The following is a 56,064-nucleotide window of genomic DNA, read 5'->3' on the forward strand; positions in this document are numbered from 1 at the left end:
TCCCAGGCGGGACCCCTGCTGTTCGAACCGCTGGAGACCGCCCTCCGGGAGCACGCCCGGATGGGGTTCGCCCGGCGGGTCCGGGTCGTCCCGGCCTCCCTCGGCCAGGACGCGGGCCTGGTCGGCGCGGCCGGCCTGATCCTCGCCGCCGACCGCTACTGGCCCCACTAACGCACCCGCCGTACGGCCCCTCTGCTCCGCTGACGTGCCCGCCGTACGGTTCCTCATTCTTGTAATGGCTTTTTCCCGTACGGCTGCGCCCGCCTGGCCGCGCCTCGCCGTACGGGGCCGGGCTTCGTGGGGCGCCGCTCCTCCAGTGCGCGTGGCCGCTCGCCGTGACGGCGGGCCGTTCACCAGCCGCCCGCGCTGCCGCGCGGATGAGCTGCGCCCGCCTGTCCCCGTTCTCCCCACCCGTGAGGCCCGCCCTTCGCCCGATCGAGCACCTCCCGAGTCGGCACATCCCCCTTCTCGATCTGAGACACCTGACCGGATTCAGCGCAGGGCGTCCACGGGTTCCATGCGGGCGGCTCGCAGGGCCGGGTAGAGACCCGCGAGCAGGCCGACCAGGGCGCCGACGACGGGGGCGGTCAGGGCCAGGCGGGCGTCGAGGACGGGGGTCCACTGTTTCGCGGCGGAGATCGCGACGACGGAGACCAGGCCGAGGCTGGCGCCGATCACACCGCCGGTCATGCCGATCAACGTGGACTCCAGCAGGAACTGGGCGGCGATGTGGCGGCGGGCGGCGCCCAGGGAACGGCGCAGGCCGATCTCGGCGACGCGTTCCATGACGGTGACCAGGGTGACATTGGCGATGCCGACCGCGCCGACCACCAGCGAGACCAGGCCGAGGATCAGGAACAGGCCGTTGACGTCGTCCTGAACGCCGTCTCGGGCGCGTTTGGGGCTGGGCGGGGCGATCACCTGGAGTTCGCTCGCGTGGTTGGGGCTCAGCGCGGTGGGGGCCTGCCCGGCGATCAGGTCGGCGGCGCCGAGGGTGGTGTTGACCAGGACGCGGGTGACGCTCTTCAGGCCGAAGTCGGCGCCGATCGCGGGCGGCACGATCACGGCGGTGGACAGGATCTGCTCGCGGCGCAGGTCTCCCAGGACGCCGATGACGGTGTAGGCGCGGTCGTTGATGAAGACGGCCGGGGCGTTCTCCAGACGGGTGACGCCCAGCATCTGGGCGGCCTGGTCGCCGAGGACCACCACACGGTCGCGGCGCTGGACGTGACCGACGTCGAAGAAACGGCCTTTGGCCATCCGGCCGTGGACCGTCCGTGGAAGGTCGGGGCCGCTTGCCACCACGGCCAGGGTCTGGCTGGTGACCCGGGTGGGGTCCACCAGGGTGTTGGAGGTGACCTGAAGGTTGGAACTCTTGTCGTTCTGGGCGAGTGCGGTGGCCGAAGTGACCCCGCGCAGCCGGGTGAGCGCCGCGGGGGAGTCCCAGGTGACCAGGGGATCGGGCTTCTCGGGCACCTCGACGGTGATCGCGGTGGCGGTGAGCTCGTCGAACCGGCCGACGATCTGGTTACCGGCGGTGGCGGCGACGCCCAGCGTGATGACCAGGGTGGTGATGCCGAGGACGGTGCCCAGCGTGGTCAGCGCGGAGCGCACGGGGCGGGCGAGCATGCCTGCGAGGGCTTCGGACCACAGGTCGCGGATGTCCACGGTCATACCTCGCAGACAGGGCCGGTAAGGGGACGGAGGGTGGGCGTGTCGGGAAGGGGATGAGTGTGCATGGTCATTCCTCGGTGAGGATGCCGTCGCTGATGCGGACCCGGCGGCCGGCGCGTGAGCTCACCTCGTCCTCGTGGGTGATGACCATGATCGTGAGGCCTTGGGCGTGCAGGCCGTCGAACAGGTCGAGCACCGTCTCGGTGTTCTTGCTGTCGAGGTTGCCGGTGGGTTCGTCACACAGCAGCAGCGCGGGGGAGCCCATCAGCGCGCGGGCTATGGCGACGCGCTGGCGTTCGCCGCCGGACAGACGACCGGGCAGGAAGTCGATGCGGTGGGTCATCCCGACCTTCGCCAGCGCCTCCTCGGCGCGTCTGCGACGGCCCCGCCGCCCGTGCCCGGGCCGACGGCCGCGGCCGTAGATCTCGGCGAGCATCACGTTCTCCGCCACGGTCCGGTGGGGCAGCAGGTGAAAGGACTGGTAGACGAATCCGATCTTCTGCCCGCGGAGCCTGGTTCTGTCGCCGTCCTTCAGCGTGGTCGTCTCGACCCCGTCCAGCAGGTAGGAGCCGGAGGTGGGCCGGTCCAGCAGGCCTAACGTGTTGAGCAGGGTGGACTTCCCGGACCCCGAGGGGCCCACGATGGCCATGTAGTCCCCCCGCTCAACACGCAGGCTGATCTTGGAGAGCGCGTGCACGGGCGGGTCCGTGGGGAACACCCGGCTGACGTCGTCCAGGCGGATGACCTCAGGCATCGCCGCTCACCACCACGCGGTCGCCCTCTTTCAGGATGTCCGGCTCCACGGGCGTCACCTGCACGTCGCCGTCGGCGGTGAGGCCGGTCCTGACGGCGACGTCCTTGGTCTTGTCGCCGGGCAGTTCCACCTGCACTCGGGGCCGCCCGTCGGCCGAGGTGACGACCGCCGCCACCGGCACGGTGAGCACGGCGCCCTCGGTGGCGCCGACGGAGATCTTCACGGTGACCGGCGCACCGATCAGCTCCCGCAGGCCCTTGGTGACCGTCGGGGTGAGCAGCACCGGCACCGACCCCAGCTGCTCGTTGGCGGTCCCGGAGCTCTCCCCTTCCTTCTTCTCCTCGTCGTCGGCGGGTTTGGCCGCGTTGCCGGTCGCGCTCAGCACGGCAGGGAACTTCGTCCCGTCGGTGGTCTCCAGGGTCGCCTTCATGCCCTTGCGCAGGAGCTTGGCCTCCTTGCTGTCCACCGAGCCGGTCACCGCGAAGGTCGAGCTGGTCACCGTGGCGACCTTGCCCTCGACGGCGTCGCCGGGCTTGACGGCGGCCTTGTCCAGCCGGGCCGGAAGGGCGGGGAGGAAGACGATCTCGCCGGGCGGCACGCCGATGCCGTAGGTCTTCATGAACTCGGCAAGGATCGACCTGGCGCTCGCGACGTTCTTGCGGCCGTTGGTGATCTTCAATCGGAGCGGGGAGTTCTGGCGGGCCTGGCGCAGTGCCTGTTCGGCGGTGACCATGTTCTCCTGGGCCAGCCGTACGGCTTTGCGTAGTTCCTCCAGGCGCTTCTCCTGGGCGGATCCGGCCTGCTCGTCGAAGGTGGACAGGGCGGCCTGGGCCGACTCCAGGTTCTGCCGGGCGTTGGACAGCTTCATCTCCAGCAGCCGCTTGTCGTCTTCGGGTTTGGCGGCGGCGAGGGCCTGCTCGGCGGCCAGCACCTCCTCCTCGCCGGACCGCACGGCCCGGCGCAGGTCCTCCAGCTGCCGGGTCTCCTCGGGGGTGAGGTTCTGGGCCTGCGCTTCCTCCAGCGCGCCCTCGGCGGTCCGCAAGTCCTCGCGGGCGTTGCCGAGCTTGAGCTTGAGCGGCATGACATCGCGTCCGGCGTCGAGGGCTTTGCGGTCGGTGAGCAGGGCCTCCTCGGCGGTCTGCACGGCCTGGCGCAGTTGCTCCCTGGTCTGCTTGGCGGTCAGGTCGGGCTCCTGGGCCGCGTATCCCCGCTTGGCGTACCAGCGTTGGACGGCGGCCGTGGTCGCCTGGTCGAAGACGCCCGTGGCCGGTGCGCCGAAGCCGAGGCGGCGCAGCGCCGCCTGGAGTTGCCTGACGTCGTCGCCGGTGGTGCCGGGGGCCATGGTCCGGTGCATGGGGACCTTGCCGCGCAGGGTGAAGACCGGGCGGCCGTTGACCTCCATCAGCACCGAGCCCTCGGCGATCTTCCCCGGCCGCGGGGCCCGGGTGACCCGCTGGGTCTCGGCGGTGCCGCCGACCACTCCCGCGAGGCTGACGGGCAGCGGCGAGCCGTACGCCAGGGTGCCGCTGACGGCGACCGTGCTGGTCAGCTTCTTCCGCACGACGGGAGAGGTGATCAGCGACGGTTTGGGCGGCTGCCGCAGCGCTGCCTCGTCGGCGGGTGAACGCAGTTGCGTGCCGACGGCCCAGCCCGCGCCGGCGATCACGACGACCCCGGCCACGATGCCGCTCAGCACGCGGTTCCTTGATTTCACCACGGCTCGTTCCCCCAGCTCAGCACGCCTTGCTCATTTCGGGCTCACTTTGGGCGCATCTCGGCTCACCACGGCTCGTTCACCCTGCCGGCCTCGTCACGGGATCAGCCCGTCTTTCTGACCGAACTCGTTCCAGGCCTTGTCCCGGAGCTTCATGTCCCTGGGCAGGAACTCGGCGTAGAAGTCCTTGCCGCACTCCAGGTCGTCGAGCGCGGCCTTGATCTCCTTGGCCAGGCGTGGCCTCGCCTCGTTGGGCGGCATCCGCAGGCCGCCGGGTTTCTCCATCGCGCCCGATTCCATACGCTTCTTCTGCGCCTCGGTGCGCTCCTTCTCGAACCTGTCCCGGACGTTGGTCTGCAGCGCGGTGGGTTTGAGAGAGTTCACCGGGTAGCCCTTGCTCTTGAGGCAGTCGCCGAAGCCCCTGGCCAGCTCGACCAGCCGGGCGTCGCCGTCGAGCTCACGCTCCCTGGCCTTTATGTACAGGTTCTCCGCCTGCTCGTAGAGGTCGTCCCGGGAGGCGATCGTCTTGCCGGTGAGCTTCTTGAACACCGTCGCGAGGCAGGCGTTGTCGGCGGCGTCCCAGGCTTCGTACTGAGCCTCGGAGAACGACTCCGCGAGCTTCATGTTGGGGTCGGGAAGGGTCTTCGGTATGCCTTCGTCGGGATCGTCGGGATAGGCCCAGGCGAAGTAGACCCCGAAGCCGTGCTTCTCGCGATACTCATGCATCGCCTCGTAGTCGCCGCTCAGCTCCATGAGCCGCCCCTTGCGTATCTTGTCCGGCGAGACGTTCGGGATGTACTTGAAGCCCTTGCCCTTCATGCAGTCGGCGCGCATCGCCTCCATCTGGCGGCGCTTCGCGTGCGAGTCGGCGGTCGCGGGCGCCTTCTCGGCGGAGGGCGCGCCGGGCGTCGGCTCCTGGCCGCATCCGGCCAGTACGGCCAGCGCCAGGACGACCGCGGGCATGGCTGTGAGAACTCGTGACATTTCATGACTCCGTTGCACGTGCGGGTAGGGTTGCGGGAGCTCCATCCGCTTGGTGGCGCAGCCCGTCAACGCGGCCAATGTGAGGATGGTCAGAACGGCGACAGCAACTCGTCCCCGCCGAACTCGTTCCAGGCCTCTTCCGAGAGCTTCATGTCCTTGGGCAGGAATTCGGCGTAGAAGTCCTTGCCGCACTCCAGGTCGTCGAGCGCGACCTTGATCTCCTTCGCGAGGTACGGCCTCGCCTCGTTGGGCGGCATCCCCAGGGACTCGAAGGTCACCTTCCCGCTCGATCCGATGTGCTTGTCCTGCGCCTTGTCACGTTCCTTCTCGAACATGTTCCAGCCGTTGTTGTATATCGCGATGGGCTTGAGCGAGGCCACCGGGTAGCCCTTGCTCTTGAGGCAGTCACCGAAGCCCCTGGCCAGCTCGGCCAGCCGGGCGTCGCCGTCGAGCTCACGCTCCCTGGTCTTTGTGGTCAGCTCATCCGCCTGATCGGTGGCGTCGTTCCAGGAGGTGACCGTCTTGCCGGTGAGCTTGCTGAACGCCGCCGCGTAACAGGTCTCGTCAGCGGCGGTCCAGGCTTTGCGCTGGGTCTTGGAGAGCGACTCGATGAGGTCCCCGTTGGGTTCGGGAATGGGCTTCCCGATGCCATCCTCGGGGTCGTCGGGATAGGCCAAGGCGAAGAAGACCCCGAAGCCGTGTTTCTGGCGATACTCGCGCATCGCCGCGTAGTCACCACTCAGCTCCTGGCGGCGCCCCTTGCTCACCTTCTGTGGCTGCGGGACGTTCGGGACGTATTTGAAGCCTTTCTTCTTCATGCAGTCGGCGCGCATCGCCTCCATCTGGCGGCGCTTCGCCTGAGGGGCGGCGGTCGCGGACCCTCCGGTCGCGGGCGCCTTCCCGGCGGCGGACGCGCCGGACGTCGGTTCCTGACCGCATCCGGCCAGTACGGCCAGCGCCAGGACGGCCGCGGGCATGGCTGTGAGAACTCGTGACATTGGTGACCCCGTTTCGCAAGCGGGCATGATCGAAGGAGCTACGGCCGTAGCCTGCGGCGAGCTCCGCGACGAAGGAGAGGAAGACGTTTAGGGGAGGAGGTGTCTAGAGGACGACGTGCCGTTTCGCGCGGTACGGCACGGCCGCCGCCAGCACGGTCAGGAAGGTGAGCAGGGCCAGATGGGCCAGGTCCTGCTCGGAGTGGGCGCCGAGGTTCTCGGCGTAGACGGTGCAGACCGAGACGAGATAGATCCCGGCGGCCGTGGCCCAGCGCAGGTCGTGCGCGACGTGACCGGCCCACACGGCGAACAGGAGAACCCCGATCTCCAGCCCCACCCTGGTCATGTCGAGCGGATCGGTGCCCGCGCTGAAGTCGAGCCCGGCCGGGTTCGCGCCGGCGAGCAGCGGGATCGCCGGCAGCCAGAACCAGGAGCGCTTCCCGAGCCGTCGTTCGTGCACGGTCAGCATCAGCAGGCCGAGAACGAGCAGCGCGTAGCCGACCATCGGCGCCACCGGCCCCCCACCCCCGTAGAGAGCCGGCCCCCCACCCCCGTAGAGGGCAGGGTCGCCACTGTCGTGGAGCGCCGGATCGCCGCTCCCGTAGAACGCCAGGCCGTTCCAGAACCGGTCGGGATAGGCCGGCAGCAGGGTCTGGTCCAGAAAGGGCCGCCCGAGCGTGATCGCGCAGACCTTCACCGCCACCAGTGTGACCACCGGCAGTGCCAGGCGAACCCGGCCGCGCATGATCAGCAGGACGGCGAGCGCGGACAGGCCGACCCAGAGAGGGACGGTCATCGCGTACGGCACCAGCATCGCCAGCTGGGTGACCGACAGCGCCAGGACCCCGAGATGTATCCCGTCGATCCAGGCGGGCCGCTCCGTCATGTAGATCACCCTGGTCCGCAGCCCGGCGACGATCAGCGCACGGGACTCGCGGAACGAGGGCACGGTGCGCCCTGGCTCGGCGGTGTCGAGCAGGGTGGCGATGAGCTCGCCGCCGTATCCGGCACGGTAGGCGGGGGGATAGCTCAGCAGCAGCCGGCGGTAGCGCCGCTCCAGGACTCCTCCGGCGCCGGCCCCTGTAACGGCGTGAGGCTCCATGGTGACGGTCACGAGAACGCCGATCCAGGGCGCAGGATCCGTTTGGTCACGACCGAGGCGGCCTGCTGCATGCGCAGAGCCTCGGCCGACACCAGGTTTCGCCCCTGGTCGGTGAGCTCGAAGTATCTTCTCGGCCGGCCGTCGACGATCTCCTCGCGGTTCACGGCGATCAGACCGCTGGCCGCCAACCGGTCGAGCGCGCCGTAGAGCGTGCCGACCGGCAGCTTCACCCGGTTTTCCGAGAGTTCCAGGGTCTGCTTGATGATGCCGTGTCCGTGCAGAGGACCGTCGAGCAGCGAGGCGAGAATGAAGTAGGTCGGCTCACTGACCGCAGGTGATCCTTTAGCCATGCGGGAGACCATACTTCGCCGAGCGAAGTATGGTCAACTTGTGCTCTTCGCGGGGCCTGTCCCCTGCGTCGGCCGCATGCCGTACCGGGCGGGGATGAAAAGATGAACCGCATGTCAGAGTCTCAGGTGAGCTACGACGACGTGGCCGCCGCCCGTGAGCTCCTGTCCGATGTGGCCCTGCGAACTCCTCTTCTGCACTCGCACGTGCTGTCCGACGCCATCGGCGGGCCCGTCTACCTCAAGTGCGAGAACCTGCAGCGCTCGGGCTCGTTCAAGGTGCGCGGGGCCTACGTCAGGATCGCCGGGCTGACCGAGGAGGAGCGAAGCCGGGGCGTGGTGGCGGCCAGTGCGGGCAACCACGCGCAGGGGGTCGCCCTCAGCTCGGGCCTGGTCGGGATCAAGTCGACGGTCTACATGCCGGAGGGGGCGCCGCTGCCCAAGGTGGCCGCGACCCGCTCCTACGGCGCCGAAGTGGTCTTCGCCGGGGACACCGTGGACGTCGCCCTGGCCCGGGCCACGGAGCACGCCGAGCGGACGGGCGCGGTGTTCATCCATCCCTTCGACCACCCGGACGTCGTCGCCGGGCAGGGCACGATCGGGCTGGAGATCCTGGAGCAGCTTCCCGAGGTGGGCACGATCGTGATGTCGCTCGGCGGCGGCGGGCTGACCGCCGGTGTCGCGCTCGCGGTCAAGTCTCTCCGGCCGGGCGTGCGGATCGTCGGCGTGCAGGCCGAGCGAGCGGCCGCCTACCAGGCCTCGCTGGCGGCCGGGCACCCGGTCATGGTCCAGCCCACCTCGACCATGGCCGACGGCATCGCGGTGGGCCGCCCGGGGGAGCTGCCCTTCGAGCTGATCCACTATCTGGTCGACAGCGTCGTCACGGTCACCGAGAGCGAGATCTCCCGGGCGCTGGTGCTCTGTCTCGAACGCGCCAAGCAGGTCGTCGAGCCGGCCGGGGTGGCCGGGGTGGCCGCGATCCTGGCCCACCCGCAGGTCTTCGAGCCGCCTGTGGTGGCCGTGCTCTCCGGGGGGAACATCGATCCGCTGCTGCTGGCCAAGGTCCTCCGGCACGGTCTGGCCGCGGCCGGGCGTTACCTGACCCTGCGGGTGCCGCTGCCCGACCGGCCCGGCGCGCTGGCGCGGCTGCTCGCCAAGCTGGCCGAGCTGGGCGCGAACGTGCTCGACATCGTGCACGAGCGGCTCGGCGTCCACCTGGGCGAGGTCGAGGTCCAGCTCCAGCTGGAGACCAGGGGACCCGCGCACTCCGACGAGGTGCTCGGATCCCTCCGCAGGGACGGCTACCGGCTCACCTTCGGCTGACCGTGCCCTCTGCGGTTCGTCGTGTCTTCCGCGGGCCCGTGGAAGACACGACGAGCACCGGCCCGGAAGTCACCAGGTGGTCGGCTTCTTGGGAGTGAACAGCCAGGCGTCGAAGAGTGTGCCGAGCTGCTTGCCGGAGATCTTCTCGGCCAGGGCGATGAACTCGTCGGTCGTCACGTGGCCGTATTTGTGCTCGGTGTTCCAGGTCTTCAGCAGCTTGAAGAACGCCTGGTCGCCGATCCGCTGCCGGAGCGCGTGCAGCGTCATGCCGCCACGGGTGTAGACGGAGTTGTTGAACAGGTCGTCCGGCTTGGCGCGTCCGGGTGGGTATTTCCAGATCGGGGCGTCCGCGGCGGCGGCGTACTGGGTGCGGAAGGTCCGTTCGGCGGTGGCGGTGCCCTGGTGCTCGGACCAGAGCCACTCGGCGTAGGTGGCGAAGCCCTCGTTGAGCCAGAGGTCCTTCCAGCGTTTGATGCTCAGGCTGTCTCCGAACCACTGGTGGGCCAGCTCATGGGAGATGGTGTCCTCTTTCGGGATGAACCCTCCGTACATGGGCTTGGTCTGGTTTTCCAGGGCGTAGCCCGCGGAGAAGTCGTCGATCACACCGCCGGTGGAGGAGAACGGGTAAGGGCCGAACACCGTGCTCCAGTAGTCGGTGATCTTCCCCGTCAGGGTGTAGAGGCTGTCGAGCGAACCGCGGTAACGCGGGTCCACGGCCGCCAGGTTCTTGATCCCCGCACCGGTCTTGCCCTGGCGCAGCTCGAACTTGCCCAGCGTCATGGTGGCCAGATAGCTCACCATCGGGTGGCTCTCCCGCCACACGAAGGTCGTCTTGCCCTCGCTGGTGCTCGGCTGGCCGACGAGCTCGCCGTTGGCCAGCACGGTCAGGCCTTCGGGAACGGTGATCTCGAAGTCGTAGAGTGCCTTGTCCGCGGGGTGGTCGTTGTTCGGGAACCAGGTCTTGGCGCCGTTGGGCTCGCCGGTGACGAACGCGCCGTCCTTGGTGGGGATGAACCCGTAGGTGCCCAGGTTGGAGGAGCCCGTGATCGGCTTGGGCTCGCCCGCGTAGGCGACCTCGACGGTGAACTTGGCCTTGTCCTGGATCGGCTTGGCCGGGATCACGGTGAGCTCGTCCTTGGCCCGCTCGAATGTCGCGGAGCCGCCGTCCACGGTGATCTTGTCGACCTTGAACCCGGAGAGGTCCAGATTGAATCTGGTCAGGTCCTGGGTCGCCTTCGCCTCGATCCCGGCCACACCGGAAAAATGTTTGGTGGCCGGGTCGTAGTCGATCTTGAGTCGGTAGTGGTCGACGTCGTAGCCGCCGTTGCCGTCGGTGGGGAAGTCGGGGTCGCCGATCCCGGGGGCGCCGACCTTGCTCACGGGTGGGGCGGAAACCTGGCCGTCCGCGGCGGCCGAGGTGCTCTCACCCTGCAATGCCGAACAGGCCGTCGTGCCGAATGTTCCGAATACGCCGAGAAGAGTGGCGGTTGTCGCGATAGTCAGCCGACCGGACACCATGCCCTGAAGTCCCCTTTCCGGGCCCGGGCCGTGCCGAGCCGTCTGTATCGCACACTACGCGAGCGCCGGAGGGAATCTCATAAGGTCAGACATCTATCACCAGCGTTCTGGCCGCCATGTCGTGAATAGCCTGTTTGCGCTGGGTGAAAAGGATGAAGGCGAGGTTGACCCAGCCCAGGCAGCAGGTGGCGTACAGCACCCACGCCACCAGCTCGCGGATCGCGGCCTGCCCGACGCCGACCTTCCGCCCGCTGACGTCGACCACGCTCAGGCCGAACAGTTTCTTGCCCAGCGTCTGCCCGTTCCAGAAGGCGGTCAGCAGCCAGTAGTAGAGGAAGCCGATGAGGCTCGCCAGCAAGGTGTGCTGGATGGGGACCCGCACGAAGATGCCCTTGTCCGTGTCCCAGACGGTGCTGAACGTCTCATAGGTGAAGGGCGAGGAGATGACGCTGACGATGATGATGTCCAGGATGCCCGCGAAAAGGCGGCGCCAGCGCCCGCCGAGCTTCATGGGCGGCCCGGGGGCTCCATGGCCCTGGCCGGGTGGGGGAGCCGACCAGGGGAACGGTCCCGGGCCGTCGGACGGTGGCGGTGGTGGTGTTGCCATGCAAGGGTGATCACCACGCACTCGCCACCGCAAAGCCAAGCGCTGTTACAGGTTGCCCCTGAGGTCCTGCTCGCGCTCGATCGCCTCGAAGAGCGCCTTGAAGTTGCCCTTGCCGAAGCCGAGTGAGCCGTGCCGCTCGATGAGCTCGAAGAACACCGTCGGGCGGTCCTGAACGGGCTTGGTGAAGATCTGCAGCAGGTAGCCGTCCTCGTCGCGGTCGACCAGGATCCTGCGCTTCTTCAGCTCGTCGATCGGCGCGCGGACCTCGCCGATGCGGGCACGCAGCTCCGGGTCGTCGTAGTAAGAGTCGGGCGTGTCGAGGAACTGGATCCCGGCCGCGCGCATGTGGTCGACGGTGGTGAGGATGTCGTTGGTGGCCAGCGCGATGTGCTGCACCCCGGGACCGCCGTAGAACTCCAGATACTCGTCGATCTGCGACTTCTTCTTGGAGATCGCGGGCTCGTTGAGCGGGAACTTCACCTTGCGCGTGCCGTCCGCGACGACCTTGGACATCAGCGCGGAGTATTCGGTGGCGATGTCGTCGCCGATGAACTCCGCCATGTTGGTGAAGCCCATGACCCGCTTGTAGAACTCCACCCACTCGTCCATCTTGCCGAGTTCCACGTTGCCGACGCAGTGGTCGACGGCCTGGAACAGGCGGCCGTTCTTCACGTCGGGAGCGGCGACGATGGGCTCCGCGGCGACGTAGCCGGGCAGGTACGGGCCGCTGTAGTTGGACCGGTCGACCAGGGTGTGCCGGGTCTCGCCGTAGGTGGCGATCGCCGCGACCACGACCTTGCCGTGGTCGTCCTCCAGCGTGTACGGCTCGGCCAGGCCCTTCGCGCCCTGGGCGATCGCGTGGGCGTAGGCCGCCTCCACGTCCGGCACCTCGATGGCCAGATCGATCACACCGTCGCCGTGCTCGGCCACGTGCCGGGCCAGGTCGGTGCCGGGCCGTACCGAACCACGCAGCTCGAACCGGGCGCTGCCGGAGGTGAGGACATAGGCGACCTCGTCACGGCTGCCGTTCTCCGGGCCCTGGTAGGCCACCAGCCGCATGCCGAACGCGCTGGAGTAGTAGTGGGCGGCCTGCTTGGCGTTGCCCACGGCGAAGACCACGGCGTGCATACCGTTCACAGGAAAGATGTCACTCATGCGAATACTGTCTGTTTTTGTGCGCTGGATGCGCAACAGTCACTTAAATCAGTGGACAATTTGTATATTCGGTCGTTCATATTGAGGGAGTGGCTGTACATCATGACGATTGATCAACTTGATGCCCGGCTCATCGCCCTGTTGGCGGGCGAACCCAAACTCGGCGTGCTGGAGTGCTCCAGGCGGCTGGGTGTGGCCCGGGGGACCGTGCAGGCCCGCCTCGACCGGCTGGCCGCCCGGGGAGTGATCACCGGATTCGGCCCCGACATCAACCCCGCCGCGCTCGGCTATGACGTGACCGCGTTCGTCACGCTGCAGATCCGCCAGGTCAGCGGGCATGATCCGGTCGCCGACCAGCTCGCGGCCATCCCCGAGGTGCTGGAGGTGCACACGATCACCGGTGGCGACGACATGCACTGCCGGGTGGTGGCGCGCAGCAATGCCGATCTTCAGAGGGTCATTGACCTGATCGTTGACGTTCACGGTGTGGTGAGGACCTCATCGGTGATCGCGCTGGATACTCCCGTGCCATACCGAGTCCTTCCTTTGGTGGCCGATGTACCACGCCATGGGAAGAGCTAGCCGTACTATCCCAAGCAGGGTTCAGACACCGTTATCCATCGTTTACCCTTACGGTCCGCGCAGCTGGCGGGGGTCGGTTGCGGACTGGATGGGGGTTCACGCGTGCTTAAGGACGGAGAGAAGGGCAAGCCCAGGAGGAAACTCCTGCGAATCACGCTCATCGTCTTCGGTATCGCCGTCATCTCGGTGATCGGCATCCTCGGGGTGGCATGGGCCATGACCCCGATCCCCGACAGCACACAGCCCAGAGCCACCGCTCAGGGCTCGGTGATCTACTACCGGGACGGCAAGACCGTGCTGGCCAAGCAGGGCGTGAACCGCAAGAGCGTGGCCCTCGCACAGGTGCCGGAGGGCGTCAAGAACGCGGTGATCGCCGCGGAGAACCGTTCCTTCTACGAGGACAAGGGCGTGTCCCTCAAGGGCACCTTCCGCGCGATGTGGTCCACGATCACCGGCCAGCAGCTCCAGGGCGGCTCGACGATCACCCAGCAGCTGGTCCGCAACTACTACAGCGGCCTCAGTCAGGAACGTTCCATCGTCCGCAAGCTCAAGGAGATCATGATCTCCCTGAAGGTTGACCAGTCGAAGTCCAAGGACTGGGTGCTGGAGCAGTATCTCAACACGATCTACTTCGGCCGGGGGGCCGACGGGATCGAGGCCGCCGCCCAGGCCTACTTCCGCAAGCACGTCAACGAGCTGAGCGTCGCCGAGGGCGCCTACCTCGCGGCGGTGATCCAGCAGCCGTCCCGGTTCGCCGACCCCCAGGGCGCCGACCTCGACGCGGCCAAGGCACGCTGGCGGTCGGTGATCGACGGCATGGTGCAGACCAGGGCCCTCACCCCGCAGCAGGCCGCCACCACCGCGTTCCCGATCCTCAGTAAGCCAAAGGCGATCTTCGAGCCCAAGGGCCAGCAGGGCTACATGCTCGACCAGGTGGCCGCCGAGCTCAAGCGCAGGGGATACACCGACGAGATGATCAATCAGGGCGGCCTGAAGATCGTCTCGACGTTCGACAAGAACCTGATGGCCGCCGCCGAGCGGGCCGTCACCTCGGTCCTGCCGGAGGGCACCTCCAAGAAGGTCCGCACCGGCCTGGCCGCCGTCGATCCCGCCACCGGAGAGGTCGTCGCCTTCTACGGAGGCCGTAACTACAACGCTTCCAAGTTCGACAACTCCTTCTCGGCCAAGGTGCAGGCGGGATCCACGTTCAAGGCCTACACGCTGGCCGCCGCCCTGGAGGAGGGCATGGGCCTCGACACCCGCGTGAACGGAAACTCGCCGATGCGGGTCGCCTCGGATCCGGAGCATCCGATCCCCAACTCGGGCGGCCGGTCCTACGGTGAGGTCAACCTGGTCACCGCCACCCAGAACTCGGTGAACACCGCCTTCGTCGACCTCGGGCAGCGGGTCGGGCTGGACAAGGTCGTCAAGCTCGCCAAGGGCGCGGGCATCCCGGCAGACCAGCTCACCCCCCACGCGGGCGCCGCGACGCTGCCGCTGGGGGTGGCGTCGCTGAGCGCCGTGCAGAACGCCTCCGGCTTCGCCACGTTCGCCGCCGAGGGGGTCCATCGCGAAGCCCATGTGATCCGCTCGATCACCGACTCCACCGGCAGGACCACCAAGATCGAGACCAAGGGCAGGCGGGTCTTCTCCGAGCAGACCGCCGTCGACGCCACCTACGCGCTCAGCCAGGTCGTCACCGGCGGCACCGGTTCGGCCGCCCGCCTCTACGACCGTCCGGTGGCGGGCAAGACCGGCACCACGGACGACTCGGCGTCCGTGTGGTTCGCCGGGTTCACCCCGCAGATGGCGGCCGCGGTGGACATGTTCCGCGACGACCACAAGCCGGTGGTGGTCAACGGCAGCGTCCAGTACGGCGGGACCTACCCGGCCCAGATCTGGCGGGCCTTCATGACCGAGGCGATGTCGGGCAAGCCGGTCAAGGAGTTCGCCGAGCCGTCCAACTACGGCTACTCCAACCCCTACGACGGCTACGGCGCGGACCAGGACCCCGGTTTCGGCGACGGTGAGACCGTCCCGCCCATCCGGCCCCCGGCCGAGGCGACCGAGGCTCCCGACCAGCCCTGGGGCCCCGACAACCCGGGCAACGGCGACGGTCAGGGCCCAGGAAACGGCCCGGACCAGGGCTCGTGGCCGGGCGACGGCACGGACCCCGGAAACGACCGGGGCCCGGGAACCGCTCCGGGCGACGGGACCGGAGACGGCGGCTTCTCCCCGGACCAAGGGCCGCCGGGAGATGCGCCCCAGGGGTCCCCGCGGCGCCCTTGAGCGTCCTCGAACGAAAGGATCTTCACGGGATCCTCAGCGAAGGGCCCGGCGCCCCTGAGGTTCACTCAAGAGTCCTGGGGTGAGGTTACTCAAGAGCCTCGCGATGAGGCTCGCTCAAGGGTCCCGGGGCCGCCCGCACAGACCCTAGGACGCCAGTTCGGCTCTCAGCTCGGCCGAAGTGGTGACGGGCATCCTGCAGGCGAACCCACGGCACACATAGGCCGCCGAGGCTCCGCCCACCAGGCCCCGGCCCGCGAGGAGCGGGACCTCGGCGGATCCGGGCTCGCCGGGTGCGATGACCAGCCCAGGGGCGGTGGAGAGCAGGGCGGTCCGGTGCAGCGCCGAAGTCGCCGGGTCGTCGGGCGGGCCCACGATCGCCACCTCCACCGGGCCGGAGACGGCGGCCTGGGCCACCGCGAGACCCCACCCGGCGAACCGGGCGTGCTTGCCGGCCAGGACGGTCACCGTGCCCAGAGCCGCCGCGGCCGCCTCCCGGTGCCTGGTGGAGCCGGTCAGGGCCGCGTAGGAGAGCAGCGCCCCGGCGGCGGCGAACTGGCCCGAGGGGGTCGCGTTGTCGGTGGGGTCCTGCGGGCGCTGGAAGAGCCGCTCGGCGTCGTCCGCGGTGTCGAAGAATCCGCCGGCGCCGTCGGAGAAGCGGGTGAGCACGGTCTCCAGCAGTGCCCCGGCCCGCTGGAACCAGCGGACCTCCCCGGTCACCCCGTACAGGGTGAGCAGGCCCTCGGCCATGTCGGCGTAGTCTTCCAGCACTCCGACGTTGCCGCCCGCCCGCCCGTCGCGTGACGTGCGCAGCAGCCGGTCACCGTCCATGTGAAGCTCGTCGATCAGCGTGGCCGCCGCCCGCGCCGCCTCCACCAGGTCCGGCCGGTCGAACAGGGCCCCGGTCTCGGCGAGGGCGGCGATGGCCAGGCCGTTCCAGGCCGCGACCAGCTTGTCGTCCCGGCCGGGCCGTACGCGCCGGGCTCGTGCGGCCAGCAGCGCGGCACGGACGCGGGCGAAGCGCTCGGTGTCGTCGGGGTCGGACAGGAGTTGGAGCACCGAGGCGCCGTGCTCGAACGTGCCGGTCACCTCGAACAGGGCGATCGCCCAGGCGGCGTCCTCCTCGCTCAGAACCTCGCGGATCTCCTCGGGGGTCCAGACGTAGAACTTGCCCTCCACGCCCTCGCTGTCGGCGTCCAGGGCCGAGGCGAAGCCCCCTTCGTGAGTGCGCATCTCGGCCAGCAGCCAGTCGGCCGTCTCCAGCGCCACGCGCCTGCCCAGGGTCGAGCCGGTCGAGCGCCACCAATGCGTGTAGACCCTCAGCAGCAGCGCGTTGTCATAGAGCATCTTCTCGAAGTGCGGCACCACCCAGTCCGCATCCACGCTGTAGCGGGCGAACCCGCCACCGAGCTGGTCGTAGATCCCGCCCCTGGCCATGGCCTCCAGCGTCCGCTCGGCCATCGGCATCGCCATGTTCGCGCCCGCCTCGGGCCCTGCCGGGCGATCCTGCCCCGTGTCCGCGGCTCCGCCCTCGGTCCGGGCTCGCGACCGGGTGGCGGCGCCGTACCTCAGCAGGAACTCCAGCACCATCGACGGCGGGAACTTGGGCGCCCCGCCGAACCCACCGCGCACCGAGTCGAAGGACTGGCTCAGACCGGTGACGGCCTGGGTCAGCGTCTCCGCGGTGGGAAGCGGACCCGAGGGCAGGGCCGCCTGCTCGTTCAGCGCCTCCACGACCTTCGAGCCCTGCGCCAGCACCGCCTCCCGGTCGCCGGTCCAGGCGTTCGACACTCCGGTCAGCAGCCGCTGGAAGTGTGGACGGGGGAAATAGGTGCCGGTGTAGAAGGGATGTCCCTCGGGGGTGGCGAAGACCGTCATCGGCCACCCGCCCTGGCCGGTCATGGCCTGGGTGGCCGTCATGTAGACCGCGTCCACGTCCGGACGCTCCTCACGATCCACTTTCACGTTGACGAACCGCTCGTTCATCAGCGCGGCGGTGGCCTCGTCCTCGAAGGACTCGTGCGCCATCACGTGGCACCAGTGGCACGCCGAGTAGCCGACGGAGATCAGCAGCGGCACATCCCGCCGTGCCGCCTCTTGCATCGCCTCCTCTCCCCAAGGCCACCAATCAACCGGGTTGTCGGCGTGCTGGAGAAGGTAGGGAGAAGTCTCGCCACCAAGCCTGTTCACAAGGCCAGACTCTCACACCGTCAGAACAGGACGATCCGGGTGAGCAGCACCTGCTGATTCTTCCGGTCGATCGTGTCTAGCGAGGGGACTGCCGGGTTTACTCAGCAGGGGAATCGCTTCCCTGTTACGGTTCCTTTGTTTGAAACGGTCAGGGCTTGGCCGTCGCCTACCTCAGCCGAGGGAAGCGAGAAGCCGCTCTCTTCAGGGAGCGGAGGAGTCACAGGTCGTCTTCGCTCACTGAGCGCCATGCTCCTGTCGGCGACGTAGGACCTCGTCCATGGTCGTGGTCGGAAGAGTTCCGGCTTCGGCGGCTGCTCGGATGCGGTCACGGCCGGGGTCGGTGTCCAGCATGGCCCGACCCCACCAGGCGTTGAGCACGCCATCCAACTCAGCGCCCTGCTGGGCTTCAAGAAGTTCGGCGAAAAACTGCGCACGGCGGCTGCCGCGCAGCGCGCCGGAGATGCCGCCGATCGTCCGCGGCACCTGGGGGCGGTCCGATGTGCCACCGTGGACAGGCTGAGCGCTCATGACACCACCTTTCATGCTGTTCAGCGTACGTCTTGATCTCAACTACCCGCAGGAATCCCGTGGCACCAGTGGCACGCCGAGTAGCCGACGGAGATCAGCAGCGGCACGTCCCGCCGTGCCGCCTCCGCGAAGGCCTCCTCGCCCCAGGGAAGCCAGGCGACGGGGTTGTTCGCGCGCTGCAGCAAGTAAGGGCTCGTCGCATCCTTCAAAGAACGTGTTGCCGGGGTGGGAGATGTGCTCGGGAGGCTTCGGGCGTAGGCTCACTGGGCGTGGATCTCGACTTCGTCTGTGTGCACGCCGGGCGGGCAGCCGCAGAGCTGACCCGGCGTGATGTGGCTCGTGCACTGCTCGCGGTGCCGTCGGGGATGGCGCTGGTGGCCCTGCCCGACCTGCGGCGGGCGCTGATGGCGGCGGGCAACCCGCTGTCCCTGCCCTTCTGGGAGTCCGCCAAGGCGACGCTGGGGGCGATCGAGTCCGGTAGCGCGACCGTGGGAGACGTGCAGCGGTGGCTGGAGTCCACCGGGACCGAGCCGCTCCTGCTCACCCGCAGCTTCTTCGTCTGGCCCGAGGAGGACGAGCGAGGACCGATCGCCGAGGAGATGTTCCGCAGGCTGGTCGCCTACCTGGAGGAGCGGGTCGCCGCGGGGGAGGTCGATCCGGACGCGCTCGCGCTCGGCGACGAGAGCGCCCGGGAGACCTACGAGGACCTGCAGGAACGCTGGCTCAACAGCCCGCTGCCCGACGGGCGGGTGCCCGGGATCGCGGTGAGCGACGAGCAGGACCAGGAACTGTTCGCGGCCTGGGACGAGGAGGAGGCGTTCGCGCTCAGCGAGCTGCGGCGCATCCTGTCCGAGCTGCCCGAGCCCGAGCGGCCCGCGGCGGACCTGCGGGCGGCGTCCGCGCGGCTCCGCGAGGTGCTGGCCGACCCCGGATACCCGGGCAACGTGCTGCGGGCGTGTGCCGGATTCGAGGGGGAACCGCTGCCCGCCGACGACGAGGAGCTCTGGCTGACCGTCACCGCGGGCATCGCCGGGCCGATCTCGGATCTGCCCGAAGACGACGACACGCCCGAGGGATTCTCCAACCTGGACGGCGAGCTCAGCCACGAGGATTCGGTGCTGGCGGCGCTGTGCGCCATCCACCACGCCGACTGGCTGGCCGTGGTGGCCGAACTGGCGAGACGCGGCCCGGGAGTGCTGGCCTCGCCCGAGCGGATCGCCCGGTTCATCGCCGAGTCCGACGACATCGACGTGCAGATGGACGAACCGGAGGATCTGGAGGCGGCCGAGACGCTCTTCGGCTCGGTCACGCCGCTGTGGGCCTGCCTCGGGATCGTGGACAAGACCGAGGTGCTCACCCCTCTGGGCCACTGGGGTCTGCCCAAGGCGCTGGAGCGGGCCTGGTCGTCAACGGACTGAGCCGGTCAGGGCCCGGTCGTCGGCGGCCCGAGGGAGCCGGGCCCTGGTCGTCGGTGAACTGAGCGGACCGGGGCCTGCCCGGAGCGCGGAGGGGCGCCGCCAACGGGCCGAGGGAGCCGGGTCCGCCCGAGGCGGTGGAGCGGGGCTCGGCGTCAGGCGGTGCCGTTGCGCTTGCGCAGCTCGGCCTCGGACGGAACCTCGATCTTGGAGATCTGCCTCTTCATCGACTTGACGAGGAGGAAGAGCGCGAACCCCAGCGCCGCGACGACAAGGAAACCCAGCAGGCCGGGGCTCACGTCACCCTTGGTGACGGTGTCAAATGCAATCACATCTCAAGTTTGCCACCGCCACCCCATGGTCGTGTCAGTGGCAGGCGGGTGACACCTCTTCGGAGTGGATGCCGACGAACAGGTCGTCCTCGGGAAGGTCGGTGTCCACGAGGGAGCGAGCCAGGTGGTAGTCCTCGGTCGGCCAGACCTCGCGCTGCAGGTCGCGCGGGCAGACGAACCAGAAGCCGTCGGGGTCGACCTGGGTGGCGTGCGCGAGCAGCGCCTCGTCACGGACCTCGAAGTAGTCGCCGCACGGGACCCTGGTGGTCACCGGCCACTTCTGCGGGCGGTCCTCCCAGCGGGCGATCCAGTCGGCGTAGGGGGAGCCGATGCCGCGGGCGTTCATGGCCTCGTGCAGCGCCTCGAACCGCTCCTTGGTGAAGCCCATGTGGTAGTAGAGCTTGAGGGGCTGCCAGGGCTCTCCGGCCTCGGGGTAGCGGTCGGGGTCGCCGGCCGCCTCGAAGGCCTCCACCGAGACGCGGTTGGTCATGATGTGGTCGGGGTGCGGGTAACCGCCGTCGTCGTCGTAGGTGAGGATGACGTGCGGCCTGAACTCGCGCACGGCGGCCACCAGCGGCGCCGAGGCGACCTCGATCGGCTGGAGGGCGAAGCAGCCCTCGGGCAGCGGCTCGTTCTCGTCCTCGGGCAGGCCGGAGTCGATGAACCCCAGGAAACGCTGCCGCACGCCGAGGATCTCGCGCGCGCGCTCCATTTCCAGGCGCCGGACCTCGCCGATGTTCTCCAGAATCTCGGGGCGGTCCATCTTGGGATTCAGGATTGAGCCGCGTTCCCCTCCGGTGAGGGTACAGACGAGCACCTCCACGCCTTCCGCGACGTAACGCGCCATTGTGGCCGCGCCCTTACTCGACTCGTCGTCAGGGTGGGCGTGAACGGCCATCAGCCTCAAGGGTGCACTCACGGGCTCGGTGTCTCCTCTATATCGGTCACGCTCGGACCTCGCTCGCTCGGCGGACCGTTCGCCTCATGGTGCCGTCCGCGTCGCTCACTCGTGTGCCGCGCCGCTCCCTAGGTTGGCCTGGGTCACTCTAGGGAGAGGTTAGTTTCTCTTATGCGGTCGCAGGGGCAACGCCCCCGCAGGGGACAATTGTTTCCGATAACGCCGAGGTAGTGCAGGGAGATTCCGTCATGGCCACCAGCGAGGCCGAGAGGGACCGACAGAGCGGTCCTGTCCTCGGCACCCCCGGCGACTTTCCGGACCGTCCGGAGCGCAGGGGTCGCTTCGTCGTGCACATCGTGATCGCCATCCTCTGCGCGGTGTGCGCGGGAGGGTGGGGCTATGTGATGTGGGCGTCCAAGGGCAACACCGAGGTCATTGACCAGGTCATCGCGTTCGATGCCAGTCGCGGCGATTCTATTCAGATCACCTTCGAAGTGGTCAAGCCATCCGATCGTGAGGCTCTCTGCCGGTTGCAGGCCTTGGACGTCAACCATGTTGAGGTTGGGAGTCGTGAGGTCACTATTCCTGCTGGTGAGGGATATGTCCGGCTTACTGAGCGGCTAGAAACCAGTACCCAGGCCACTTCGGGTGCAGTTCACTACTGCTATCTCGTATAGTGAGACGTTTGGGGAAGCACTCGAGCCGTTAACTTGTTAACCTTTCGAGATTCTAGCGTCAGCTACCCAAGTACGAAGCCCCCATAGAGGATGCAAGGAGAACCCGTGGCCGACTCCCACAACGAGAGCGTCACCTGGCTCACTCAGGAGGCGTACGACCGCCTGAAGGCGGAGTTGGAATACCTCTCGGGGCCCGGGCGCGTCGACATCGCCAAGAAGATCGAGGCCGCCCGCGAAGAGGGCGACCTGAAGGAGAACGGCGGCTACCACGCCGCCAAGGACGAGCAGGGCAAGATGGAGGCCCGCATCTTCCACCTCCGCCAGATCATCGACAACGCCAAGGTGGGCGAGGCGCCCCGCACCGAGGGTGTGGTCGGCCCCGGCATGACGGTGACCGTCCGCTTCGAGGGCGACGACGAGGAAGTCGCCTTCCTGCTGGCCTCCCGTGAGGAGAGCGGCGCGCCGATCGACGTCTACTCGCCCAAGTCGCCGCTCGGCGCCGCGATCAACGGCAAGAAGATCGGTGAGAAAGCCACCTACACGATGCCGAACGGCCGCTCCAACACGGTCGAGATCCTTGAGGCCGTGCCGTACATCGGCAACTGATCTCGCCTGAACCAGCTGATCCGCCGGGATGCGCGTCCCGGCGGATCGCTCTGTCTCCGGCCCTTGCCGCTGGCGTTGTGCCGGAAATAGAGAGTGTTTTGGTGGGTTTGCGTGCATCGCGACGCGCTGTACGGCACCCTTAGGGCTGGGGCTGGACGGGTTGAAGGGGGAGATGTCGTGTTCGACGGGCGGACGCGCGTCTCCGAGTTGATTCACGAGGCCCGCCAGGACCTCGCCTACCGTCCGCGCATCCGCTATGACCACCGCACCGCGCGCCTGTTGAGGCAGGTGGTCCCCGCCGTCGTGATCGTCCTCCTCGCCGCGACGATCGCCGGTGTGGTGATCGTCGTCCAGCTGCCGGGGGAGACCCCGGAGGCGGTCGCCCTGCGCAAACCCGTCGCCCGGCAGACCCTCCAGGAGAACGTGGTCCCGTCCGAGCCGGCGAAGACTCCCCCGCAGCCCGTGGCCCCCCTGACCTCGGTCCACCGGCCGCACATGTTCGTGGTGTCCGACAAGCCCCTGAGCTCGGCCGTGGTGGCGAAGATCACCCGGGTCGCCGGGGTGCGGGCGGTGGAGCGCGCCGACGCCGCCGAAGTGTCCATGGACGGCAAGCGGGTGCAGACGCTGGGGGTGAACCCCTCGACGTTCCGCGCCTACACCCCCAAGCCGACCGCCCGGTCCGACCGGCTCTGGCGCAACGTCTCGGCCGGAGAGATCGCCGTCTCCTTCGTCCTCGGCAACGACGGCGGCATGCCGCTGGGCAAGATCGTCGCCGCGGCGGGGCAGCAGAGCCTGCGCGTGGGCGCCTACGCGACGATGGGCATGGGTGCCATCGACGCCGTGGTCTCCCGGACGACCGCGCGTGCGCTGGGCATCCCCGAGAACAACGCGCTGGTGGTGAGCGCCCCGCGAACCGACTCGGTCAAGCTGCGCCGCGCCCTGCTGCGTGTTCTGCCGCGGGGCAGTCAGGTCGCCACGATCAATCCGGTGTTGCAGGCGCCTCCCCAGCGACCGGGGCGCACGGTCTGGTCGGCGGGATCCTTCATGACGGTGCCCCAGATCAAGACCGCCCTCACCGCGGCGATCAGCAAGCTCGGCCGTCCGTATGTGTGGGGTGCCGAGGGGCCGGACACCTTCGACTGCTCCGGCCTGGTCCAGTGGGCCTACGCCCAGGCGGGCATCAAGGTGCCCCGGGTGACGCACCAGCAGTTCGTCTCGGGCCCGCAGATCCCGCTCTCCCAGGCCCAGCCGGGGGACCTGCTGTTCTGGCGGCACGACCCGACCAACCCCAGCTACGTCTCACACGTGGCCATCTATTGGGGCAACGGCAAGATGCTGCACGCCCCCCGGACCGGAGACGTGGTCAAGCTCGTCCCGGTCAGCACCCGCAACTTCGCCGGGGCCGTACGGATCAGCCCGGCGATCGCCGCCCGGGTCCGCTGACGCGGAAGTGCCCGGGACACGGGCGGCCGGCGCGCGAACCTGAGCCGATGGCAGGGGCCTGAGCCGGGAGCGGGCGCTCAGCCGGCGGCGATCGGGCCCAGGTATGTTCCGCCCGAGGCGTCGACGGTCTGTCCGGTGATCCACCGGCCCTGCGGGCTGCACAGCAAGGCGACGATGTCGGCCACGTCCTCGGGCTCGCCCAGCCGTCCGAGCGCGGTGATCGCTTCCAGCCCGGCGACCACCTCGGGAATGGAGGTGTAGCCGGAGGTCATGTCGGTCCGCACGGCGCCGGGTGCGACGGTGTTCACCGTGATGCCGCGCCGGCCGAGCTCGTTGGCCAGCGACGGCGCCATCGACTCCAGCGCCGCCTTGGTGATGGTGTAGCCGATCTGGGTGGAGACGGCGAGACGGCTGGCCGTCGAGCCCATGTTGATGATGCGTCCGCCGTCGTTCAGCAGTGGCAGCGCCCGCTGGATGACGAAGAACGGCGTGGCGACATTGATCGCCAGCAGCCGGGCGAGTTCGTCCGGGGTGACCTGAGCGATCGAATGGGCCGAGATGATGCCCGCGTTGTTGACCAGAATGTCCAGCCCGCGTCCGGCCAGCCCCGCGGTCAGGCCTTCGAACAGCTGGTCTACCGCGCCGTCCTCACCGAAGCGGGCCCGGACGGCGAACGCCTGGCCTCCCGCCTCCTCGATCCGGGCCACGGTCTGCTTGGCCGCTTCCTCGTTGTCGCCGTAGTGGACGGCGACCTCGGCGCCGTCGGCGGCCAGACGCAGCGCGACCGCGCGGCCGATACCGCGTGACCCACCCGTCACCAGCGCCGTCTTACCTGCCAGAACGCCCATCTCTACTCCTCGTGTTCGCAAGGCCGGTCCTCGGTGGAATCGGCGTCAGGTCAAACCATGGCGGCGGTGGCTCACCGAACGCTCACCTCCCGCTCACCGGTCTGGACACCGGCCGGTGCCGGACAGCCGGAAATCGCCGACTGATTTCCACGCCCCCGGCCACGTGCGTGAACACTGGATCCTCCGGTGGTACGGCGGGCGCCCGGCTGCCGGGCAAATGATGCTGGTCTCCTTGAATGAAGCGATGTAATCTCAATTACATGGAAAACAACGAAGCGGTGGAGAAGTTGCGAGGCTGGTTCTCCGGCCGGCTGCCCGGCGAGTGGTTCGACGGGCCACCGGAGGTCGTCCTCGACCGTGAGGAGATCACGGTGGTCGGCAGGCTCCAGGCGCCGGCGCTCGGCGACGACGCCTCGGAGGTGGAGCGGAGCGCCGCCATGGAGGGTGGCGTGCAGCGTTTCCGGGAGGAGACCCGGGAGCGGCGCATCGAGATCGCGCTGGAGGCGGAGCACCGCTTCCGCCGGAAGGTCTCCTGGGGGGTCAAGGTCGGTGACGAGACGGTGATGTTCACCACACTCTCGGTGCCGGTCATGACTCGGTTGCGTCAGGCGGAACGGCGGGTGCTGGACACCCTCGTGGCCGCCGGAGTCGCCCGCAGCCGGAGCGACGCGCTCGCCTGGTGCGTTCGTCTGGTGGGCAATCACACCGACACCTGGCTGGCCGATTTGCGTGACGCGCTCCAGCATGTGGACAGGGTCCGGGCCTCGGGCCCCGACATGAGCTCCTGAGGCTGGACAGGGGAAACGGCGGAAAATTGGTCTGAACCTGTTCGATGATTGGTTTAGACCTTTCTCATTGGCCTATACCACTGCCGGAACTTCTTTCTTTAACTTCACTTCTTTTGGGTAAGTCTCCCGGAACGCCGTGGCCTCTGCCAGCCCATATGTCCGCAGGGAAGGGCGAACCAGGGGTGCTGCGACGCCTGACCACGTGAATTCATTGGTCTACGCCAATTGGATTAAGTGTGGTTTCGTCGTCAATGATGTTTTGGCCCTGAGAAGTGTAAGGAGCCGCAGCAGTGTCCGTTATCGAGGACGTAACCACCCCCAGCCCGACCAGCCACACGGAGCTGGCCGCATGGGTCAACGAGATCGCCGAGCTGACCCAGCCCGACCGGATCGAATGGTGTGACGGCTCGGAGGTCGAATGGACGCGCCTGACGAACCTGCTGGTCGAGCAGGGAACGTTCAAGCGCCTGGCCAAACGGCAGAACAGCTTCTACGCGGCCTCCGACCCGAGTGACGTCGCCCGCGTCGAGGACCGGACCTACATCTGCTCCGAACGCGAAGAGGACGCCGGGCCGACCAACAACTGGATCGCCCCCGCCGAGATGCGCCGGACCTTCGGCGAGATCTTCAAGGGCAGCATGCGTGGCCGCACCATGTACGTCGTGCCGTTCTGCATGGGCCCGCTGGGCGGTGACATCTCCCAGCTCGGCGTCGAGATCACCGACTCGCCCTACGTGGTCGTGTCGATGCGCATCATGACGCGCATGGGAAACCAGGCACTGAGGCTCATCGAGGAGCGCGGGGACTACGTGAAGGCCGTTCACTCGGTCGGCGCCCCGCTTGAGCCCGGTCAGGCCGACGTGCCCTGGCCCTGCAACTCCACCAAATACATCAGCCACTTCCCCGAGACCCGTGAGATCTGGTCCTACGGCTCGGGCTACGGCGGCAACGCGCTGCTCGGCAAGAAGTGCTACGCGCTGCGCATCGCCAGCACGATGGCCCGCGACGAGGGCTGGCTGGCCGAGCACATGCTCATCCTCAAGCTCACCCCGCCCTCCGGGGAGACCCGCTACGTCGCGGCGGCGTTCCCGAGCGCGTGCGGCAAGACCAACCTGGCCATGCTCCAGCCGACCATCCCGGGCTGGAAGGTCGAGACGATCGGCGACGACATCGCCTGGATGCGCTTCGGCGCCGACGGCCGCCTGTACGCCATCAACCCCGAGGCCGGCTTCTTCGGCGTGGCGCCCGGCACCGGTGAGTCCACCAACGCCAACGCGATCAAGACGCTCTGGGGCAACAGCATCTTCACCAACGTCGCCCTCACCGACGACGGCGACGTGTGGTGGGAGGGGCTCACCGAGCAGCCCCCGGCGCACCTGACCGACTGGAAGGGCCGCGACTGGACTCCGGACAGCCAGGAGCCCGCCGCCCACCCGAACGCCCGGTTCGCGGTGCCCGCCGGGCAGTGCCCGACCATCGCCCCCGAGTGGCAGGACCCCAAGGGCGTGCCGATCTCGGCGATCCTGTTCGGCGGTCGCCGCGCCACCGCGGTCCCGCTGGTGACCGAGTCGCTGAGCTGGCAGCACGGTGTCTTCGTCGGAGCCAACATCGCCTCGGAGAAGACCGCCGCCGCCGAAGGCAAGGTCGGTGAGCTGCGCCGCGACCCCTTCGCGATGCTGCCGTTCTGCGGATACAACATGGGCGACTACTTCGCGCACTGGATCAAGATCGGTCAGCGCGAGAACGTCCAGCTGCCGCGCATCTACTACGTGAACTGGTTCCGCAAGAACGACGAGGGCAAGTTCATCTGGCCCGGCTTCGGCGAGAACAGCCGCGTGCTCAAGTGGATCGTCGGCCGGCTCAACGGTGAGGCGGAGGCGGTTCAGACGCCGATCGGCCTGCTCCCCGCCGAGCTGGACACCGAGGGCCTCGACATCTCCGCCGAGGACCTGCGGATCCTGCTGAGCGTGGACAAGGAGACCTGGAAGGAGGAGGCGTCGCTGATCCCGGCCTTCTTCGAGACCTTCGGCGACCACTTCCCCAAGGAACTCTGGGACGAGTACAACGCGCTGCTCGACCGTCTGAACTGATCCCCCCGAACGGCAACTTCCGTGTCGCCCCGTGCGTCTACATGACAACGGGGCACACGCCCTCCTTTCCCCCCGGAGGCGGACATGGAAGTCGTACTGTTCGTCATAGCTCTCATCCTCCTGCTGGTCGTCAGCTCCACCGCGACGGCACTGCGCGCCGAACAGCGGCGCGTCCGCATGGCCGCGGCGAATCATCGCGGTGGAGAACCGGCCCTCTACGAGCTCGCCTACCTGTCCGGTGGGCCGCGCCGGGTGGTCAACACCGCGCTCGGCATGCTGGCCAGAGCCGACGCCGTCCGGGTGTCGCGGGGCGGTCAGATCGGCCTCGTGATGGGAGCCCTGCCGCGCTCCGAGGCGATCGAGCAGGAGATCCTCGACGCCCTCCGCGCCCGGGGCAACTCCTGCTCCGCGGGTGAGCTTCGCCGCGCGGTGGCCGAGGGCCAGGCCATGAGCGCCCTGCGGTACCACCTGCTGGGGCAGGGCCTGCTGGTGCCCGACGGCGCCTTCGCCCAGGCGCGGAAGCTGCTGGAGCGGCTGCTGATCGTCACGGTGTTCGCCGCGGTCTTCGAGATCGGCGTTCTCGTCGCCGCTCCCGGCTGGGGGTTCTTCACCGTGGCCGCGGTGCTGGCCGGCGGCTTCGCGGGGGTCAGAGGCGTGCTCACCTACCAGCGCCAGAAGAAGTCCCTGCGCGCTGCCCTCACCAAGGCCGGATACGACGCGCTCGACTCCGCCCGCCGGACCCACGTGCGCGGTGTCCGCTCGACCTCCCCCGACCTGGCCTTCGCGGTCGGCGTCCCGGTCGCCCTGTACGGCCTGAGCGAGCTGGACGACCCGGCGCTGGAGGAGGAGCTGAACCGTGAGGACCTCCGGAACGCCGGGAGCGGCGACCACAGCTCCGTCAGCGGTGCCTGCGGCGGTTCCTCCGGCGATTCCTCCAACTCGGGCGACGCCTCTTACGGTGACAGCGCCTCCTACGGAGGCGGCGGCGACTTCGGCTCCGGTGGCTGGAGCGACTCGGGTGGCGGGTCGAGCTGCGGCGGCGGATCCAGCTGCGGCGGCGGTGGCTGCGGTGGCGGGTGCGGTGGAGGCTGAGCGGCCTGCCGCCACGGTCGAGAGGTGGTTGTGATGGTGCCTGAGCGGTCGGTGCCGACGGTGGCGGTGCCCAGGCGGTCCGTCGCCATGGCGGAGGGGTGGTCGTGATGCCCGGTCCTGGCTCACTGGGCGTCGGCATCGGCTGGCGCCCGGAGATCGATCTGACCGTGGAGCGCCTGCCGGGCGTGGATTTCGTCGAGGTCATCGCCGAGAACGTGCGCCCTGACCGGCTCCCCGAGTCGTTGCGGGTGCTCCGCGCCCGCGGGGTGCCGGTGATCCCGCACGGTGTCGGGCTGGGCGTGGGCGGCGCCGAACCGCCGGACCCGGCCCGGCTGGCGCACCTGGCGGCCTGCGCGCGGGCCCTGGACGCGCCGCTGGTCAGCGAGCACCTGGCTTTCGTGCGCGCGGGTGGCATGGAGGCCGGCCACCTCCTGCCGGTCCCGCGCACCAGGGCCGCGCTCTCGGTGGTCGCGGAGAACGTACGGCGGGCCCAGGACGCGCTCGCCGTCCCCCTGGCGCTGGAGAACGTGGCGGCCCTGTTCGGCTGGCCGGAGGACGAGATGACCGAGGCGCAGTTCCTCGGTGAGCTGGTGGCGATGACCGGGGTGAAACTCCTGGTCGACGTGGCCAACCTCTACACCAACCAGGTCAACCTCGGCCTGTCGGCCACGGCCGCGCTGGACGGCCTGCCGCTGTCCGAGCTCGCCTACGTGCACGTCGCCGGCGGCCACTCCCACCACGGGATCTGGCACGACACGCACACCGCCCACGTCCCCGGCGAGGTGCTGGACATCCTGGCCGAGCTCTGCGCCCGGATCGACCCGCCCGGAGTGCTGCTCGAATGGGACGACAACTACCCCAGCGACGGTGCGCTCGAAGCGGAGCTGGGCCGGATCCGCGGCGCGATGGCCCGTGTCTGAGAACGGCTCCCACGGCTCTCCTGACTCCCACGGCTCTTCTGACTCCCACGGCTCTCGCGGTTCCCGTGACTTCCGCGACGCGTCGGCCGACGGCTCTCGCGACGCGTCGGCCGATGGCGCCCGCGACGTACCGGGCGGAGACGCCCGCGATGTACCGGGCGGCGGCGCCCGCGACGCGCTGGCCAGAGCCCAGGCCGACCTCCTGGCCGCCCTGGTGGCCGGCGGCGAGGCACCCCCGGGGTTCGACCGGGAGCGGCTGCGGATCCAGGAGGCCAGCCTGATCTCCAAGCGGCGCGGGATGGTGGCCCGGCACCGGCCGGATCTGGTCACGCTGCTCGGCGGCGACGGCGGCGACTTCGCGAAGGAGTTCGATGCCTACGCCCGGGGGCGTCCCAAGCCGTCCGGCGGTTCCCGCGCCGACGCTCGGGACTTCGCGGACCGGCTCAAGGCGGCGGGGCGGCTCGCGGAGCCCCCTGAGCGGCCTGTGGAGCCGCGGCCGCCCGCGGCGCCCCACCGGTGGTGGTCCGGGCCCTTCCGGAAGGTGCTGAAACTTCTCACCGGCGCCGTTCGTCCGACTGGGTGAAGGGACTTCTTTCCGGAGGTCGCCATGACGCCCACTCTGATCACCATTGCGGTCGTCGCCCTGCTGGCGGTGGCAGGTCTGATCGCGGTGAGACTGGCGATGCATTCCACGAAGACCTACCAGGGGCCCGAGCTGACCGCCTACGAGCTGGCCGAGCTCGCGGCCGGGCGATTCCGGGTGCTGAACACCGCCCTGGCTTCCCTGTCCGCCAGGAAGATGATCCGGATCGAGCCCGGCGGGAAGCTGACCAGGATGACCGTCGCGTCCGAGGGGACCGTCCATCCGGTGGAGGCCGACATCCTCGCCCTGCTCGAGACCCGGCGCGACGGCGCCATGGTCTGGGAGGTCAAGGCGGAGGTCGCCCGGGGCCCCGCGGTCGCCGCGCTGATCGAGCGGCTGCTGGAGCTGGAGCTGGTCGAGGACGAGGTCACACGGATCGTCCCCACGCGCCTGGGGCAGGCCGCGCTGGCGCACTACCGCCTGCGTCACCGTGAGGAGAGAACCCTGCCCCCGCGCCCGCGGGACCACCACACCTCCGAAGAGGAGTTCAACCTCTGCGGGGTCGCCCTGTACGGCCTGCACCAGATGGCGGACCAGGAGGCGGCCGCGGTGCTGTCCATGAGCGGCACGACGTCGTCTCCTCCGCGAGGACCGGCGCGAGACACTCCCTGAGGCTGTCCGGAAGGGGCGGCGGTCGGTTAGGTTGACCCGGTATCCAGCCAAGCGCTTGCATGGGAGTGGGCCGTGGTGAAGATCTTGGATCATGGGACGTGGCCGCTGCTCGAAGAGGACGAGGGGCTGCATCCGGCCGGCGCCGAGCCGCTGTGGAGCGAGTCCTTCTACCTGGATTTCGCCGCCGAGGACGGCTCGCTCGCCGGATACGTCCGGCTGGGCCTGTACCCCAACTGGAACCGCGCCTGGTATTGGGCATGCCTGGTCGGCAGGGATCGCCCGCTGGTGCTGCTGACCGACGATCGCGCCCCTCTTCCGGGGCCCGGCCTCGCGCTGACGGGCGGGGGATACCGGGCCACCCAGGAGGTGACGGCACCCATGCGGTCCTTCAGGCTGACGCTGAACGCCGAGGCGGCGGCCGTACTCGATGATCCTGCACAGGCCTACGCGGACCCCGGTGGGGCCGTGAGGACCCCGCTGGAGCTCGACCTTGAGTGGAAGACCGTCGGCGGGGTCTACCCGTACGGGTTCATCCAGCGCTACGAGGTCCCCTGCGAGGTCGGCGGGGTGATCAGGGTCGGTGGCGAGGAGATCCCCTTCTCCGGGTACGGCGAGCGCGATCACAGCTGGGGAGAGCGCGACTGGTGGGGGGTCTCCTGGCTGTGGAGCTCCGGCCGGCTCGACGACGGGACGTTCTTTCACGGCATGCGGGCCAACGTCGGCGTCGAGATGCCCTGGCCCTGCTTCACGGTCTCGCCGGACGGCCTGCTCGACCACCGTGAGGGCTTCACCGCGGCCACCGAGTTCGGCGAGGACGGCTTTCCGGCCCGCTCGCGGCTGGCCGTGCCGGGGGCTCCGATGACGGCCGTCCCCATCGCTTTCGCTCCCGTGGCGATGACCTCTCCGGGCGGTGCCGTCGCCCGTTTCCCCCGCGCCCTGTGCCGGTTCGAGACCGAGGACGGCAGGTCGGGATATGGCTGGACGGAGTGGCACCAGCCGCCCGGATGGCGCGAGCACCCCTGGCATTAGGTGCGTTTTGGCAGGCTGTGCCGGGGATAACCTCTCTGAGGTGGGGGGACTGCGTTGCCTTGATGGGTCATATCTGACCGTTACCCCGGTGCCGTGCCGGGACAGCATCGGCCTGCCGTACGAGGTCACGCTTGAGCTCCACCGCGATGGCGCGCTGTACGGAACGGTGGGGGAGCGGTGCGGCTGGCTCCTCGCCCGGCTGGCCGAAGGAGTCGCCCAGGCGCGTGCCGCCGACGAGGAGCAGTGGCCCGATCCCGACGACCGTTTCCCCGATGACGAAGAACTGTTCGCCTTTCGTTACCGGACCAGGAACGGGATCGTCAGCGGGGGCGAACTCCGATGTCAGCTGCGCACCATCCCGATCTGGATGCCCGGTGGGCGGGGGCCCGCGGGGGAGTGGCGACTGACCAGAAGGGCGTTCGTGGAGGCGTGGAGCCACGGCGGGGTCGGCATGCGCGCGGTGCTCACCTCGGCTGAGCTGGGGGCCTTCGTGGAAGCGCTCGTCGCGGAGACCGAGGAGTGCCTGGCTCGCTGAAGTCCGACAACTCAACCAGAAACCTCATAGAGGGGGCGGAGAGGTCTCCCGGGCGGTGATAATTGCCTGTCAGCGCCCTTCGACGGTGGGCGTTGAGGGGAGGGACTCCAATGGGCGTGCGAGATCTCGTCTACCGGCTGTACGAACGGAGGCTGGAGGCGAAGCTGTCCCGCCATAAGGAGATGGCTCCCCGCCATGTCGGCGTCATCGTCGACGGCAACCGCCGCTGGGCCCGGGCGATGGGTCTGGAAGACGTCAGCCGCGGGCACCGCAAGGGTGCCGACAAGATCTCCGAGCTGCTGGGCTGGTGCCGGGAGGCCGGGGTCGAGGTCGTCACGGTGTGGTTGCTGTCCAGTGACAACATCAACCGGTCCAAGGACGAGCTCGATCTCCTCGTGAAGATCATCGAGGATGTGGTCCAGGAGCTCGTGGCCGACGGATGGCACATCAACCCCATGGGTGCGCTTGATCTTTTGCCGGATCACACGGCACGTGTCCTGAAAGATGCAAAAGAAGCAACATCACACCGTCCTGGTTTGATTGTGAACGTTGCGGTTGGGTATGGAGGAAGGCGTGAGATCGCTGATGCGGTGCGCTCGCTCCTCCAGGAGCACGCCAGCAAGGGCGCGAGCATCGAGGACCTGGTCGAGGTTCTCGATGTCGAGCACATCGCGGAGCATCTCTACACGCGCGGCCAGCCCGATCCGGATCTCGTTATCCGGACCTCGGGGGAGCAACGGCTGTCCGGCTTCCTGCTCTGGCAGAGCGCCCACTCCGAGTTCTACTTCTGCGAGGCCTACTGGCCTGACTTCCGCAGGGTCGACTTCTTGCGGGCTCTCCGTTCTTACGCCGCGCGACACCGGCGGTACGGCAACTGAAATACAACATGAACACCCCCTTTCGGACAGGCTTGCGTCGTTGGAAGACGGGTATTCAGGACGTACCGTAACAAGTAGGCGGACAAGGTCCGTCTACTCCGGAGAGGGCCCGCCTTTGCATCACGACCTGCCAAGGAGGGCCGGTCACCGGCGCCTTCTCGGCATGACGCGAGCGTGGGCCCGGGTCCGGTCCGCATCCCAGCTCATGGCAGGGCGCCCCCCATGGCGCCCGGGGGAGAACGCGTGGCACACCCTTCGTCCTCACCCACGTCGCCGATCACCAGTCGGCGTACGTACGTCCTGGACACCTCCGTACTGCTGGCCGATCCAGCGGCGATGAGCCGCTTCGCCGAGCACGAGGTCGTCCTCCCGATCGTCGTCATCACCGAGTTGGAGGGCAAACGCCATCATCCAGAGCTCGGATACTTCGCGCGCAAGGCGCTGAGGTACCTCGACGACCTGCGGGTGACACACGGGCGTTTGGACGAGCCCATGCCGATCGGCGAGGGCACCATCCGGGTCGAGCTCAACCACAGCGACCCATCGATCCTTCCCGTCGGTTTCCGGCTCGGTGACAACGACACCCGCATCCTCACGGTGGCCCGGTCCCTCGCGGCGGAGGGGCGGGAGGTGGTGCTGGTCTCCAAGGATCTGCCCATGCGTGTCAAGGCGGCCTCGATCGGCCTCGCCGCCGAGGAATACCGCGCGGAGCTCGTCTCGGAGTCCGGCTGGACGGGCATGGCCGAACTGCAGGTGACCACGGAGGATGTCGAGGTGCTCTTCGAGCACGGCACCGCCGACCTGGCCGAGGCCCGCGACCTGCCCACCCACACCGGCCTGCGGCTGCTGTCCAGCCGGGGTTCGGCACTGGGCCGGGTGCTGCCCGACAAGTCGGTGCGGCTGGTGCGCGGTGACCGGGAGGTGTTCGGGCTGCACGGCCGCTCCGCCGAGCAGCGCATCGCGCTCGATCTCCTGATGGACCCCGAGGTCGGCATCGTTTCCATGGGCGGCCGGGCGGGCACCGGCAAGTCCGCGCTGGCCCTCTGCGCGGGCCTGGAGGCGGTCCTGGAGCGCCGCCAGCATCGCAAGGTCATCGTCTTCCGCCCGCTGTACGCCGTGGGCGGCCAGGAGCTGGGCTACCTGCCCGGCTCCGAGAACGAGAAGATGGGTCCGTGGGCGCAGGCGGTCTACGACACCCTCGGCGCGGTCACCACCCCCGAGGTGATCGAGGAGGTCATCGACCGGGGCATGCTTGAGGTGCTCCCGCTCACCCACATCCGCGGGCGCTCCCTGCACGACGCCTTCGTGATCGTGGACGAGGCGCAGTCGCTGGAGCGCGGGGTGCTCCTGACGGTGCTGAGCCGGATCGGGGCCAACTCCAGGGTCGTGCTCACCCACGACATCGCCCAGCGCGACAACCTCCGGGTGGGCAGGCACGACGGCGTGGTCGCGGTGGTGGAGAAGCTCAAGGGCCATCCGCTGTTCGCGCATGTCACGCTGACCCGCTCGGAGCGCTCGCCGATCGCCGCGCTGGTCACCGAGATGCTGGAGGACATCACGATGTAGGGGGTGTCCGGCGGATCTCGCCGTCGCGGGGCGCCGTCCGTGCGGTGGCCGCGGGCGGGAGATCCGCCGGACACGACCTCGTCACACCGGTCACGCCGGTCACGGGGGGAGCCGTACCCCTTTCGCCGCGAGCTTGCGGTATTCGAAGCAGGTGTGCTCTCCCAGTGACTCCGGCCTGCCCGGAAACAGCCGGGTGACCTCGACGCTCCAGATGCTCTCCTGCTTGTTCTGCCTGATGGTGCAGGTGATCTGGGCGAGACCCGCCCTGGAGATCTTGCCCGCGCCCGTGATGATCACGTTCAGCCGGAATCCCAGGTCGCCCTCAAGATCATCGCGGCGGACCGTGCTGGAGTATCGGGTGGCCTCGCTGTCATAGTGGCTGAAGTCGTTGAGCGCGCTGCTCAGGCCGGGTTTCGGCGGTTGCTTCCCGGCCCGGAACAGGGTGTCGATGATGTTCTTGGCGGAGTCGGAGACCACGGGGATCCTGGCGGGCTCCAACCGGCCGTCGCGGAGCAGATAGACCGTCACCCAGGTGGGGCTGTAGCTGATCACCGGAGGGCGGCCCTCGTCACGAACCTCGGAGGGCTCTATCCCGCATCCGCAGAGCGTCAGGACGGCCGCGAGCAGGCATGCGAACCGCTTCATGCCGGGGGCAGCCAGACGGTGAAGAGCGTGCCCGGCTTCTGCTGGCGTACCGAGATGGTGCCGCCGTGCAGGTGGGCGTTGGCCCGCGCGATGGACAGGCCGAGCCCGCTGCCGTCGCCCCGGGCGCCCGCCTTGTAGAAACGGTCGAACACATGGGGCAGGTCCACCGCCGGGATGCCCTTGCCATGGTCGCGCACCTTTACCTCCAGGCCGTTCGGAGTACTGCGGGCGGTCACCACGACCGGGGGCTCGCCGTGGCGCAGGGCGTTGCCCATCAGGTTCGCCATGATCACGTCGAAGCGCCGGGGGTCGAGGGAGAAGGCCAGCCCCTGCGGCACGTTGACGCGCACCTGGTCCGCCCAGCCGCGTACCTCCAGGCAGTCGTAGATCACGTCGGCGATGTTCACGGTGTCCACGTTCAGGGTGGCCGTGCCCGAGTCGAACCGGCTCGTCTCGATGAGCTGCTCCACCAGGGTACGCAGCCGCTCGATCTCACGGAGCACGAGCCGTACGGCCGTCGCCGACTCCTGGGGCAGCCGGTCGGCCTCGTCGGAGAGCATGTCGGCCACCGCGGTCATCGCGGTCAGCGGGGTCCTGAGCTCGTGCGAGACGTCGGCCACGAATCGGCGGGACATCGCCTCCAGCGAGCGCAGCTCGGACACGCTCCGCTCCAGAGCGGCCGCGGTGTCGTTGAACGTCGCGGTGAGCTCGGCCAGCTCGTCCTGGCCGTGCACGGGGAGCCGGGTGTCCAGGTGCCCGGCGCCGAGCGCGCGGGCCGCCGACCCGAGCCGCCGGACCGGCAGCAGCACCCGCCGGGCCGACACCAGGGCCACCGCGAGCGCGATGACCAGCATGACGGCTCCCGCGGCGGCCAGCGGCTGACGCAGGTCGGCCAGGAGCTGTTCCTCCGCGGCGAGGGGAACGAACACGAAAACGCTCATGCCGGTGGGCTGGGCGGTGTGGATGGGCTCTATCCGCCAGACGGGCGTGCCGATGAGCAGCCACATCTTCCCGTCGATCAGCTGGCGCTTGGTCACCAGCCGCCGGGCGGACGCCATGTCGACGTCGGAGGGGACGTCGCCCATGCTGAAGTCGCCGTCGGGGTAGAGGTAGTCCTCATAGCGGACCACCACCCCGCCGCCCCGCATGCGCAGGCTCTTCTGCAACGAGCCGATCTGCGCCTCGGTCGGTGGGCTGTCTCCCGGCCAGAGCGCGCCGATGGGCACCCTGATCCCCTCCAGGGTGTCGCGCACGTCGTTCACGGCCACCTGCTCGGCGAGGTCGAGCACACGGCGTTTGACGAGCTCGTAGCCGATCCCCGCGACCAGCGAGGAGGCCGCGACCGCGATGAGGGTGAAGGTGAGGATCAGGCGCCCGCGCAGCCCGGTGTACAGACGCTTCACGGCGGACTGAACCGGTAGCCGAACCCGCGGACGGTGTGGATGAACTCGGGCGCGGCGGGCACCAACTCGATCTTGGCGCGGACCCGCTGGACGCAGGCGTCCACCAGCCGGGAGTCGGCGGCGTGGGTGTGGTCCCAGACGGCCCGCAGCAGATATCTGCGGTTGAGCACCTGGCCGGGGTGACGGACGAGTTCGAGCAGGAGCCGCAGTTCGGTGGGGGTCAGATGGACCTCCCGGCCGGCCAGTGACACCTTGAGCGCCCCCCGGTCGATGACCAGTTCGCCGAAGGTGATGCGGTCAGAGGCGACCGACTCCACCCGGCGCAGGACGGCGCGGATCCGGGCGTCGAGGACACGGGGCTCGACCGGCTTGATCACGTAGTCGTCCGCTCCCGCCTCCAGCCCCACGACCACGTCGAGGTCGTCGCCCCTGGCGGTGAGGAGTATCACCGGCAGTTGGTCCATCTTCCGGATGCGGCGGCACACTTCGACCCCGTCGATCCCGGGAAGCATGACGTCCAGGATGGCGATCTCGGGGCGGCGCGACCGGACATGGTCGAGCGCTTCTTCGCCACTACTGTAGGAGGTCACGGAGTGGCCTTGGCGGGTCAACGCCAGTTCGAGCCCGGTCCGGACCGAGAGATCGTCTTCAACGAGGATGATGCCAGCCACCAGGTAATTATTCTAGCAATGCCCGGTAAAGCGTGCTTTGTCACGAAACCGTGACATGGGTTGCACGGGAACCGAACAAGGCTCTGACACCCTGAGGTCAGCGCTCCCCGCGGTACAGGGGCCCGTGGGGCGCGCTCCATATTAAGAAAAGTGTGACGAAAATCACACTCGCCTCGATTAATCTCATTAAAGGCCACGTAAACGGGCGGTAAGCCGTAAAAAGATCGGCGAATGTTCCGAAGAACGCCAACCAACTCTCCCGTTTAGGTTGCGAACCACCCCCCTGTCCACGGCAAGCTCATGGATCGTGAGCTCAGGACCACCAGACTTGAAGGAGCAGCCGGCTCCCCGCTCCCGCCGTGCGGACCAGCCGGCCAAGGCCAAGGCGCCGAGATGGCTGAGCCCCAAGCGTGCCGTCATTCTGGGCACGGCGGCCGTGGTCCTCGTGGGTGGCGGAGGCTTCACCGTCTACACCGCGATCCAGAACGCCTCCGCCGAGCCGGAGAAGCCGCTCTCGCTGGGCGACCTGACGAAGATGCTCGGCGACGACCCGTTCGGGCCCGACCCCGATGCCGACCTGCTGAAGGCCCAGGCCGTCCAGGCGCTCAAATCCGACAAGCTGAAGGCCGAGCGCGAGGATCGCAAGCCGCTGGACGCGATCAAGATCGTCAAGAAGGCGCCCGGCGGTGGCGGTTTCGACCCGCAGCAGCTCCCGCCCGGCACCGCCAACCCGACCGGCAACAAGGCGCTCGGCAAGCAGATGCTCGAGGCGCGCGGCTGGGCCGACCAGTGGGGCTGCCTGGAGAAGCTCTGGATGAAGGAGAGCGGCTGGAACGAGCGGGCGATGAACCGCTACAGCGGGGCCTACGGCATCCCCCAGTCGCTTCCCGGCCACAAGATGGCGAGCGCGGGCAACGACTGGCAGACCAATGCGGCCACCCAGATCGAGTGGGGGCTCGGCTATATCAAGGGTCGTTATGGCACACCCTGTGGTGCCTGGGGCCATTCTCAGGCCAAGGGCTGGTACTGAGACGACAGAAGTCGGCAAGTCTGATCGCCTGCGTGTCGAGGGCGCCGCACCCTTGGCCGTATGGATGTGAAGGTCAGCGTGGTGGTGCCGATACGCAACCCCGGCAGCACCGCCGACGCGTGTATTCGTTCGGTGCTGGAGCAGTCGATGGCCCCGGAGGAATACGAGGTCATCTTCGCCGACGACGGGTCGGACGACGGGATCCAGCAACGTCTTGACATCATCGCCTCGGGGCGGCCGAACGTGCAGGTGCTCCATCTGACGCCGACCGGCTCGCCGATGCGCGGGCGCAACATAGGGATGGCGGTCGCCAAGGGCGACTACGTGTACCTGATGGAGCAGACGGACCGCCTGGAGCGGGTGGCCCTGGAGCGGATGTACCTGCGCGCCGTGGAGACCGATGCCGACATCCTCATCGGGCGGCTGGTCAACGACCAGGGGCCGCCCTCCACGGTGTTCGAGGGCAACCGCGACCGCGCCGACATCCTCAGGGACCGGCTGCTCTCGCTGCTCACCCCGCACAAGCTCTACCGCAGGTCATTCCTGGACGCCGAAGCGCTGAACTTCGCAGACCCCGGCGGGCGCCTGGCCGAGCAGGCCTTCGTGATGCGCGCCTATCTGCGGGCCAAGGTCATCGCCATCATGGCCGACCAGGTCTGCTGCCACGTCGACGAGCGGCCCGAGCCGCCGATCAACCCCTACGTCTGGGGCGCCGAACTGCGCGAGCTGCTCGACATCATCGACTTCGAGGTTCCCGAGGGACGCCAGCGCGACCGGATGTACGCGCACTGGTTCCGCACGTCGGTGCTGCGCCCGCTCGGAGGAAGCAGGTTCCTCAGCATCTCCTCGAAGGAACGGGCCGCCACCTTCACGACCCTGCGCGAGCTGGTCGTCCAGCGTTTCCCCCAGCGCCTCGACCACCACCTGCCCGTGCACCTGCGCGCCCGCGCCGCGCTGCTCCGCGCGGGCCGGCTCGACCAGCTCATCGTGCTCGCCGAGGCCATGCGCGGCACCCACCTGCGGGCCGACCTCAGGAAGGTCCTCTGGGACGGCGGCGTGCTGACCATGGAGCTCACGGTGGAGCTCATGCGGGCCAGCGGCGACCCGATGCGCTTCCGCCCGTACGGTGAGGACGGCCTGCTCTGGGAACCGCCGGTGCCCCTCGACGGGCTCCGCCTCCCGCCCGAGCTCGCCGACGTCAGCCAGGCCGCCGTCCGCGCCCGGTTCGAGGTCTACATCCGGCACGAGGAGACCGGGCTCGTCTACTTCCTGCCCGTGAAGTGCGCGATGGCGCGCTCCCGCCACCGCAACGGGATCAGGCTCCAGGTGACCGGGACGGCCCGGCTGGACGTCGCCTCCGCCGCTCTCGGCCGCGCCCTGCCGGCCGGGCTCTGGGAGATCCACGTGCGCATGTACAGCGGGGCCAACCAGGCACGCACCCGCGTGACCGGCTCCCCGCTGAACTGCATCGGGGAGCTGGCCGACTACTCCCAGCGGCTGGTCATCCCCTGGTGGTCGGACAAGGGCGAGCTGGGCATCTGCGTGGAGCCCCGCTCGCTGCCCGAGTCGATCGTCCTGGTCTCACCGGGCACGACGGTCACTCGGCAGCGCAAGCACGTCTTCGTCGTCGTGCCCGTGCCGTACGTGCCGCCCAGCGGAGGTCCGGTCGCCGAACTGGTGCTGCGCCGGGAACGCAAGGAGCGCGAGGTCTCCGTGCCCGCCCTGGTCGAGCCGGGCGTACCCGGGCAGCTCGCCGGACGGCTGATCGCCAAGGTCCAGACCCGGCTGGCACGCCGCGAGGGTTTCCTCTGCCCGGGTGACTGGTCGCCGTTCCTGCGGATGGACGACAAGGAGGTCGGGCTCCGCTTCAAGCTCAGGATGGGCCGCGGCGGCCGCGTGCAGATCCGCGAGTCCGCCGCCGCCACGCGTTCCGAATCCCGGTACACGCTGTTGAAGCGTGTGGCACTACGGATCCCCGGGGTCCGGAACGCGGTCAAGGCCACCCGGACCGTGCAACGGCGCTACCTGCCGAGCTGACACTCGTTGGCCAGGTCTCCGCTCGCCGGGCGCGGCGGGGTCGAGCTTGGCGGCGGGCTCTGCCGGCGTTCGACCCAGCACTCCAGCGCCTCGAAGACACTGCGGAAGCACGGCTGACCACGGACGCAGTACGACCTGGGTCGCTGGCTCACCGCCGAAGTGCCACCCAGGTCGTACATGATTCACGACTTGGGAAGGAGAGCCGGACACCAGCCGGTGACCAAGGATGGTCGCATGACCGAGACGATCGCAGGGCCCGGCATGTCCCCCTTGGAAATCCTGATTGTGCTGGGTGCCGTCGTGCTGGCGCTGGCCCGATGGTCCCCGCCCGGCGCCCGCCGGCCGCTCACGCTCGCCGCGGCGGCGGTCGTCGTGTCCTCCGGGGCGACGTCGATTGTGCTCGGACTGCGCTGGCAGCTGATACCCGCCCTGGCGGGCGCGGCGATCACGCTGCCGTTCACCGTTCCTTCCGCGATGGGACGGCGGGCCGGACGGCCCGGGCCGCGGCCGCGAAGGTGGCCGGCCCTTGTGGGGGCGGCCGCGAGCCTGTGCCTGACCGCCGCAGGCGCGGCGGCGGCGTGGGCGCTGCCCGTGCCGGTGTTTCCCGAGCCGTCGGGCCGGTACGCGGTCGGCACCACCGTGACCCAGTGGACCGACCCGTCCCGCCCCGAGACCGCCACCACCCGGCCCGATGACAAGCGCACCGTCGTGGTCCAGCTCTGGTACCCCGCGCGCACGAGCCCCGCGAGCGCCGAGCGGGCGCGGTATCTCGGCCGCACCGAACGCGAGGCGCGAACCGTCGCCCGCGGCCTGGCCGCCTATCTCGGCATGCCCGGCTTCCTGCCCGACAGCGCCCCCCGCGCCCGCACACACTCGGTGTTCGATGCCCCGGTGGCCGGCACGGGCGGACGGTTCCCCCTCGTGCTGTTCTCCCCCGGCCTCGGAGGCGTGCGCACCCAGAACACCGCCTGGGCGGAGGAACTCGCCAGCCGCGGCTACGTCGTCGCCGCCCTGGACCACCCCTACGACTCCGCGACCGTCGTCCTCAGCGACGGCCAGACGATCAACACCCGCCTCGCCGCCACCGGCGACCCGGCCGAAGACGAGAAACGCGCCGCCGGCTGGACCGCGGTCCGAGCCGCCGATCTCAGCTTCGCCCTCACCCAGCTCGGCCGCCTGGACAGCGGCGAGATCCGGACCCCGCTGGCCGGACGCCTGGACACCGGGCGGGCCGCGGCGACAGGGCACTCGCTGGGCGGCGCCGCCGCCCTGCAGGCCGCCCGCCAAGACCCCCGTTTCTCCGCGGTCATCAACCTGGACGGCTTTCCCCGCGACCCGGCCCCGCGACCCTTCCAACAGCCGGTACTCGCTCTGACCCATCCCCTCGCACCGGGCGAGAGCCCCACCTACATTCCCCGCCTCACCCAGGTCCTCAAGCTCAGCACCACCGCCGGCTACCACCTCACAGTCCCCGGCACAGCGCATCTGACCTTCACCGACGCGCCTCTCTACCTGCCGCCCCTGCCCGGACTGGTCGGCTCCCTGGGCCGCACCGAAGGATCGCGCATCACCGCCGCGGTCACCGCCGCATTCCTCGACACCACGCTCAAGAACCAGACCGGCGACCTGGCCGCACACCTGTCACCGTACGGCGACCTCAGCATGTACCACGCAGGCAAGAAGATCCCCGGAAACAGCGGCCGATACTAGGAGGCTTCCGGATGAACGGCGTTACCTGCCGAGCTGGCACTCGTTGACCAGGTCTCCGCTCGCCGGGCGTGGCAGGGTCGAGCTTGGCGGCGGGCTCTGCCGGCGTTCGACCCAGCCTTCCAGCGCCTCGAAGGCACTGCGGAAGCACGGCAGCAGCGGGCGGAGCCTGTCGGGGTAGGCGGCGTAGAGACCGTCCACGTGGGTGCCGTCAGCGACCCGGTAGTAGCGGTAGGGCCGGTGTTCGCCGACCATGCCCGCGTAGACGTCCCCGGTCCGGGAGATCGGGAGCAGCGCGTCCAAGGTGCCGTGAACGGTGATCAGCGGCTTGCCGATCCGGCCGGTGAGCCCGATCCTCGCCAGCGCCCGGTACGGCTTGCGAGCGTCGTAGTCGTAGTCGGCGTCGCAGGCCGGGGTTCCCGAGGCGCAGAAGGGCGTGCCCGCCTCGGTGTCGCCGTCGAAGGCGGGATCGAGTTCCTCCCGGTAAACGCGCTGGGTGAGATCCCAGTAGTACTGGTGGTGGAACGGCCACAGGAATTCCGATCCCTTGGCGAAACCGGCGTCGTACATCGCCTGGGAGTCGCCCTTCGGGTAGGCCCGCAGCGCCGGAGGCAGGAAGTTGATCAAGTTGTCGCCCTTGACCCGCCAGAGGGTGCCCTCCCAGTCGACTCCTCCGTCATACAGCCAGGCCCGGTTCTCCAGTTGCCAGCGAACCAGGTATCCGCCGTTGGAGATGCCCGCGGCGTAGGTCCGCTCGGGCGGCCTGCCGTACCGCTGGGCGACGACCGCCTTGGCGGCGATCGCCACCTGCGTGACCCGGTGGTTCCATTCGGCGATCGCGTCTCCCGGCCTGCGGCCGTCCCGGTAGAAGGTGACCCCGACGTTGCCCTTGTCGGTCACGGCGTAGGCATAGCCCTTGGACAGCGCCCAGTCGGAGATGGTGAAGTCGTTGGCGTACTGCTCCCGGTTGCCGGGGGTGCCCGCGACGACCAGCCCGCCGTTCCATCTGTCCGGCAGCCGGAGCACGAACTGGGAGTCGTGGTTCCAGCCGTGGGTGGTGTTGGAGGTCGAGGTGTCGGGGAAGTAGCCGTCGACCTGGATGCCGGGAACATCCTTCGGATTGACCGCCCCCGCCGGGTGCAGCCCCGCCCAGTCGGCCGGATCGGTGTGCCCGGAGACGGTCGTGCCCGCCGTGGTGAGGTCGTCCAGGCAGTCCTTCACCTGGTGCTCGGCCCCGGGCACGGCTATCCGGTCCGCCCGCGCGCAGTGCTCGCTCGCCGGGTCCTGCTCCGCGCGCGCCCTGGCACCCGCGGCCGGTGCGCCCGCCACCAGGGCGGCGGCGACGACGGCGCCGAGCCCGGCGGCCGTCACGGCACGAATGCGGGCTTTTGACGGTGTGCGCATCGATCAGCTCCGCTTCAGATGGTCGGCCAGGGCGGCACGGAACTCCTCGGGCCGCTCGATGTGCGGGCTGTGGCCGCAGTCGAGGACGACCTCGCGGTGGTTGCCGTACCGTTCCAGCACGGTCCGGGTCTGGACGACCATCGGCTGCGCCGGTGTGCCCGGCGACCCGGGAACGACGCCGAGGGCGCCGAGGTGGGCCAGGTCGAACAGGGAGGTGTCAGAGACGATCACGTCGGCCTCGCCCCTGATCCACAGGATCGGCGGCTTGGGGTCGATCGTGTGCAGGTCGTCCAGCCGGAAGTGCGTCGGCGCCAGCGCGTTGAGCACCCCGCGGGTGCCGGGGACGACCCCCGGCCACACCTCGGAGGCGACCGCGTCGCCCGGGTAGTGGTCCTCGCCGACCTTCGTCGACAGCATCGACTCGACGAGCGCGTCCTCATCCTCGACCACCGTGCCGGGCTTCACGTACGTGCTCCGGAAGACGTTCCGCGGCGACACCGGGGAGTCGTCGGAACGGTCCCCGGCCGCGAGCAGCTTCACGAAGTCGGGGTTGGCCGCCCCCGCCCCGCCGCCGACCCCGTCAGGATGGTTCAGCGCGCCGTCCGGCCCGTGCGTGCCGCCGAAGCCGTACGGCGAGACCGGGTTGACGAGCGTCACGCTCCGCACGGCGGACGGCCGGTCGCGCAGCGCCTGGAGCACCACCCCGCCGCCCATGCTCCAGCCCACCAGGTGCACGCGGCCCAGTTCGAGGGCGTCGATCAGCGCGAGCACGTCGTCGGAGTAGTCCCGCAGGCCACGAGTGGCGTCGACCGGCGCGGGATCGGTCTCGCCGAAGCCCCGCAGGTCCACCGCGAGCGGCCGGTAGCCGCCGGGCAGGGCCGCCAGCGTGTCCCGCCAGAAGGCCGCGCTCGACACGTTCCCGTGTACGAACAGCACCGCCTCGCCCTCGGCCTCGCCGGCCGACAGCACGTTCTGCGTGATACGGGCGGTGGACACCCGGTGGTTGTCGAGGTGCATCGATGTTCTCCGTACGGCTCAGCGGATGGTGGGGGCTGCGGTGGGCTCCTCGGAAGAGCCGAGGGTGGCGAGGTCGCGGCCCTTGGTCTCCCGGGAGGCGAGAACGGTGACCAGGGTGACCACGGCGGCGCCGGCCACGTAGAGCATGATGGGGAACGCCGACTTGTACGCGCTCAGCAGGGCCACCGCGATCAGCGGGGCCAGGCCGCCGGCGATGATCGAGGCGAGCTGGGCGCCGATCGACACGCCCGAGTAGCGCATCTTCGTGGCGAACAGCTCGGAGAAGAACGCCGCCTGCGGGCCGTACATCGCGCCGTGCAGGATCAGCCCGACCGTCACCGCCAGGGCGATCGCGGCGAAGTTCTTGGTGTCGATCAGCGGGAAGAACGCGAAGGCCCACAGGCCCACTCCGGCCGCGCCGAGCAGGTAGACCGGTCGGCGGCCGATCCTGTCGGAGAGCGCGCCCCACAGGGGGATGGAGACGAAGTGCACGGCGGAGCCGATCAGCACCGCGTTGAGCACCGTGGGCTTCGCCAGCCCGGCCGTGGTCGTCGCGTACACCAGCACGAACGCGGTGATCACGTAGTAGGAGACGTTCTCCGCGAAGCGGGCGCCGATCGCGGTGATCACGTCCCGCCAGTGGTGCCGGAACACCTCGACGATGGGCATGCTCTCGGTGGGCTTGGCGTTGGCGACGGCCTGCTGGAAGACCGGCGACTCGCTGATGGACAGCCGGATCCAGAGGCCGACCAGCACCAGCACGCCGGAAAGCAGGAACGGGATGCGCCAGCCCCAGCTCTGGAAGGCCTCGTTCGACTGGACCGCGGCCAGCACCGCGAGCACCGCAGTGGCCAGCAGGTTGCCGCCGGGGGCGCCGGACTGCGGCCAGGAGGCCCAGAAGCCACGCCGTTCCGCGTCGCCGTGCTCGGAGACGATGAGCACCGCTCCGCCCCACTCGCCGCCGAGGGCGAAGCCCTGGACGAGCCGGAGCGCGGTCAGCAGCAGCGGCGCCACCGAGCCGACCGCCGCGTGCGTCGGCAGGCAGCCGATCAGGAAGGTCGCCCCGCCCATCATCAGCAGGCTGATGACCAGGAGCTTCTTGCGGCCGAGGCGATCGCCGTAGTGACCGAAGACCAGCGCGCCCAGCGGGCGGGCGACGAAGCCGACCGCATAGGTGAGGAAGGCCAGCAGGGTGCCGGTGAGCGGATCCGACGCGGGGAAGAAGAGCGCGGGGAAGACCAGCGCGGCGGCGGAGCCGTACAGGAAGAAGTCGTACCACTCGATCGTCGTGCCGATGAGGCTGGCCGCCACGATCTTCCCGATAGGAGTGCGTGTTTTCTCTGTCATCTCACTCACCAATGGGTAGCGCTGATGGGGGGATGTCGGCTCACGGTACGTAGTGACCGGCGTCACTCCTATGGGGTCGGCCGCCATAGCGGGCGGCTGAGCTATGTGGACCCGAATCCGCGCTCAGGATGATCAAGGCGATATGTTCAGTCCCCGCCCCGCGGGCTTCCGGTGATGGCGCGACGCCAGTTCGTCCCGTCCAGGCGGGAGGGCCGCACCGGGGATTCGGGTGGCGTCAGCACGGCGGCCGGTTCGTCCCCGGCGGGAGCCTCGATCTCCTCGTAACGCCCGTCGGGGAGCCGCACGATCACCCCGGTCTCGACGCCGTGGGTGCGCCGGTCGCGCGCCTGCAACCCCAGCGCGATCCGATATGCGATGACATAGGCGAGGACGGGACCGGCGAAGACCGCGACCCGGAAGAACCACGTGGTGGCGTTGAGCGAGATGCCGAAGGTGTGCGCCAGGACGTCGTTGCCGCCCGCCATCCACAGGATGCCGTAGAACACGACTCCGGCCACGCCGACCCCCGTGCGGACGGGCGCGTCCCTGGGGCGGTCCAGCAGGTTGTGCACCCGGTGATCACCCGTGACACAGCGCTCCAGGAAAGGCCAGAGCGCCAGCCCGGTGAACAGCGCCCCTGGCGCGACCAGAGCGGGGATCAGCACGCTGAGCGACAGGGTGGAGCCGAAGACGGTGATCTCCCAGGACGGCATGATGCGCAACGCGCCCTCCATGAACGCCATGTACCAGTCGGGCTGGGAGCCGGCACCGATCACGCTGGGCCGGTAGGGGCCGTACAGCCAGATCGGGTTGATCTGGAAGAAGGCCGCGAGCAACGTGATGACGGCGAACTCATCGGCCTGGCATCGCCGTCTACCACACTGCGATCCGCGCGGCTGTCAGGCGATGTATCCCAGCGCCAAGGTGGCGATCACCGGGCCCATGTACAGCAAGGGGAAGACGACGGTCGAGTACGAGCGCGCCCGGAGCACGGTGACGACGGCTCCGGCGAAGTACAGCACCAGGCCGATCCCAGCCAGGACGCCTACGACCGGCACGAACAGGCCGACCAGCAGGCCCGCGGACCCTGCTGCCTTGGCCGCACCGAGCCAGGTCCACCACGAGCGGGGAACGCCGTAGTCCATCAGCGGCTTCACGACCCACTCGGCGCGGCGAAGGAGGGAGAAGGCAGAAAACCCCACCCAGAGGGCGGTCAGGACGGTGATGATGGCGGCGGTGGTGGGCATGGGGATACTCCCTGATTGGTGCTTTCTTGTGACACCAATCCTGCGAGCCTGGGTTGATAGATCAGCGATGCGTTCACAATGCACGGCTTCCCGGCCGACCTGTGACCCAGCAGTGGGCCATTTCGCTCGAAGGTTCTAGTGGCTGAGCCGGTGGAGCCGCAGGGCGAGCTGGATCTCCAGGGCGCGCTCCGGGTCCTGCCAGTCGGCGCCGAGGAGCTGGGCGATCCTGTCCAGCCGCTGGGTGACGGTGTTGACGTGGATATGGAGGGCGTCCGCCGTGCGGGAGAGCGAGCCGCCCGTGCCGAAGTAGGCGGTGAGCGTGCGGATCAGGGCGGTACCCCTGCGGGCGTCATAGTCGATCACCGGGCCCAGCGTCGAGCCGAGGAACGCCTCGATGTCACGCCCGTCGCCGACGAGCAGCCCGACGAAGCCCAGCTCGGTGGCGCTGGCGCCCTGCCCCGCCCGGCCCAGGGCCAGCAGGGCGTCGGCGCAGCGCTGCGCCTCGCGGTGGGCGGCGGCGATCTTCGCGGGCCCGCGCACCGGACCGCAGGCGCCGGCGGTGGCCGGACGGCCGAGAGAGGCGCTCAGCTCGGCCGCCACCCGCTTGGCGAGGTGGCCGGGCTTGTTGCCGGGGAGCAGCAGCACCACCTCGTCCCCGCGCTGGGCGGCGAGACCGTGGTTCAGCGTGGCCTGGGAGGAGGCCCAGAAACCGGCGCGCTCACGCTGGCCGTCGTGGCGGACCACCACCAGCACGTGGTCGGTGTCCAGGTCCACCCCGACGCGCCGGGCCCGTTGAGCGAGGCCGTCGAGAGCGGGACGCGAGATCAGGTCGTCGAGCAGCTCGCCCCTGACCCGGCCCTCCGCCTCGGCCACCGTGCGCCGGAACAGCATCAGCAGCGCGGTGACCAGCGCGGCCCGTTCGAGAATGCGCTGGTCGGTGTCGGCCACCTGGCCCTCGGCGCGCAGCACGAGCGTGCACAGCGGCTCGGCCCCCACGTCCACCGAGGCGACCAGCAGATTGCCTCTTTTGACGGTACGGCCCAGCGCCCGGGACGACTGCGCGGCGTCGGCGATCATGGCCGCGGTCGCCCCGGGGCCTCGCTTCTCGTTTCCGGCGCCGAGACCGGCCTCCTGCTCCGACACGCCCGTTTCCAGGTCGGCCAGATCCCCGGTGATCGGCCGTCCGGCGTCGTCCAGCACGACGAGCGAGCCGCCGAGCACCTCGGTGACCACGGCGGCGACGTCCTCGACCCCGCCGCCGCGCAGCACCAGCCCGGTCATCCGGTCGTGCGCGAGCGCGGCCCGCTCCACGGCCTCGCTGTGCGCGTTCACCTGTCGGTTGGCCTCGCTGAGCTCCTCCAGCGCGTTCCTGGTCTCCTGCAGCAGCCGGGCGTTGTCGATCGCCACCGCCGCGTGCGCGGCCAGCGAGCTGAGAAGCACCACCTCGTCCTGGGTGAACGGCCGCACGCTCCGGTTGGCGGCGAACAGCACGCCGATGACCCGCGCGCCGAGTTTGAGCGGCACGCCCAGGATGGCGACCAGGCCCTCCTCGTGCACGGCGTCATCGATGTCCATCTTGTGGTGGAAGCGCGCGTCGGCGAAGTAGTCGGCCGTCGCATAGGGCGTGGCGGTCTGGGCCACCAGCCCGCCCAGACCGGCGCCCATGGCCAGCCGCAGCGCGCGGAACTTGGCCGAGACCGAGCCGTCGGTCACCCGCATCCAGGTGTCGCCCCGCTCGGGGTCGTGCAACGTCATGTAGGCGGCGTCGGTGCCCAGGAGCTGCCGGGCTCGGTGCACGATGGCCTCAAGCACGGCGTCGAGGTCCCGCAGCCCGGCCAGGTCGCTCGCCGTGTCGAACAGGGCCGACAGCTCCGCCTCGCGCTTGGCCCTGCGCCGCAGCAGCGCCCGCACCTTCAACGCGGCGAGCTTGGCCTCCTCCAGCTCGGCCAGCGTCACCGCGTCGGTTCCGGCGGTTCTGGCGGCCAGCACGGGCCCCTCGAACTCGACCGCCGACGCCTCTCTGGCCAGCAGTTCGAGGAAGATCCGTGCGCTCATGTCTTCCATTGTCGTGACCTTTCCGCTCTCTGGAGGGAGCGGCTTCTCGCCTTTGGTCTCCTCACCGGATCTCAGGCGCGACGCCGTGCCGACGTCGGGCCTGCGCTGTGCCGGTGCCGCGGTTCAGCGGGCGGTCCAGCCACCGTCCACGGGCAGGGACGTTCCCGTGATGAACGAGCCGTGCGGGCCGCACAGGTAGGCGACCAGTTCGGCCACCTCCTCCGGTTCGATCAGCCGTTTGATCGCGGCCGGGGCCAGCATGATCTGCTCGACGACCTTGTCCTCGCTGATGCCGTGGGTCTCGGCCTGGGCTCTGATCTGCTTCTCCACCAGCGGGGTGCGGACGTAGGCGGGGCTCACGCAGTTGGAGGTGACGCCGTGCGGGGCGCCTTCCAGGGCGATGACCTTCGACAGCCCTTCGAGCGCGTGCTTGGCCGTGACGTACGCCGACTTGTACGGCGAGGCACGGAGCCCGTGAGCCGAGGAGATGTTGACGACCCGGCCCCAGCCCCGCTCGTACATCCCCGGCAGGACCGACCGGACCAGCAGGAACGGCGCCTCCACCATGACCTTGAGGATCTTGGCGAAGACCTCCGGCGGGAACTCCTCGATCGGCGCCACGTGCTGGAACCCGGCGTTGTTCACCACGATGTCCGCATCGGCGGGGAGCGCGTCCACGAAGTCGGGCGTCGACAGGTCGGCGATCACCGCCGTTCCGGAGATCTCCGCGGCCACCTTCCCGGTGGTCTCGGCGTCCATGTCGACCACCGTCACATGTGCCCCGGCGGCGGCCAGCCGGTGGGCGCAGGCACGTCCGATCCCGCTGCCCGCCCCGGTCACCACAGCTCGCCGCCCCGTTAGGTCAATCATGCCGTCGAATCTAGGCAATCAGCCGAATCCCGGCCCATGTTGCCGACAGCCATAGTCATGTCGTCACCTATGTGTCCAAGGCGCATCACCCTTCGGCGCCGTGAGCGGCCGCCAGGGCCGCGACGGGATAGCGGATGATGGTCCGCATCTTCTCCGGCGCCGTACGGTCCGGCACCGACAGGTAGATCTCACGGTGCCGCCCGACGACGGTCAGACCCTGGCCGAAGATGAACTTCATCAACGTCCCGACGGTCGCCGGCTCCTCGCTGTAGGGACCCGTGTGCAGGATCTGGGCCGCCCTGCCCCCGGCCATCGGCGCGAGACGTATCCCGCCGACCTCCGCTCCGGGCTTCTTGCGGCGGACGACGTCCACCGCCCGTGCCACCATCTCGGGGGTGACCGGTTCCGGCTGGAGGATGCACATGGTCCACTGCATGGCCGCGCGGTCGTCGGGAGTGCCCTCCCACAGGCCTTCGAGAGGGGCGACCGAGTAGGTCAGCGTCGGCTTGAGTTCCGTCCGGATCGCGTAGGCGACGCCGTACAGGCCCTCGACGACGGCCTTGTAATGATCGCCGGAGGGGTCTCCCAAGCCGTCCGCCATGAGATAGGACAGCTCGGGGATGTCGATGAGGGAGGGAGCCGCCGTGGCCGTGTAGAGGCTGTGATGAGTCTTCTTCATGGAGCCAGGCTGGACTCTCCCTCAGTGGGAGAGTCCAGTCGTCCGCGGGGCCGGACGGCGGCCGGGGGAGGGACGGCCCCGCCGAGGGTCAGCCGGTGACTCAGACAGCGGCTCAGACAGCGGCTCAGACAGCGGCTCAGCCGGTGACTCAGACGGTGACCGGGTAGGTGAGCGCCAGCTCGTCGCCGGGCAGGCCGCGGATGCCCCAGTTGACCCGGGGCGACTCGACGATCACGATCTCCAGGTCCTCCGCGGGGAGGTCGAGCCTCTCCTGGGCGCGGGCGAACAGGGTGCGGATCAGGTCGCGCTTGGCCTGGTCCGACCGGCCCTCGAAACAGAGGATCTCGACGATCAGATATCGCTCGCCACGCTGCGGGCAGACCAGGTCCTCGGCGTCCAGCAGGAGGAACCGGTGGAACCTCTTGTCCGCGGGGAGCTGCCATGCCTCGGTCAGGCAGTCGTGCACGGTGTCGGAGACTTCCCGGCGACGGCCGGACCAGACGTCACGACGGCCGTAGAACTTGATCTGGGCCATGATCCCATCTTTCCAGGCCTCGACCGGTCTCACGACCGTCCTCGCGGCGGTGCCGGGTCAGCCGGGCCGCCGTGTCATCGCCAGCACGTCCAGCAGGGCGTCGAGCTGCTCCTCGGTGAGGGTGCCGTTGGCGACGTGGCCACGTTCGATGACGACCTCGCGGATCGTCTTGCGCTCCGCCAGAGCCTGCTTGGCGATCTTGGCGGCCTCCTCGTAGCCGATGTAGGGGTTGAGGGGCGTGACGATCGACGGGGACGACTCGGCGTACTCGCGCAGGTGGTCGGCGTTGGCGGTGATGCCGTGGACGCACCGGTCGGCGAGCAGCCGGGAGACGTTGGCGAGCAGCCGGATGGACTCCAGGATGTTGCGGGCGATGAGCGGCAGCATGACGTTCAGCTCGAAGTTGCCCGAGGCTCCGGCGAAGGCGATGGCCGCGTCGTTCCCGATGACCTGGGCGGCGACCATGTTCACGGCTTCGGGGATGACCGGGTTGACCTTGCCGGGCATGATCGACGACCCGGGCTGGAGGTCGGGCAGGTTGATCTCGCCGAGCCCGGTTCGGGGACCCGAGCCCATCCAGCGGAGGTCATTGGCGATCTTGTTGAGTGAGACCGCCACCGTGCGGAGCTGTCCGGAGAGCTCCACGATCGCGTCCCGCGCGCCCTGGGCCTCGAAGTGGTCGGGAGCCTCGGAGAACGGGAGCCCGGTGGCCTCGCGGAGCTTCTCGATGACCTTGGGGGCGAACCCGGGCGGGGTGTTGACGCCGGTGCCGACGGCCGTGCCGCCCAGCGGGAGCTGGGCCAGACGGGGAATCGAGCCGCGCACCCGGGTGATGGCGTTGTCGATCTGGGTGGCGTAGCCGCCGAACTCCTGACCGAGTGTGACCGGGGTGGCGTCCATCAGGTGGGTACGGCCGGCCTTGACCACGTCCTCGAACTGGAACGACTTGTTGCGCAGCGCGGTGGCCAGATGCCTCAGGGAGGGGATGAGGTGGTAGGACACCTCGGTTGTGGCGGCGACGTGGATGGAGGTGGGGAAGACGTCGTTGGAGGACTGGGAGGCGTTGACGTGGTCGTTGGGGTGGACGGGACGGCCGAGCCGCTCCTCGGCGAGGGTGGCGATCACCTCGTTGGCGTTCATGTTGGAGGAGGTGCCGGAGCCGGTCTGGAAGACGTCGATGGGGAACTCGCCGTCCCACTCGTTCTCCGCGACGTCGGTGGCGGCCTCGGCGACCGCCTGCGCCAGCTCCTTGTCAAGCACTCCCAGCTCGGCGTTGACCTCGGCGGCGATCGCTTTGATCAGGCCGAGAGCGGCGATGTGCGGGCTCTCCAGCCCGCGCCCGGAGATGGGGAAGTTCTCCACCGCCCGCTGGGTCTGCGCCCGCCACTTCGCGCTCGCCGGGACCCGTACGTCACCCATCGAGTCGTGTTCGATCCGATACTCGCTCATGAACCCAGTTTGCGTCCTGCGAGATGAAGCGGAAACGCGGCACCGTCCAGCCGGGAACCTCGTACGGCCTCACCCTCGGCGAGCGGGGAGAAACCGCGAGCCCGGGCGCTCACGCCCGGGTCGCTGACGTCGAGGAACGCTCACACTCCGGACGCGGAGGCGGTGGTGTCCGGGCCGGTGGCGGGGAAGATGCCCGCCGCCCCCTGCCCGCCGTTGTCCGCGAAGGCCGCCACCGCCATGATCACGATCACTATCAGGGCGACGATCGCCACTCCGATGAGGACGAGCAGGCCTACCCGGGCCTTGACCGGAGAGGCCTTCCGTCCTCCCTGACCGCCCTGCCCCGCGATCGCGAACAGCTCCGTCCCCAGCCCGGGGGGGTGCGAGTAGTCCCCGTTGGACATCCCGGACTCCTGCTGCCAGGGGGCCTGCGGCACGGCAGCGGCCGGCCCCGGCCGCTGCGGGGCGGGCTCCCCCGGCCTCGGCAGCCTCCTGGTCTCCGTCATCTGCCCGTCCGGGGTGCTCCCTTCCTGCGGCGCCACGGAGGCTCCGGGCCGCCTGGCCACCGGTGTGCCCAGCGCCGAGGGGCCGGGGGAGGCCTGCCGCCTCGCCGCCGGTGCTTCCGATCCCGACGTGACCGGTGGCTTGTCCGCAGGCTTGTCCACGGGTCGCTTGTCCGCCGGTTGTCTGCCCGCCGGGGAATCGCCCGCCGGTGTGACCGTGGGGAAAGCCTGAGCCGCAGAGGAAACCGGAGCCGCGGGAGTCTCGGCGCCGCCGGTGGTGGCCGGGCCGCTGGCGGTGGCCGGGTTGCCGGTGGTGGCCGGGCCGCTCGTGGGCAGGCGCAGACCGCCCTTGGGCCGGATGACCAGCATGGTGCGATCGGCGTCGAACTCCTCGTCCGCGTCCGCCGCGGGCGGGTTCTGGGAAGCCGCGGGCGGGCCCTGCGGAGCCGGATCCGCCGCGAGTGGGCTTTGCGGAGCCGCGGGCGGCCTCTGGGGCGCCGCATCCGCCATGGGCCGGCGTTGGGGAGCCGCGTCCGTCACGGGCCGGCCCTGCGGAGCCGGTGGGGCGACCGGAGGCGTCACCGGTGCCTGCCCTGCCACGTTCGTGGGGGTGTCGGCCACGGCCCGGAGCATCGCGATCGCCTGGGCGTGTGTCGGCCGCAGCTTGTGATCCCTCTCCAGGAGCTGTTCCAGCACCGGACGGAGCGGTCCGGCCTGGACCGGTGGGTCGACCTGGTCGGTCATCAGCGCGGCCAGGGTCTCGGAAACCGTGGATCGTTCGTAGGCCGGACGGCCTTCCACCGCGAAGTACAGGGTGGCTCCGAGTGACCAGAGGTCCGACTCGGGTCCGTTGTGTTCTCCGCGAGCCCGCTCGGGCGCCGTATATCCCGGGGAGCCGATCACCATGCCTGTCTTGGTGAGGTTGGTGTCCCCCGCGGCCTTGGCGATACCGAAGTCGGTGAGGACCACCCGGCCACTCTCGGTGAGCAGCACGTTGCCAGGTTTGACGTCGCGGTGGAGCACGCCCTGGTCGTGGGCGGCGCGCAGCGCTCCGAGAAGGTCCACCCCGATCTCGGCGACCAGCCGAGGTGGCAGGGGGCCCTCCTCCTGGATGATCCGCTCAAGGGAACGCGCCTGCACCAGCTCCATGATGATCCATGGGCTGCCGTCCTCCACGATCGCGTCGTGGACGGTGGCCACGGAAGGATGGCTGATGCGGGCGGCCGTACGGCCCTCGCGAATCATGCGTTCCCGCAGCTCGGCGCGTTGCGCATCGGTGAGTCCCGGCTCCTGACGGATCTCCTTGATCGCGACCTCGCGGCCGAGGGATCGGTCGTGAGCACGCCACACCGTGCCCATGGTGCCCCGGCCAAGCGGCGTGATCAGCTCGTAACGGTCAGCGAGCAGCCGCCTCTGCTGTTCCGACATGAAATGAAGATAGCCATTCTTCTTCGAAGTACTGTTCTGACACGGGAAGAAGGTAGCCATTCTTCCTTGAAGGTCGCTTTATCCTCGCTTACGGAGTTCCCGGGGCCACAGGAGGCGCGGGAGTATCAGCCTGATCAAAGTCGTCATAAATCGGACAAACGGCCGTGGAGCGGGCGGCTTGACCGTCGGCTTGCGATGCACGCCTTCGGCCGGACGGCGGTGCCCGCGGGGCTGCGGGACAGGGGTCGGCTCGGGCAGCGGAGCCGGGACCGGCGCGGAGCCGACCCGGTGCAGCCCACGGTGCTGCGGGCGGCGGCTGAACGAGGGGACGGCGATCGTCGCGGTGCTCTTGACCGTGTTCTTGGCGTTCTTGGTCGTGCCCTTGGTCGTGCTCTTGGCGGTGTTCTTGACGGGCTTGCTCGGAGCCCTGGTGGCGATCGACTCCTCGGCCGATCCGCCGGCCGCCACCCGCGCGAGCATCAACGAGGCGCGGACCGCGTCGAGCCGGGTGTCCGGATCGATCCTGAGCAGCCCCTGGAGCACGGGGGTCAGCGGCCCGGCCTTCTCCATGGGGATCGGCTCACCGCTGGTCAGCGCCGCCAGCGCGGCGGCGGCCGTACGGCGCCCGTGCAGGCCCCGGCCCTCGACGGCGGTGTAGAGGGTCGCGCCGAGCGACCACAGATCGGCGGAGGGGTTGGCCTTGGCACCCAGCACGCGCTCGGGGGCGATGTATCCGGCCGACCCGAGCACGATGCCCGCCTGGGTGATCGACACGTCGCCTTCGAGCGCGGCCAGGCCGAAGTCGGTGAGCACCGCCCGGTCGGCGGTCACCAGAACGTTGCTGGGCTTGACGTCGCGGTGGAGGATCCCCTTGGCGTGCACGGCTCGCAGCGCGCCCAGGACCTGACGCCCGATCTCCGCCACCTGCCGTGGCGGCAGCGGGCCCTTGTCCCGCAGGAGCTGCTCCAGGGACCTGGCCCGGAGGAGCTCCATCACGATCCAGGGACGTTCGTCCTCGGTCACGACGTCGAAAACGGTGATCACCGAGGGATGGGCGACCATCGCGGTCGCCCGCCCCTCGCGCTCGGTCCTGACGCACAGCTCCGCCCGTAAATCCTCGTCGAGGACCAGGGGCAGGCGCACCTCCTTGACCGCCACCTCGCGGTCGAGCAGCTCGTCGTGCGCTCGCCATACGGTACCCATGCCGCCGCGCCCAACCGGCTCCGCCAGTCGATAGCGCGCTGCAAGAAGGTATCCGGACGGCGCACGCATGATGGGCAGCTTACCGATTTGCGTAATGAGACCAGTAGAGACCGGGCCGAAACTTCTTGCGATCTTCGGTCAGATTTTCGTGCTCGTCACTGTTGAGAAACGCTGGGTGACATCCGTCCAGTTGACCAGACCCCACAACTTCTCGACGTAGTCGGGACGCACGTTGCGGTACTGCAGGTAGTAGGCGTGCTCCCAGGCGTCGAAGACCAGCAGCGGCGTGGTGTTCATGCCGACGTTGCCGTGGTGGTCGTAGACCTGCTCGACCACCAGGCGGCGGCCCAGCGGCTCCCAGGCCAGCACGCCCCAGCCCGACCCCTGAACACCGGCGGTGGCGGTGGTGAGCTGCTTCTGGAAGGCCTCGAACGAGCCGAAGTGCTCGTCGATCGCCGCGGCCAGCTCACCGTCGGGGCGGTCGCCGCCGTCGGGGGAGAGGTTCTGCCAGAAGATCGAGTGCAGCACGTGCCCGGACAGGTTGAAGGCGAAGGTCTTCTCCAGCCCGACCAGCCCGCCGAACTCGCCCTTGTCGCGGGCCTCGGCCAGGCGCTCCAGGATGTCGTTGGCGCCCTTGACGTAGGCGGCGTGGTGCTTGGCGTGGTGCAGCTCCAGGATTTCGCCGGTGATCGCCGGTTCCAGG

The 56,064-nt window shown here is 69.3% G+C and carries 52 protein-coding genes and 1 pseudogene (2 of these 53 running past the window's edge); 21 read left to right on the forward strand and 32 right to left on the reverse strand.

Annotated elements, in window-relative coordinates; all coding sequences use genetic code 11:
* A protein-coding gene (locus tag ACFY2X_RS11665; protein ID WP_389936111.1) for an ROK family protein crosses the window boundary here: on the forward strand, positions 1-171 show its 3' end. 876 nt of this gene lie to the left of the window's left edge; the window shows 171 of its 1,047 coding nt (coding positions 877-1,047); its start codon lies beyond the left edge, outside the window; the stop codon is at positions 169-171.
* Positions 172-492: 321 nt separating this feature from the next.
* On the opposite strand, the gene ACFY2X_RS11670 is transcribed toward ACFY2X_RS11665, so the two are convergent.
* The 7 genes from ACFY2X_RS11670 to ACFY2X_RS11700 all read right to left on the reverse strand — a co-directional run bounded on the left by ACFY2X_RS11670 (position 493) and on the right by ACFY2X_RS11700 (position 7,573).
* Entirely contained in the window at positions 493-1,674 is a 1,182-nt protein-coding gene (locus ACFY2X_RS11670; RefSeq protein ID WP_389936115.1) for an ABC transporter permease, read from the reverse strand.
* 67 nt (positions 1,675-1,741) lie between these two features.
* The gene (locus tag ACFY2X_RS11675; RefSeq protein WP_389936117.1) at positions 1,742-2,428 is read right to left on the reverse strand and encodes an ABC transporter ATP-binding protein; all 687 of its coding nucleotides are present in this window, start codon (positions 2,426-2,428) and stop codon (positions 1,742-1,744) included.
* Positions 2,421-4,142 (reverse strand): peptidoglycan-binding protein, encoded by a 1,722-nt coding sequence (locus ACFY2X_RS11680; RefSeq protein ID WP_389936121.1) that lies wholly within the window; start codon positions 4,140-4,142, stop codon positions 2,421-2,423. The genes ACFY2X_RS11675 and ACFY2X_RS11680 overlap by 8 nt, the downstream gene beginning before the upstream one ends.
* 96 nt (positions 4,143-4,238) lie before the next feature.
* Positions 4,239-5,126 carry a hypothetical protein gene (locus ACFY2X_RS11685; RefSeq protein ID WP_389936124.1) on the reverse strand — a complete coding sequence of 296 codons (888 nt, stop codon included), beginning with the start codon at positions 5,124-5,126 and terminating at the stop codon, positions 4,239-4,241.
* An 89-nt stretch (positions 5,127-5,215) separates the two neighbouring features.
* On the reverse strand, positions 5,216-6,124 hold the full coding sequence (locus ACFY2X_RS11690; protein ID WP_389936127.1) for a hypothetical protein: 909 nt from the start codon (positions 6,122-6,124) through the stop codon (positions 5,216-5,218).
* 103 nt (positions 6,125-6,227) lie between these two features.
* The gene (locus tag ACFY2X_RS11695; protein ID WP_389936129.1) at positions 6,228-7,235 is read right to left on the reverse strand and encodes a hypothetical protein; all 1,008 of its coding nucleotides are present in this window, start codon (positions 7,233-7,235) and stop codon (positions 6,228-6,230) included.
* A complete protein-coding gene (locus ACFY2X_RS11700) occupies positions 7,232-7,573 on the reverse strand; it encodes a PadR family transcriptional regulator (RefSeq protein WP_389936132.1) in 342 nt (113 codons plus the stop codon). Before ACFY2X_RS11700 ends, ACFY2X_RS11695 begins: the two co-directional genes overlap by 4 nt.
* A gap of 111 nt (positions 7,574-7,684) precedes the next feature.
* Between ACFY2X_RS11700 and ilvA the strand changes: the two genes are divergently transcribed.
* Positions 7,685-8,893 carry a threonine ammonia-lyase gene (ilvA, locus tag ACFY2X_RS11705; RefSeq protein ID WP_389936135.1) on the forward strand — a complete coding sequence of 403 codons (1,209 nt, stop codon included), beginning with the start codon at positions 7,685-7,687 and terminating at the stop codon, positions 8,891-8,893.
* Positions 8,894-8,962: 69 nt separating this feature from the next.
* Here the strand turns inward: ilvA and ACFY2X_RS11710 are convergent, their stop codons facing one another.
* The 3 genes from ACFY2X_RS11710 to hppD form a co-directional block, all read right to left on the reverse strand.
* Positions 8,963-10,273 (reverse strand): M1 family metallopeptidase, encoded by a 1,311-nt coding sequence (locus ACFY2X_RS11710; RefSeq protein WP_389936138.1) that lies wholly within the window; start codon positions 10,271-10,273, stop codon positions 8,963-8,965.
* Between the two features lie 223 nt (positions 10,274-10,496).
* Positions 10,497-10,922 (reverse strand): RDD family protein, encoded by a 426-nt coding sequence (locus ACFY2X_RS11715; protein ID WP_389936141.1) that lies wholly within the window; start codon positions 10,920-10,922, stop codon positions 10,497-10,499.
* Positions 10,923-11,063: 141 nt separating this feature from the next.
* On the reverse strand, positions 11,064-12,173 hold the full coding sequence (hppD, locus tag ACFY2X_RS11720; protein WP_389936144.1) for a 4-hydroxyphenylpyruvate dioxygenase: 1,110 nt from the start codon (positions 12,171-12,173) through the stop codon (positions 11,064-11,066).
* Between the two features lie 102 nt (positions 12,174-12,275).
* Here hppD and ACFY2X_RS11725 point away from each other — a divergent pair, with 102 nt between their 5' ends.
* Positions 12,276-12,755, forward strand: coding sequence for an Lrp/AsnC family transcriptional regulator (locus tag ACFY2X_RS11725; RefSeq protein WP_389936146.1), 480 nt, complete (start codon positions 12,276-12,278; stop codon positions 12,753-12,755).
* A gap of 102 nt (positions 12,756-12,857) precedes the next feature.
* Positions 12,858-15,044: a transglycosylase domain-containing protein gene (locus ACFY2X_RS11730; protein WP_389936149.1), complete on the forward strand. Its 2,187-nt coding sequence runs from the start codon at positions 12,858-12,860 to the stop codon at positions 15,042-15,044.
* A 144-nt stretch (positions 15,045-15,188) separates the two neighbouring features.
* Here the strand turns inward: ACFY2X_RS11730 and ACFY2X_RS11735 are convergent, their stop codons facing one another.
* The 3 genes and pseudogenes from ACFY2X_RS11735 to ACFY2X_RS11745 form a co-directional block, all read right to left on the reverse strand.
* The gene (locus ACFY2X_RS11735; RefSeq protein ID WP_389936152.1) at positions 15,189-17,231 is read right to left on the reverse strand and encodes a thioredoxin domain-containing protein; all 2,043 of its coding nucleotides are present in this window, start codon (positions 17,229-17,231) and stop codon (positions 15,189-15,191) included.
* Positions 17,232-17,465: 234 nt separating this feature from the next.
* Positions 17,466-17,759: a hypothetical protein gene (locus tag ACFY2X_RS11740; RefSeq protein ID WP_389936154.1), complete on the reverse strand. Its 294-nt coding sequence runs from the start codon at positions 17,757-17,759 to the stop codon at positions 17,466-17,468.
* Between the two features lie 59 nt (positions 17,760-17,818).
* A pseudogene (locus ACFY2X_RS11745) lies at positions 17,819-17,968 on the reverse strand (DUF255 domain-containing protein); the annotation flags it as partial.
* A gap of 60 nt (positions 17,969-18,028) precedes the next feature.
* On the opposite strand from ACFY2X_RS11745, the gene ACFY2X_RS11750 reads away from it, so the two are divergent.
* Positions 18,029-19,177 (forward strand): hypothetical protein, encoded by a 1,149-nt coding sequence (locus ACFY2X_RS11750; RefSeq protein ID WP_389936157.1) that lies wholly within the window; start codon positions 18,029-18,031, stop codon positions 19,175-19,177.
* Positions 19,178-19,329: 152 nt separating this feature from the next.
* Here the strand turns inward: ACFY2X_RS11750 and ACFY2X_RS11755 are convergent, their stop codons facing one another.
* Both ACFY2X_RS11755 and mca read right to left on the reverse strand, forming a co-directional pair.
* Entirely contained in the window at positions 19,330-19,506 is a 177-nt protein-coding gene (locus tag ACFY2X_RS11755; protein WP_389936159.1) for a hypothetical protein, read from the reverse strand.
* A 34-nt stretch (positions 19,507-19,540) separates the two neighbouring features.
* Positions 19,541-20,425 (reverse strand): mycothiol conjugate amidase Mca, encoded by an 885-nt coding sequence (gene mca / locus ACFY2X_RS11760; RefSeq protein WP_389936162.1) that lies wholly within the window; start codon positions 20,423-20,425, stop codon positions 19,541-19,543.
* A 227-nt stretch (positions 20,426-20,652) separates the two neighbouring features.
* On the opposite strand from mca, the gene ACFY2X_RS11765 reads away from it, so the two are divergent.
* The 3 genes from ACFY2X_RS11765 (at position 20,653) to ACFY2X_RS11775 (ending at position 23,130) form a co-directional block, all read left to right on the forward strand.
* Positions 20,653-21,081 carry a DUF4307 domain-containing protein gene (locus ACFY2X_RS11765; RefSeq protein ID WP_389936165.1) on the forward strand — a complete coding sequence of 143 codons (429 nt, stop codon included), beginning with the start codon at positions 20,653-20,655 and terminating at the stop codon, positions 21,079-21,081.
* A 90-nt stretch (positions 21,082-21,171) separates the two neighbouring features.
* Positions 21,172-21,687 carry a transcription elongation factor GreA gene (greA, locus tag ACFY2X_RS11770; RefSeq protein WP_389936167.1) on the forward strand — a complete coding sequence of 172 codons (516 nt, stop codon included), beginning with the start codon at positions 21,172-21,174 and terminating at the stop codon, positions 21,685-21,687.
* A 177-nt stretch (positions 21,688-21,864) separates the two neighbouring features.
* Positions 21,865-23,130, forward strand: a complete 1,266-nt coding sequence (locus ACFY2X_RS11775) for a C40 family peptidase (RefSeq protein WP_389936170.1) — start codon at positions 21,865-21,867, stop codon at positions 23,128-23,130.
* Positions 23,131-23,207: 77 nt separating this feature from the next.
* Here ACFY2X_RS11775 and ACFY2X_RS11780 read toward each other — a convergent pair whose 3' ends face one another.
* Positions 23,208-23,978 (reverse strand): SDR family oxidoreductase, encoded by a 771-nt coding sequence (locus ACFY2X_RS11780; protein WP_389936173.1) that lies wholly within the window; start codon positions 23,976-23,978, stop codon positions 23,208-23,210.
* 260 nt (positions 23,979-24,238) lie between these two features.
* Here ACFY2X_RS11780 and ACFY2X_RS11785 point away from each other — a divergent pair, with 260 nt between their 5' ends.
* The 10 genes from ACFY2X_RS11785 (at position 24,239) to ACFY2X_RS11830 (ending at position 34,131) form a co-directional block, all read left to right on the forward strand.
* The gene (locus tag ACFY2X_RS11785) at positions 24,239-24,766 is read left to right on the forward strand and encodes a hypothetical protein (RefSeq protein WP_389936176.1); all 528 of its coding nucleotides are present in this window, start codon (positions 24,239-24,241) and stop codon (positions 24,764-24,766) included.
* Positions 24,767-25,056: 290 nt separating this feature from the next.
* The gene (locus tag ACFY2X_RS11790; RefSeq protein WP_389936180.1) at positions 25,057-26,856 is read left to right on the forward strand and encodes a phosphoenolpyruvate carboxykinase (GTP); all 1,800 of its coding nucleotides are present in this window, start codon (positions 25,057-25,059) and stop codon (positions 26,854-26,856) included.
* An 84-nt stretch (positions 26,857-26,940) separates the two neighbouring features.
* A complete protein-coding gene (locus tag ACFY2X_RS11795) occupies positions 26,941-27,948 on the forward strand; it encodes a TIGR04222 domain-containing membrane protein (RefSeq protein ID WP_389936183.1) in 1,008 nt (335 codons plus the stop codon).
* Positions 27,949-28,055: 107 nt separating this feature from the next.
* Positions 28,056-28,868: a DUF692 family multinuclear iron-containing protein gene (locus ACFY2X_RS11800; protein ID WP_389936186.1), complete on the forward strand. Its 813-nt coding sequence runs from the start codon at positions 28,056-28,058 to the stop codon at positions 28,866-28,868.
* On the forward strand, positions 28,861-29,451 hold the full coding sequence (locus ACFY2X_RS11805) for a hypothetical protein (protein WP_389936189.1): 591 nt from the start codon (positions 28,861-28,863) through the stop codon (positions 29,449-29,451). Before ACFY2X_RS11800 ends, ACFY2X_RS11805 begins: the two co-directional genes overlap by 8 nt.
* A 24-nt stretch (positions 29,452-29,475) precedes the next feature.
* On the forward strand, positions 29,476-30,123 hold the full coding sequence (locus ACFY2X_RS11810; protein ID WP_389936192.1) for a TIGR04222 domain-containing membrane protein: 648 nt from the start codon (positions 29,476-29,478) through the stop codon (positions 30,121-30,123).
* A 72-nt stretch (positions 30,124-30,195) separates the two neighbouring features.
* Positions 30,196-31,152: a hypothetical protein gene (locus ACFY2X_RS11815; RefSeq protein WP_389936195.1), complete on the forward strand. Its 957-nt coding sequence runs from the start codon at positions 30,196-30,198 to the stop codon at positions 31,150-31,152.
* Between the two features lie 88 nt (positions 31,153-31,240).
* Positions 31,241-31,687 (forward strand): hypothetical protein, encoded by a 447-nt coding sequence (locus tag ACFY2X_RS11820; protein ID WP_389936198.1) that lies wholly within the window; start codon positions 31,241-31,243, stop codon positions 31,685-31,687.
* Positions 31,688-31,797: 110 nt separating this feature from the next.
* Positions 31,798-32,565 carry an isoprenyl transferase gene (locus ACFY2X_RS11825; RefSeq protein ID WP_389936201.1) on the forward strand — a complete coding sequence of 256 codons (768 nt, stop codon included), beginning with the start codon at positions 31,798-31,800 and terminating at the stop codon, positions 32,563-32,565.
* A gap of 222 nt (positions 32,566-32,787) precedes the next feature.
* A complete protein-coding gene (locus ACFY2X_RS11830; protein ID WP_389936204.1) occupies positions 32,788-34,131 on the forward strand; it encodes a PhoH family protein in 1,344 nt (447 codons plus the stop codon).
* Positions 34,132-34,230: 99 nt separating this feature from the next.
* On the opposite strand, the gene ACFY2X_RS11835 is transcribed toward ACFY2X_RS11830, so the two are convergent.
* The 3 genes from ACFY2X_RS11835 to ACFY2X_RS11845 are packed head-to-tail and all read right to left on the reverse strand — an operon-like array spanning position 34,231 to position 36,850.
* The gene (locus ACFY2X_RS11835; protein ID WP_389936206.1) at positions 34,231-34,776 is read right to left on the reverse strand and encodes a hypothetical protein; all 546 of its coding nucleotides are present in this window, start codon (positions 34,774-34,776) and stop codon (positions 34,231-34,233) included.
* Positions 34,773-36,179: an ATP-binding protein gene (locus ACFY2X_RS11840; RefSeq protein ID WP_389936209.1), complete on the reverse strand. Its 1,407-nt coding sequence runs from the start codon at positions 36,177-36,179 to the stop codon at positions 34,773-34,775. The genes ACFY2X_RS11835 and ACFY2X_RS11840 overlap by 4 nt, the downstream gene beginning before the upstream one ends.
* Positions 36,176-36,850 (reverse strand): response regulator, encoded by a 675-nt coding sequence (locus ACFY2X_RS11845; protein WP_389936212.1) that lies wholly within the window; start codon positions 36,848-36,850, stop codon positions 36,176-36,178. The genes ACFY2X_RS11840 and ACFY2X_RS11845 overlap by 4 nt, the downstream gene beginning before the upstream one ends.
* A 328-nt stretch (positions 36,851-37,178) precedes the next feature.
* On the opposite strand from ACFY2X_RS11845, the gene ACFY2X_RS11850 reads away from it, so the two are divergent.
* The 3 genes from ACFY2X_RS11850 (at position 37,179) to ACFY2X_RS11860 (ending at position 41,627) form a co-directional block, all read left to right on the forward strand.
* A complete protein-coding gene (locus ACFY2X_RS11850; RefSeq protein WP_389936216.1) occupies positions 37,179-37,880 on the forward strand; it encodes a lytic transglycosylase domain-containing protein in 702 nt (233 codons plus the stop codon).
* 60 nt (positions 37,881-37,940) lie between these two features.
* The gene (locus ACFY2X_RS11855) at positions 37,941-39,917 is read left to right on the forward strand and encodes a glycosyltransferase family 2 protein (protein WP_389936218.1); all 1,977 of its coding nucleotides are present in this window, start codon (positions 37,941-37,943) and stop codon (positions 39,915-39,917) included.
* A 234-nt stretch (positions 39,918-40,151) separates the two neighbouring features.
* Positions 40,152-41,627, forward strand: coding sequence for an alpha/beta hydrolase family protein (locus ACFY2X_RS11860; RefSeq protein WP_389936220.1), 1,476 nt, complete (start codon positions 40,152-40,154; stop codon positions 41,625-41,627).
* Positions 41,628-41,648: 21 nt separating this feature from the next.
* Here the strand turns inward: ACFY2X_RS11860 and ACFY2X_RS11865 are convergent, their stop codons facing one another.
* The 13 genes from ACFY2X_RS11865 to ACFY2X_RS11925 all read right to left on the reverse strand — a co-directional run.
* Positions 41,649-43,028, reverse strand: coding sequence for a tannase/feruloyl esterase family alpha/beta hydrolase (locus ACFY2X_RS11865; RefSeq protein ID WP_389936223.1), 1,380 nt, complete (start codon positions 43,026-43,028; stop codon positions 41,649-41,651).
* A 3-nt stretch (positions 43,029-43,031) separates the two neighbouring features.
* Positions 43,032-44,045: an alpha/beta fold hydrolase gene (locus ACFY2X_RS11870; RefSeq protein WP_389936226.1), complete on the reverse strand. Its 1,014-nt coding sequence runs from the start codon at positions 44,043-44,045 to the stop codon at positions 43,032-43,034.
* 18 nt (positions 44,046-44,063) lie between these two features.
* Positions 44,064-45,392, reverse strand: a complete 1,329-nt coding sequence (locus tag ACFY2X_RS11875; protein WP_389936229.1) for an MFS transporter — start codon at positions 45,390-45,392, stop codon at positions 44,064-44,066.
* A 146-nt stretch (positions 45,393-45,538) separates the two neighbouring features.
* Positions 45,539-46,228, reverse strand: coding sequence for a hypothetical protein (locus tag ACFY2X_RS11880; protein WP_389936231.1), 690 nt, complete (start codon positions 46,226-46,228; stop codon positions 45,539-45,541).
* 63 nt (positions 46,229-46,291) lie between these two features.
* On the reverse strand, positions 46,292-46,639 hold the full coding sequence (locus ACFY2X_RS11885; RefSeq protein ID WP_389936233.1) for a DoxX family protein: 348 nt from the start codon (positions 46,637-46,639) through the stop codon (positions 46,292-46,294).
* Positions 46,640-46,774: 135 nt separating this feature from the next.
* Positions 46,775-48,694 carry a helix-turn-helix domain-containing protein gene (locus ACFY2X_RS11890; RefSeq protein ID WP_389936236.1) on the reverse strand — a complete coding sequence of 640 codons (1,920 nt, stop codon included), beginning with the start codon at positions 48,692-48,694 and terminating at the stop codon, positions 46,775-46,777.
* Between the two features lie 123 nt (positions 48,695-48,817).
* Positions 48,818-49,564 (reverse strand): 3-hydroxybutyrate dehydrogenase, encoded by a 747-nt coding sequence (locus ACFY2X_RS11895; protein WP_389936239.1) that lies wholly within the window; start codon positions 49,562-49,564, stop codon positions 48,818-48,820.
* A gap of 85 nt (positions 49,565-49,649) precedes the next feature.
* On the reverse strand, positions 49,650-50,243 hold the full coding sequence (locus ACFY2X_RS11900; protein ID WP_389936243.1) for a GyrI-like domain-containing protein: 594 nt from the start codon (positions 50,241-50,243) through the stop codon (positions 49,650-49,652).
* Between the two features lie 148 nt (positions 50,244-50,391).
* On the reverse strand, positions 50,392-50,778 hold the full coding sequence (locus tag ACFY2X_RS11905) for a tautomerase family protein (protein ID WP_389936247.1): 387 nt from the start codon (positions 50,776-50,778) through the stop codon (positions 50,392-50,394).
* Between the two features lie 57 nt (positions 50,779-50,835).
* Positions 50,836-52,227: a class II fumarate hydratase gene (locus tag ACFY2X_RS11910; RefSeq protein ID WP_389936250.1), complete on the reverse strand. Its 1,392-nt coding sequence runs from the start codon at positions 52,225-52,227 to the stop codon at positions 50,836-50,838.
* A 140-nt stretch (positions 52,228-52,367) separates the two neighbouring features.
* Complete coding sequence (locus ACFY2X_RS11915; RefSeq protein WP_389936253.1) at positions 52,368-54,158, reverse strand: protein kinase; 1,791 nt, start codon at positions 54,156-54,158, stop codon at positions 52,368-52,370.
* A gap of 78 nt (positions 54,159-54,236) precedes the next feature.
* A complete protein-coding gene (locus tag ACFY2X_RS11920) occupies positions 54,237-55,361 on the reverse strand; it encodes a protein kinase (protein WP_389936256.1) in 1,125 nt (374 codons plus the stop codon).
* Between the two features lie 138 nt (positions 55,362-55,499).
* Positions 55,500-56,064 carry the 3' portion of a superoxide dismutase gene (locus ACFY2X_RS11925; protein ID WP_389936259.1) on the reverse strand. The gene runs 44 nt beyond the window's last position, so only the last 565 of its 609 coding nucleotides appear in the window; the start codon falls outside the window, past its right edge; the stop codon is at positions 55,500-55,502.

It is taken from the genome of Streptosporangium sp. NPDC000396, from assembly GCF_042898655.1.
Classification (GTDB): domain Bacteria; phylum Actinomycetota; class Actinomycetes; order Streptosporangiales; family Streptosporangiaceae; genus Streptosporangium.

Coding starts and splice junctions, on each gene's coding strand:
- ACFY2X_RS11920 (WP_389936256.1), bottom strand. CDS start 55,361: ATGGGTACCGTATGGCGAGCGCACGACGAGCTGCTCGACCGCGAGGTG.
- ACFY2X_RS11885 (WP_389936233.1), bottom strand. CDS start 46,639: ATGCCCACCACCGCCGCCATCATCACCGTCCTGACCGCCCTCTGGGTG.
- ACFY2X_RS11875 (WP_389936229.1), bottom strand. CDS start 45,392: ATGACAGAGAAAACACGCACTCCTATCGGGAAGATCGTGGCGGCCAGC.
- ACFY2X_RS11740 (WP_389936154.1), bottom strand. CDS start 17,759: ATGAGCGCTCAGCCTGTCCACGGTGGCACATCGGACCGCCCCCAGGTG.
- ACFY2X_RS11900 (WP_389936243.1), bottom strand. CDS start 50,243: ATGAAGAAGACTCATCACAGCCTCTACACGGCCACGGCGGCTCCCTCC.
- ACFY2X_RS11830 (WP_389936204.1), top strand. CDS start 32,788: ATGGCGCCCGGGGGAGAACGCGTGGCACACCCTTCGTCCTCACCCACG.
- ACFY2X_RS11915 (WP_389936253.1), bottom strand. CDS start 54,158: ATGTCGGAACAGCAGAGGCGGCTGCTCGCTGACCGTTACGAGCTGATC.
- ACFY2X_RS11865 (WP_389936223.1), bottom strand. CDS start 43,028: ATGCGCACACCGTCAAAAGCCCGCATTCGTGCCGTGACGGCCGCCGGG.
- ACFY2X_RS11905 (WP_389936247.1), bottom strand. CDS start 50,778: ATGGCCCAGATCAAGTTCTACGGCCGTCGTGACGTCTGGTCCGGCCGT.
- greA (WP_389936167.1), top strand. CDS start 21,172: ATGCAAGGAGAACCCGTGGCCGACTCCCACAACGAGAGCGTCACCTGG.
- ACFY2X_RS11810 (WP_389936192.1), top strand. CDS start 29,476: ATGACGCCCACTCTGATCACCATTGCGGTCGTCGCCCTGCTGGCGGTG.
- ACFY2X_RS11780 (WP_389936173.1), bottom strand. CDS start 23,978: ATGGGCGTTCTGGCAGGTAAGACGGCGCTGGTGACGGGTGGGTCACGC.
- ACFY2X_RS11890 (WP_389936236.1), bottom strand. CDS start 48,694: ATGAGCGCACGGATCTTCCTCGAACTGCTGGCCAGAGAGGCGTCGGCG.
- ilvA (WP_389936135.1), top strand. CDS start 7,685: ATGTCAGAGTCTCAGGTGAGCTACGACGACGTGGCCGCCGCCCGTGAG.
- ACFY2X_RS11895 (WP_389936239.1), bottom strand. CDS start 49,564: ATGATTGACCTAACGGGGCGGCGAGCTGTGGTGACCGGGGCGGGCAGC.
- ACFY2X_RS11725 (WP_389936146.1), top strand. CDS start 12,276: ATGACGATTGATCAACTTGATGCCCGGCTCATCGCCCTGTTGGCGGGC.
- ACFY2X_RS11670 (WP_389936115.1), bottom strand. CDS start 1,674: ATGACCGTGGACATCCGCGACCTGTGGTCCGAAGCCCTCGCAGGCATG.
- ACFY2X_RS11835 (WP_389936206.1), bottom strand. CDS start 34,776: ATGAAGCGGTTCGCATGCCTGCTCGCGGCCGTCCTGACGCTCTGCGGA.
- ACFY2X_RS11860 (WP_389936220.1), top strand. CDS start 40,152: ATGACCGAGACGATCGCAGGGCCCGGCATGTCCCCCTTGGAAATCCTG.
- ACFY2X_RS11910 (WP_389936250.1), bottom strand. CDS start 52,227: ATGAGCGAGTATCGGATCGAACACGACTCGATGGGTGACGTACGGGTC.
- ACFY2X_RS11715 (WP_389936141.1), bottom strand. CDS start 10,922: ATGAAGCTCGGCGGGCGCTGGCGCCGCCTTTTCGCGGGCATCCTGGAC.
- ACFY2X_RS11685 (WP_389936124.1), bottom strand. CDS start 5,126: ATGTCACGAGTTCTCACAGCCATGCCCGCGGTCGTCCTGGCGCTGGCC.
- hppD (WP_389936144.1), bottom strand. CDS start 12,173: ATGAGTGACATCTTTCCTGTGAACGGTATGCACGCCGTGGTCTTCGCC.
- ACFY2X_RS11690 (WP_389936127.1), bottom strand. CDS start 6,124: ATGTCACGAGTTCTCACAGCCATGCCCGCGGCCGTCCTGGCGCTGGCC.
- ACFY2X_RS11825 (WP_389936201.1), top strand. CDS start 31,798: ATGGGCGTGCGAGATCTCGTCTACCGGCTGTACGAACGGAGGCTGGAG.
- ACFY2X_RS11765 (WP_389936165.1), top strand. CDS start 20,653: ATGGCCACCAGCGAGGCCGAGAGGGACCGACAGAGCGGTCCTGTCCTC.
- ACFY2X_RS11795 (WP_389936183.1), top strand. CDS start 26,941: ATGGAAGTCGTACTGTTCGTCATAGCTCTCATCCTCCTGCTGGTCGTC.
- ACFY2X_RS11675 (WP_389936117.1), bottom strand. CDS start 2,428: ATGCCTGAGGTCATCCGCCTGGACGACGTCAGCCGGGTGTTCCCCACG.
- ACFY2X_RS11800 (WP_389936186.1), top strand. CDS start 28,056: ATGCCCGGTCCTGGCTCACTGGGCGTCGGCATCGGCTGGCGCCCGGAG.
- ACFY2X_RS11870 (WP_389936226.1), bottom strand. CDS start 44,045: ATGCACCTCGACAACCACCGGGTGTCCACCGCCCGTATCACGCAGAAC.
- ACFY2X_RS11700 (WP_389936132.1), bottom strand. CDS start 7,573: ATGGCTAAAGGATCACCTGCGGTCAGTGAGCCGACCTACTTCATTCTC.
- ACFY2X_RS11785 (WP_389936176.1), top strand. CDS start 24,239: ATGGAAAACAACGAAGCGGTGGAGAAGTTGCGAGGCTGGTTCTCCGGC.
- ACFY2X_RS11855 (WP_389936218.1), top strand. CDS start 37,941: ATGGATGTGAAGGTCAGCGTGGTGGTGCCGATACGCAACCCCGGCAGC.